This window comes from Flavobacterium aquariorum (genome assembly GCF_003254745.1).
In the GTDB taxonomy this organism is placed as follows: Bacteria; Bacteroidota; Bacteroidia; order Flavobacteriales; family Flavobacteriaceae; genus Flavobacterium; species Flavobacterium aquariorum.
In genome coordinates, this window is the sequence record NZ_QKXH01000007.1 from 230,685 (window position 1) to 288,355 (window position 57,671).

39 protein-coding genes and 1 other RNA gene (2 of these 40 cut by a window edge) are annotated in these 57,671 nt (G+C 33.7%); 31 read left to right on the forward strand and 9 right to left on the reverse strand.

Annotation, left to right across the window (positions count from 1 at the left end; all coding sequences use genetic code 11):
- The 16 genes from DOS84_RS12500 to bshA form a co-directional block, all read left to right on the forward strand.
- Nucleotides 1-393, forward strand: partial view of an ABC transporter ATPase gene (locus DOS84_RS12500; protein WP_111410452.1) — the 3' portion only. Its footprint begins 90 nt before the window's first position; only the last 393 of its 483 coding nucleotides appear in the window; the start codon falls outside the window, past its left edge; the stop codon is at nt 391-393.
- A 20-nt stretch (nt 394-413) separates the two neighbouring features.
- Nucleotides 414-1,028: a phosphatase PAP2 family protein gene (locus tag DOS84_RS12505; RefSeq protein WP_111410453.1), complete on the forward strand. Its 615-nt coding sequence runs from the start codon at nt 414-416 to the stop codon at nt 1,026-1,028.
- A gap of 70 nt (nt 1,029-1,098) precedes the next feature.
- Nucleotides 1,099-1,416 carry a DUF6660 family protein gene (locus tag DOS84_RS12510; RefSeq protein ID WP_124020643.1) on the forward strand — a complete coding sequence of 106 codons (318 nt, stop codon included), beginning with the start codon at nt 1,099-1,101 and terminating at the stop codon, nt 1,414-1,416.
- A gap of 109 nt (nt 1,417-1,525) precedes the next feature.
- Nucleotides 1,526-5,821, forward strand: a complete 4,296-nt coding sequence (locus DOS84_RS12515) for a CusA/CzcA family heavy metal efflux RND transporter (RefSeq protein WP_111410455.1) — start codon at nt 1,526-1,528, stop codon at nt 5,819-5,821.
- A 9-nt stretch (nt 5,822-5,830) separates the two neighbouring features.
- Nucleotides 5,831-6,985, forward strand: coding sequence for an efflux RND transporter periplasmic adaptor subunit (locus DOS84_RS12520; protein WP_111410456.1), 1,155 nt, complete (start codon nt 5,831-5,833; stop codon nt 6,983-6,985).
- Nucleotides 6,986-7,028: 43 nt separating this feature from the next.
- A complete protein-coding gene (locus DOS84_RS12525; RefSeq protein ID WP_111410457.1) occupies nt 7,029-8,216 on the forward strand; it encodes an MFS transporter in 1,188 nt (395 codons plus the stop codon).
- 107 nt (nt 8,217-8,323) lie between these two features.
- The gene (locus DOS84_RS12530) at nt 8,324-10,348 is read left to right on the forward strand and encodes a heavy metal translocating P-type ATPase (RefSeq protein WP_111410458.1); all 2,025 of its coding nucleotides are present in this window, start codon (nt 8,324-8,326) and stop codon (nt 10,346-10,348) included.
- 134 nt (nt 10,349-10,482) lie between these two features.
- Entirely contained in the window at nt 10,483-10,851 is a 369-nt protein-coding gene (locus DOS84_RS12535; RefSeq protein WP_111410459.1) for a hypothetical protein, read from the forward strand.
- Between the two features lie 215 nt (nt 10,852-11,066).
- Nucleotides 11,067-11,684 carry a heavy metal-binding domain-containing protein gene (locus DOS84_RS12540; RefSeq protein ID WP_111410460.1) on the forward strand — a complete coding sequence of 206 codons (618 nt, stop codon included), beginning with the start codon at nt 11,067-11,069 and terminating at the stop codon, nt 11,682-11,684.
- Between the two features lie 31 nt (nt 11,685-11,715).
- Complete coding sequence (locus DOS84_RS12545; protein WP_111410461.1) at nt 11,716-12,288, forward strand: DUF3347 domain-containing protein; 573 nt, start codon at nt 11,716-11,718, stop codon at nt 12,286-12,288.
- A gap of 87 nt (nt 12,289-12,375) precedes the next feature.
- Nucleotides 12,376-13,665 (forward strand): efflux RND transporter permease subunit, encoded by a 1,290-nt coding sequence (locus DOS84_RS19395; RefSeq protein WP_111410462.1) that lies wholly within the window; start codon nt 12,376-12,378, stop codon nt 13,663-13,665.
- A gap of 1 nt (nt 13,666) precedes the next feature.
- Entirely contained in the window at nt 13,667-15,604 is a 1,938-nt protein-coding gene (locus DOS84_RS19400; RefSeq protein ID WP_111410463.1) for an efflux RND transporter permease subunit, read from the forward strand.
- Entirely contained in the window at nt 15,591-16,997 is a 1,407-nt protein-coding gene (locus DOS84_RS12560) for a TolC family protein (protein WP_111410464.1), read from the forward strand. The genes DOS84_RS19400 and DOS84_RS12560 overlap by 14 nt, the downstream gene beginning before the upstream one ends.
- Nucleotides 16,998-16,999: 2 nt before the next feature.
- The gene (locus DOS84_RS12565; protein ID WP_111410465.1) at nt 17,000-18,247 is read left to right on the forward strand and encodes a heavy metal-binding domain-containing protein; all 1,248 of its coding nucleotides are present in this window, start codon (nt 17,000-17,002) and stop codon (nt 18,245-18,247) included.
- Between the two features lie 44 nt (nt 18,248-18,291).
- Complete coding sequence (locus DOS84_RS12570; RefSeq protein WP_111410509.1) at nt 18,292-19,506, forward strand: efflux RND transporter periplasmic adaptor subunit; 1,215 nt, start codon at nt 18,292-18,294, stop codon at nt 19,504-19,506.
- A gap of 132 nt (nt 19,507-19,638) precedes the next feature.
- A complete protein-coding gene (bshA, locus tag DOS84_RS12575; protein WP_111410466.1) occupies nt 19,639-20,772 on the forward strand; it encodes an N-acetyl-alpha-D-glucosaminyl L-malate synthase BshA in 1,134 nt (377 codons plus the stop codon).
- Nucleotides 20,773-20,820: 48 nt separating this feature from the next.
- On the opposite strand, the gene DOS84_RS12580 is transcribed toward bshA, so the two are convergent.
- The gene (locus tag DOS84_RS12580; protein ID WP_111410510.1) at nt 20,821-21,339 is read right to left on the reverse strand and encodes a hypothetical protein; all 519 of its coding nucleotides are present in this window, start codon (nt 21,337-21,339) and stop codon (nt 20,821-20,823) included.
- A gap of 321 nt (nt 21,340-21,660) precedes the next feature.
- Between DOS84_RS12580 and aroC the strand changes: the two genes are divergently transcribed.
- From aroC to DOS84_RS12595, 3 genes are all read left to right on the forward strand, one after another.
- Nucleotides 21,661-22,722: a chorismate synthase gene (gene aroC / locus DOS84_RS12585; RefSeq protein WP_111410467.1), complete on the forward strand. Its 1,062-nt coding sequence runs from the start codon at nt 21,661-21,663 to the stop codon at nt 22,720-22,722.
- A gap of 63 nt (nt 22,723-22,785) precedes the next feature.
- A complete protein-coding gene (locus DOS84_RS12590; protein WP_111410468.1) occupies nt 22,786-24,051 on the forward strand; it encodes a dicarboxylate/amino acid:cation symporter in 1,266 nt (421 codons plus the stop codon).
- 200 nt (nt 24,052-24,251) lie between these two features.
- Nucleotides 24,252-26,456 (forward strand): response regulator, encoded by a 2,205-nt coding sequence (locus DOS84_RS12595; RefSeq protein ID WP_111410469.1) that lies wholly within the window; start codon nt 24,252-24,254, stop codon nt 26,454-26,456.
- Between the two features lie 35 nt (nt 26,457-26,491).
- Here DOS84_RS12595 and DOS84_RS12600 read toward each other — a convergent pair whose 3' ends face one another.
- From DOS84_RS12600 to DOS84_RS12610, 3 genes are all read right to left on the reverse strand, one after another.
- Nucleotides 26,492-26,956 carry an Hsp20/alpha crystallin family protein gene (locus DOS84_RS12600; RefSeq protein WP_207802059.1) on the reverse strand — a complete coding sequence of 155 codons (465 nt, stop codon included), beginning with the start codon at nt 26,954-26,956 and terminating at the stop codon, nt 26,492-26,494.
- A 154-nt stretch (nt 26,957-27,110) separates the two neighbouring features.
- Nucleotides 27,111-28,361, reverse strand: a complete 1,251-nt coding sequence (locus DOS84_RS12605) for a DEAD/DEAH box helicase (RefSeq protein ID WP_111410470.1) — start codon at nt 28,359-28,361, stop codon at nt 27,111-27,113.
- Nucleotides 28,362-28,470: 109 nt separating this feature from the next.
- Complete coding sequence (locus tag DOS84_RS12610) at nt 28,471-29,511, reverse strand: formimidoylglutamase (protein WP_111410471.1); 1,041 nt, start codon at nt 29,509-29,511, stop codon at nt 28,471-28,473.
- Between the two features lie 87 nt (nt 29,512-29,598).
- On the opposite strand from DOS84_RS12610, the gene DOS84_RS12615 reads away from it, so the two are divergent.
- The gene (locus DOS84_RS12615) at nt 29,599-30,474 is read left to right on the forward strand and encodes a hypothetical protein (protein ID WP_111410472.1); all 876 of its coding nucleotides are present in this window, start codon (nt 29,599-29,601) and stop codon (nt 30,472-30,474) included.
- A gap of 87 nt (nt 30,475-30,561) precedes the next feature.
- Here the strand turns inward: DOS84_RS12615 and hutI are convergent, their stop codons facing one another.
- Together hutI and DOS84_RS12625 are read right to left on the reverse strand one after the other, a co-directional pair.
- Nucleotides 30,562-31,797, reverse strand: a complete 1,236-nt coding sequence (gene hutI / locus DOS84_RS12620) for an imidazolonepropionase (RefSeq protein ID WP_111410473.1) — start codon at nt 31,795-31,797, stop codon at nt 30,562-30,564.
- A gap of 6 nt (nt 31,798-31,803) precedes the next feature.
- Nucleotides 31,804-32,874, reverse strand: a complete 1,071-nt coding sequence (locus DOS84_RS12625) for a glutaminyl-peptide cyclotransferase (RefSeq protein WP_111410474.1) — start codon at nt 32,872-32,874, stop codon at nt 31,804-31,806.
- 88 nt (nt 32,875-32,962) lie between these two features.
- Between DOS84_RS12625 and ffs the strand changes: the two genes are divergently transcribed.
- From ffs to fsa, 3 genes are all read left to right on the forward strand, one after another.
- Nucleotides 32,963-33,060, forward strand: an RNA gene (gene ffs, locus DOS84_RS12630) — signal recognition particle sRNA small type.
- Nucleotides 33,061-33,218: 158 nt separating this feature from the next.
- A complete protein-coding gene (locus DOS84_RS12635; protein ID WP_111410475.1) occupies nt 33,219-34,022 on the forward strand; it encodes an SDR family oxidoreductase in 804 nt (267 codons plus the stop codon).
- Between the two features lie 143 nt (nt 34,023-34,165).
- Complete coding sequence (fsa, locus tag DOS84_RS12640) at nt 34,166-34,822, forward strand: fructose-6-phosphate aldolase (RefSeq protein ID WP_111410476.1); 657 nt, start codon at nt 34,166-34,168, stop codon at nt 34,820-34,822.
- A gap of 261 nt (nt 34,823-35,083) precedes the next feature.
- On the opposite strand, the gene DOS84_RS12645 is transcribed toward fsa, so the two are convergent.
- The 3 genes from DOS84_RS12645 to DOS84_RS12655 form a co-directional block, all read right to left on the reverse strand.
- Complete coding sequence (locus DOS84_RS12645; protein WP_111410477.1) at nt 35,084-36,523, reverse strand: MFS transporter; 1,440 nt, start codon at nt 36,521-36,523, stop codon at nt 35,084-35,086.
- A gap of 195 nt (nt 36,524-36,718) precedes the next feature.
- Entirely contained in the window at nt 36,719-37,420 is a 702-nt protein-coding gene (locus tag DOS84_RS12650) for a LytR/AlgR family response regulator transcription factor (RefSeq protein ID WP_111410478.1), read from the reverse strand.
- Nucleotides 37,410-38,450: a sensor histidine kinase gene (locus DOS84_RS12655; RefSeq protein ID WP_111410479.1), complete on the reverse strand. Its 1,041-nt coding sequence runs from the start codon at nt 38,448-38,450 to the stop codon at nt 37,410-37,412. The genes DOS84_RS12650 and DOS84_RS12655 overlap by 11 nt, the downstream gene beginning before the upstream one ends.
- Before the next feature lie 277 nt (nt 38,451-38,727).
- Here DOS84_RS12655 and DOS84_RS12660 point away from each other — a divergent pair, with 277 nt between their 5' ends.
- The 8 genes from DOS84_RS12660 to DOS84_RS12695 all read left to right on the forward strand — a co-directional run.
- A complete protein-coding gene (locus tag DOS84_RS12660) occupies nt 38,728-41,775 on the forward strand; it encodes a SusC/RagA family TonB-linked outer membrane protein (RefSeq protein ID WP_111410480.1) in 3,048 nt (1,015 codons plus the stop codon).
- 11 nt (nt 41,776-41,786) lie between these two features.
- A complete protein-coding gene (locus tag DOS84_RS12665) occupies nt 41,787-43,367 on the forward strand; it encodes a RagB/SusD family nutrient uptake outer membrane protein (protein WP_111410481.1) in 1,581 nt (526 codons plus the stop codon).
- Nucleotides 43,368-43,705: 338 nt separating this feature from the next.
- Nucleotides 43,706-45,643 carry a glucosamine-6-phosphate deaminase gene (gene nagB, locus DOS84_RS12670; protein ID WP_111410482.1) on the forward strand — a complete coding sequence of 646 codons (1,938 nt, stop codon included), beginning with the start codon at nt 43,706-43,708 and terminating at the stop codon, nt 45,641-45,643.
- Between the two features lie 128 nt (nt 45,644-45,771).
- Nucleotides 45,772-47,844 (forward strand): beta-N-acetylhexosaminidase, encoded by a 2,073-nt coding sequence (locus DOS84_RS12675; RefSeq protein ID WP_111410483.1) that lies wholly within the window; start codon nt 45,772-45,774, stop codon nt 47,842-47,844.
- 247 nt (nt 47,845-48,091) lie between these two features.
- Nucleotides 48,092-50,431 carry a T9SS type B sorting domain-containing protein gene (locus DOS84_RS12680; protein ID WP_165830432.1) on the forward strand — a complete coding sequence of 780 codons (2,340 nt, stop codon included), beginning with the start codon at nt 48,092-48,094 and terminating at the stop codon, nt 50,429-50,431.
- A gap of 91 nt (nt 50,432-50,522) precedes the next feature.
- Nucleotides 50,523-50,753 carry a hypothetical protein gene (locus DOS84_RS12685; protein WP_111410485.1) on the forward strand — a complete coding sequence of 77 codons (231 nt, stop codon included), beginning with the start codon at nt 50,523-50,525 and terminating at the stop codon, nt 50,751-50,753.
- A 240-nt stretch (nt 50,754-50,993) separates the two neighbouring features.
- Entirely contained in the window at nt 50,994-56,492 is a 5,499-nt protein-coding gene (locus tag DOS84_RS12690; protein ID WP_111410486.1) for a glycosyl hydrolase family 18 protein, read from the forward strand.
- A gap of 203 nt (nt 56,493-56,695) precedes the next feature.
- A protein-coding gene (locus DOS84_RS12695) for an ABC-F family ATP-binding cassette domain-containing protein (RefSeq protein WP_111410487.1) crosses the window boundary here: on the forward strand, nt 56,696-57,671 show its 5' portion. 641 nt of this gene lie beyond the right edge of the window; the window shows 976 of its 1,617 coding nt (coding positions 1-976); it begins with the start codon at nt 56,696-56,698; its stop codon lies off the right edge, out of view.

Below are 57,671 nucleotides of genomic sequence, written 5' to 3' on the forward strand. Positions count from 1 at the left end.
ATTGAAACTGATTTGCAATCTTTCCTTAACGAATGGGCTGCACACGGAACTAGTCTTGAGTCTTCCTATTTGTTGAAATACAATCGTTTTATTATTATTGCCGTAAATCAGGAAGTTCAAGCGGCAACAGGTTGTTCTATAGATTCTTCAGTTGAATTTATCCAAGGTTTGGAAAAAAAATACGATGTGGATTTGTTGGATAAAATGAATGTAACCTTTAAACTTGGGGAGCACATCGCGCACAAAACATTGATTGACTTTAAGAAAATGGTTAAAGACAAGGCTGTAACCGAAAACACGATTGTCTTTAATAATTTGGTAAACAATATCGAAGAGTTCAATGAATCTTGGGAAGTTCCCGCAATGGATAGTTGGCATAGTCGATTTTTTTAAAACAATTTTACAAAATCAATATGTCCAAATTCCTTTCTCTTTTTGTATTTCTTTTTTGTTTTTCAATTTCAAATGGCCAAAATTCTGATATAGATCTTTTAAAGAAAATAAATTTAAATAGAAATAAAGATCTTGAATCAACAATGGTTGGAATTACCAATAGCGCCATGCCTGTCAGCATCGGTACTCCTGTGATAATTTATGTAGTCGGATTAATTGAAAAAGACAGTACTACAAAGAAAAAAGCAATTTTCATTGGTGAATCTTTGGCAGCTTCTACATTTATTTCTTTAGCGTTAAAAAGTATTACCAAAAGAGATAGGCCTTATGTTACTTATCCGGAAATTGATAATGTCACAGAAGAAACTAGTTATTCTTTTCCTTCGGCTCATACTTCGGCCGCATTTGCAACAGCCACATCATTGAGTATGGCTTATCCAAAATGGTATGTTATTGCTCCATCTTTCTTGTGGGCTGGTGCGGTAGGATATTCGCGTATGTACTTGGGTGTACATTATCCGACAGATGTTTTAGCCGGTGCTATTGTAGGTAGCGGTTCTGCTTTTTTGTGTTATAAATTGAATAAATGGATTAACAAAAAAAGAGCTCCTCACCAGAAAAAGCTTTGGGAGTAATTGTAGTATTCACTTTATACACATTTAGTTGTATTTTGGTTTTCAAATTTTAAAACGTATTTTTGTTTTTGTGAAATGGACTAGTACTATATTATCAATTGTGTTTTTATTGCTTTCCTGTTTGCCTTGTGCAGATAAGGGAGGAAATAGTTTGTCACAAACTCTTGTAGAAAAAAGTAGTTCAGAACATAATCAGGATTATGACGCTTGTTCTCCATTTTGTATTTGCAATTGTTGCAGTTCGCAAATTTTTGCTTTTGATACTACTATTTGTAGTCTAGATTTAGTCATTATCAAAAAGACAATAGAAAATAAAATTCCTGAATACAAATCAATTTTTGCTTCCAATTTCTTCGGAAGTATTTGGCAACCGCCTCAAATAGTATAATGAAACCTGATTCCAATTAGTATTGAAGATTGGGATAGAGAGCTGTGGCTTTTCCACAGAAAAAAGTGGACCTTTTTGGGTCTGATTTCTCATTCATTATATTAAAACAATGGTACAAAAAATCATTACATTTTCAGTAAACAACAAGTTGATTACGGGAGTCTTATTGTCCATTTTTGTTATGTTTGGCGTTTATTCATTTACGCAATTAAGCGTTGATGCATTACCGGATGTGACGAATAATCAGGTGCAAGTAATAACTAATGCACCGAACCTCGCTACTCAAGAAGTAGAGCAATTTATAACTTATCCATTAGAAACTGAATTCAAATCATTGTCCGATATGATTGAATTACGGAGTACAAGCCGTTCGGGTTTGTCTGTAATTACAATTGTTTTCAAAGATAATGTACCCGCTAATATTGCCCGCCAACGGGTTGATGAAAAAATAAAAATGACGACGGATAATATTCCGAAACAATATGGAATACCAGAATTATTGCCACCAACGACAGGACTTGGCGAAATTTTTCAATATGTATTGGTTCCCCAGAAAGGATATGAAGAGAAATATGATCTAACTGAATTAAGAACAATTCAGGATTGGATTGTACGTCGTCAATTATTAGGTACTGTTGGAGTTGTAGATGTGAGCAGTTTTGGTGGAAAATTAAAGCAATACGAAGTTTCTGTAAAGCCCGAAAGATTGGCAGCCAATAATCTTACTCTTATTGAAGTTTTTGATGCGTTACAAAATAACAATGAAAATACTGGCGGGAGTTACATTGACAAAGGACCTAATGTATATTTTATTCGTGGAGAAGGATTAATCCAAAATATTGAAGACATCAATAATATTGTCATAAAAAACAACTCAGGTGTCCCTATTTTGATAAAAGACATTGCCGAAGTTAAATTTGGTTTTGCCCCACGTTATGGAGCTATGACCAGAAATGGAAAAGGAGAAACTGTTGGAGGAGTTGTTCTAATGCAAAAAGGGGAGAACGCTGTTAGAGTAATTGAACTTGTTAAAGGAAAAATACAATCGATAGAAAAATCCTTGCCGAAAGGCGTAAAAATTGATGTTTTTGTTGACAGAACCAAACTTATTGAAAAAACGGTCAGTACGGTTTCCACCAATTTATTGGAAGGTGCATTAATTGTGATATTGGTTTTAGTTTTGTTTTTAGGTAGTTTGCGAGCTGGTTTAATTGTTGCTTCAGTTATTCCTTTGGCAATGCTTTTTGCAATAATCATAATGAATCTCTTTGGCTTGAGTGCCAATCTGATGAGTATGGGGGCCTTAGATTTTGGACTTATTGTAGATGGTGCCGTAATTGTTGTTGAAGCTACTTTGCATATTTTTTCTAAACACTATAAGAACAATATTCTTTCTCAAAAGAAAATGGACCATGAAGTAATAAAAAGTTCTTCAAAAATAATGAGTTCTGCCATTTTTGGACAAATTATAATCCTGATTGTTTACATACCATTATTTGTATTGAGTGGAGTAGAGGGCAAAATGTTTATGCCAATGGCGCAAACGGTAAGTTTCGCAATACTTGGTGCATTATTACTTTCACTAACTTATGTGCCATGGGCGAGTAGTATATTTTTAAGTAAAAATATCAATAACGAACCGAATTTTACCGACCGATTTATCAATAAATTGAATAATTGGTATCACCCGGTTTTGGTTATTGCATTGAAAAGAAAAGTTGAAGTTATATGCATTGCAGGTTTTTTGCTTATTGCTTCGATATTCATTTTTAATTCATTGGGAGGTGAGTTTATTCCTGAATTGGATGAAGGCGATTTTGCAATGAATTATACAATTCGTCAAGGAAGCAGTTTGCCACAAAGCATTGAAGTGGGCACACAGTTGGAAAAATTGGCACTGGCATTCCCAGAGGTAAAAGAAGTAGTTAGTAAAATAGGGACCAGTGAAATTCCTACTGATCCAATGCCTATAGAAAGTGCTGATATTATTATGGTTTTGAAAGATAAAAATTATTGGACAACAGCAGATAATAAAGAAGATTTGGCCGAGAAAATGAATGAAAAATTAAGTCAGATTCCAGGTTGTAATTTATCTTTTGAACAACCCATTCAAATGCGTTTTAATGAACTGATTGCAGGGGTAAAATCGGATATTGCCATAAAAATATTTGGTGATGATTTGGATAAATTATTTTCGGAAGCAAATAAGATGGTTCCAATTATACGGGGAATTCAAGGTCTCACGGATATCAAAGTAGAGCAAGTTACAGGAATGCCACAATTGGTTGTGAAATATAATCGAAACAAAATTGCACAATACGGATTGAATATTGCCGAAGTAAACCGCATTCTTAACACGGCTTATGCTGGTGGGATAACCGGAGTGGTGTATGAGGGAGAACGCAAGTTTGATTTGGTTGTTCGTATTCCTAAAAATGAAAATACCGATATTGACGCTTTAAAATCTTTGTTAATTCCAACGCCGAGCGGAAATCAAATTCCGTTGAACGAAGTGGCCGAAATCTCTTTCAAAACTGCACCATCACAAATAAGCAGGGAAGAGGCACAGCGAAGAATTGTCATTGAGGCCAATGTTCGCGGTAAAGATGTAGAAAGCGTAGTTTTGGAAATCCAAAAGAAACTCGATGCTAAATTAAAATTGCCAGAGGGTTATTTCATAAAATATGGAGGGCAATTTCAAAACCTTCAAGAAGCAAAAGGTAGATTGCTATTGGCTGTTCCGGTTGCGCTTTTACTTATTTTCTTTCTCCTCTTTTTGTCGTTCGGCTCTCTCAAGGAAGCAACGATAATTTTTTCAGCGATTCCTTTGGCTTCTATTGGTGGAGTTTTAGCTTTATGGGGGCGAGGAATGAATTTTAGTATTTCGGCGGGTGTAGGTTTTATTGCGCTTTTTGGCGTCGCTGTTCTGAATGGAATCGTATTAATCAGCTATTATAATCAGTTAAAAGAGGAAGGAGAAGACAATTTATTGCAACGTATTTACAAAGGAAGCAGTGCCCGATTAAGACCAATTTTAGCAACAGCAACAGTTGCATCATTAGGTTTTCTGCCAATGGCTTTAAGTACAAGTGCAGGTTCGGAAGTTCAAAAACCTTTGGCAACAGTTGTAATCGGTGGTTTATTGACCTCGACATTACTAACTTTATTTGTTTTACCTGTGTTATATTATTTAGTCATGTCTTCAAAAAAAATAAAAGTAAATCCAAAAATTGCATCAATCGTTGTTTTGTTTTTTACTTGTTTTTCTTTTAATGCAAATGCACAAACTTTTACTTTGCAAAATGCACTCGATTTGGCAACCAAAAATTATCCAACGATGCAACAGGCTTCTTTACAAACGGAGCAACAACAGGCATTGACAAAAACGGCCACAGTTTTGGATCCATTCAATATTAATAGTAATTTGGGGCAAATGAACAGTAAATTGTTTGATTACAATTTGGGAGTTGCTCAAGGTTTTAAATTGTCGAATAAAGCAGATCGGAATCTTTTGAATCAAAATGTAACCGTTGCCAAATCATTTGAAGCGGTTACCAAAAACGAATTGATTAAAAACGTTTCAAGTACATATTTTATGTGGATTTACAATGTGCAACAGTACAAGTTATTACTTGAAATAGATGCTCTTTTTGCAGATTATGAAAAGTATGCAGACAAGAAATTTCAAGTAGGTGAAAGTAATAAACTCGAAAAAATTAGCGCCACATTGCAACACAAAGATTTAAAAATGCAATTATCAGAGGTCAATACTCGAGTCTCTTTTTATTTGGCTGAATTGCAAAAATGGACAGGAAATGTTTTAGTTTATGAAGCTCCGGCAAAATATGAAACATTGCAAGAAGTTGATTTGAGCGATAGTACATTGGTTAAGAATCACCCAGTTTTAAAGCTTTTGCAGCAGCAGATTATCGCAAAAGAACTGACTATAAAATCAGAAAAGGCCAAAGCAAATCCATCATTTAATGTTGGTGTGAATGCACAAAGTTTGGACAAAGAAACTCCGTTTTATTATGGAAGTGTAGGAATTAATATTCCATTATTCAGAAACGGAGTTGAAGCAAAAACGCAAGTGGCAAAATTAGAAACCGAAATTGCTAAAAAAGAATTGCAGAAATCACAACAGGAATTGGTTACTGTTTATTTGCAACAATACCAGCTCCAAAAACAATATTTGGAGCAACTCAATTATTATAAAAACGAAGGAATTTCAATGGCTGAAACGATTGTAGATTCGGCTCAGAGGCTATACAAATCAGGTGATATTGGTTATGTTGAATACACCCAAAACCTGAAGGATGCCAACAAAATCAAGAATGATTATTTGACTGTAATGAACAATTACAATCAAACGATAATCAACATTCAATTTTTACTAAATAAATAAAATACAGTAATGAAAAATAATATAGCAATCATACTCTTCTTATTTTTGGGTTTAATCTCTTGCAAAAATGATTCCAGTAAAGAGAATCCCATAAATGATTCAAAAAAAACAGTAGAAGATAAATCAGTAGTGACTTTTACAGATGCCCAAATCAAAGCGACAGACTTACAATTAGGTAATTTTGAAAACAAAAATCTAACTACAACATTGAAAATCAATGGAAAATTATCGTTGCCTCCACAATATCAAGCACAGGTGAGCATCTTGGCTGGAGGTGTTGTTAAAAATATTTTGGTCCAAGAAGGAGAGTTTGTAACAGCTGAGGAAACGTTGGCAACCATTGTTAATACTGAAGTGATTCAATTGCAGCAAGATTATTTAGAAAACAATGCCAATCTCAATTACTTGGAGCAAGAATACCAACGCCAAAAAGAATTGAGAGAGGATAATATAAATGCAGGTAAAACATATCAACAAGCACAAAAAGAATTACAGATTGCTCAGGCAAAAAAAGTAACACTAGGATCTAAATTGGCACAATTAGGGATAAACGCAGGTAAGTTGACATCAAAGAATATTACTTCAAGTATTGCTATTTCTGCACCTATAAGCGGTTATATTCAGCATATTAATTTGAGTATGGGTAAATATGCCGACGCAAATGCTGTATTGTTTGAAATCATTGATAATCGATTTTTACATTTGGATTTAAAAGTCTTTGAAAAGGACATTCACAAAATAAAAATTGGCCAATCAATTACTTTTAGTGATGCAAATGATGTTTCGCATACACATCCAGCCAAAATTTATGCTATCAACAAAGCATTTGAGCCCAATGAACAGGCAGTATTGGTACACGCAAAAATAAATGAAACCACCGAAACTCTTTTGCCGGGAATGTACGTAGAAGCACGCGTGAAAATTGATAACAACAACACAACGGCTCTTCCAACAGAAGCTATTGTCAGCAATGGAAACGATCATTTTATTTTTGTAGCAACGGGGAAAAATACGTTTCAACAAATAAAAGTGACTATTGGCACTTCAGATTTAGGCTTTACAGAAGTTAAGGTAATTGATCTAGTTCCTGAGAATACAAAAGTGGTAATCAAAGGTGCGTATTATTTGCTGTCGGAACTAACCAAAGGGAGCGGAGAAGAATAGATATAATACCTATTTTTGTTAATGAATATTTAAGGTATTGAAAATGAAACTATTTAAGTCTATTTCTAGAACAGTTTGGATACTCTCTTTGATCAGTTTGTTTACTGACACTGCTAGTGAAATGTTGTATCCTATAATGCCTATTTATTTAAAAACAATTGGATTTTCAATTGTTTTAATAGGGGTTTTAGAAGGTTTTGCAGAAGCTTTGGCAGGTTTAAGTAAAGGTTATTTTGGTGAATTATCGGATAATTCAGGGAAACGCGTTCCTTTTGTACAACTGGGGTATGCATTAAGTTCTATTTCAAAACCGATGATGGCTATTTTTACATTTCCAATATGGATTTTTTTCTCGCGGGCAATGGATCGATTCGGAAAAGGGATTCGTACTGGCGCAAGAGATGCTATTCTATCTGACGAAGCAACTACAGAAACTAAGGGGAAGATATTTGGATTTCATCGTTCTATGGATACTTTTGGTGCAGTTTTGGGGCCATCTTTGGCAATATTATATCTTTATTTTTATCCACAGCATTACAAAACACTTTTTTATATTGCTTTTGTTCCGGGTTTATTAGCAATAATGGCTTCTTTTTTTTTGAAAGATAAAAACAAGAAGAGTTTGCCAGAAGTAAAGGCAACGTCTTTTTTTTCATTTCTAAAGTACTGGAAAACGAGTCCGTTACAATATCGCAAAATTGTGATTGGGCTTTTGGCATTTGCGGTCTTTAATAGCTCGGATGTTTTTTTAGTTTTAAAAGCAAAACAACTTGGTTTAAGCGACATCTCAGTTATAGGAATTTATATTTTCTATAATTTAGTCTATGCTCTTAGTGCTTTTCCATTAGGTTTTTATGCTGACAAAATAGGGCTAAAGAAAATGTTTATTTTTGGACTATTTTTATTTTCGATAGTATATTTTGGAATGGCGCTTAGCACCAATATTTACATTATTGCTTCATTGTTTTTTATTTATGGAGTATATGGTGCGGCAACTGAAGGAGTTTCAAAAGCCTGGATTAGTAACGTTTCCGATAAAAAAGATACAGCAACAGCAATTGGAACATATTCAGCATTTCAAAGTATTTGCGCTATGATTGCCAGTTCGTTGGCGGGATTTATTTGGTATGAATTTGGAGCAAATACAACCTTTGTTGTTACGGCTATAGCAACAGTAATTGTTATTGCTTACTTCCTGTTTTTTAACGAATACCCAAAAAAAACAATATAAAATGAACAGAGTTTTTAATCATAATCACAAATGGAGAATGGCGACCCGAGCATAAGGGAACAGGCGAAGCAAATTATTTTTCTATAAAAAATAAATATTATCTGGATATGAAACAAATGGAAAAGCAAGATATAAACGGCAAAGAGTCGTGTTGTACCATTAAAGAAAAAACAAGCGCAAAAAATAACAATTCAAGCTGTTGTTCGACTGACAATGAATCGGAAAATCATGATGAGGAAGATGGTCACGATCATGATCATTCACACGGAGATGGAAGCTATTTTCAAATGTTCTTTCCATCTGTAATTTCTTTTTGCTTATTGCTGATAGGAATTGTTTTCGATAATTATTTCCCTCAAACTTGGTTCAAAGATTGGGTTCGAATTGGCTGGTACTGCGTTGCTTATATTCCAGTTGGTTTCCCAGTTATAAAAGAAACATTTGTAAGTATTAGAAAAGGTCAATTTTTTTCTGAATTTTCATTGATGGTAATAGCGACTTTAGGTGCGTTTGCTATTGGACAATTCCCTGAAGGAGTTGCCGTAATGTTATTTTACTGTATTGGTGAGAATTTTCAAGGACTGGCAGTTAAAAGAGCCAAGTCTAATATTAAAACATTATTAGATCAAAGACCTGATTATGCTACCGTTTTAGATGGGAATAATGCCGTTTTGACAAAAGCATCTGCAATTACTATTGGATCAATCATTCAATTAAAACCAAACGAGAAACTGGCTTTAGACGGAAAACTACTTTCTGAAAGTGCTGCTTTTAATACGGCTGCTTTAACAGGTGAAAGTAAACCGGAAAGCAAGAAAAAAAATGAAATTGTTTTGGCGGGAATGATTAACTTAAATAAAGTTGTCGAAGTCGAAGTTACAACTGCGTACACCGATAGTAAACTTTCAAAAATACTAGAAATGGTGCAGGAAGCGACGGTCAAAAAAGCACCAACCGAATTGTTTATTCGAAAATTTGCTAAGCTCTATACACCAATTGTCGTTTATCTAGCTTTGGCAATTTGCCTGATACCTATGTTTTTTGTTGCGGATTATGTATTCAGTGATTGGTTATATCGAGCTTTGGTTTTCTTAGTGATTTCGTGTCCTTGCGCTTTAGTGATTTCTATTCCGTTGGGGTATTTTGGAGGAATTGGAGCCGCAAGTAAAAATGGAATCCTGTTCAAAGGCTCCAATTTTTTGGATATAATGGCAGCCATTCAAGTAGTTGTTATGGACAAAACTGGAACACTTACCAAAGGTGTTTTTAAAGTTCAAAAAGTGGTAGCTGTTGGTGTTTCTAAAGATCAGCTGGCAGGATATACTGCCGCGTTGGAATCTAAATCTTCGCATCCTGTTGGAACAGCAATTGTTGAATATACAAAAGTGTTAGATAAAACTTTAAAAATTACTGAAGTTGAAGAAATCACTGGACACGGACTTAAAGGAAAAATCAATGATACTGAAATAATCGTGGGCAATGCTAAGCTGATGAAACAATTCAATATTAATTATGATTTAGAATTGGACAATTCCCCCTTTACAATCATAATTGTGGCCATGAATAAAGTGTATTCCGGTTATTTTTTAATTGCTGATGAAATAAAAGATGATGCCAAAGCGGCTATTCAAAGCTTGCGTAAAATAAACGTCAAAAGCATAATGCTTTCTGGCGACAAACAAGCTGTCGTTGATGCCGTTGCAAAAGAACTGAATATCGATTTGGCTTACGGAGATTTATTACCCGAAAATAAAGTGGAACATGTCGAAACTTTAAAATCACAACTTCTAAAAGTGGCATTTGTTGGTGATGGGGTAAATGACGCACCTGCGATTGCACTTGCAGATGCTGGAATTGCAATGGGCGGATTAGGTAGTGATGCCACCATCGAAACTGCCGATATTGTCATTCAAAATGACCAACCTTCAAAGATTTACACAGCGATTAATATTGGGAAACAAACCAAAAAAATTGTGTGGCAAAATATTACTATGGCCTTTGTGGTAAAAGCTGTTGTTTTAATACTCGGAGCTGGAGGTTTGGCAACGATGTGGGAAGCAGTTTTTGCAGATGTTGGTGTTGCTTTATTGGCAATTTTGAATGCCGTTCGGATTCAAAGAATGAAATTTTAGATTTAAAAAAAAACATCAAGGATGCTTGTGTAAAACTGGCATTCTTTATTAATTATAATATTCCTTTTTAACATGGCATTAGCAATAAATCAGTACAAATTGATTAAATTTGAATTGAAATAATAAAAGTAAAAATGAATAAATTTCACTTTTTAGTAATTATATTATTTGGCTTCTTACTGATGCCAAGTGGTGTTTTTGCATGTGAAAATAATTCTGCTAAACATTCTTCTCGAAAAGAAATTTCTTCGAAAATGTGTAATGATGATTGTTGTAAAAAGGATGGTCATTCAAAAAACAAAAGCCACGAAGGTTGCGGTGGTAAATGTAATCATTCGAAATGCGGTTGTGCTTCTTCTTGCAATACATCTATTTCGATTACTGAATGGAATATTGATACCAATCGTTTTAATTTTTCCTCAGCAAAGCAAAACTTTTTTAACTATGAGACCACTATTTCTTCCGGTTTCAACTCTTTATGGCTTATACCAAAAATAAGCTAAATCAAATTTTGACAGCCATACGTGTGTCAAATTGGAAGCAATTCTTGCTTTAAAATCATTTGTTTTATAGGGTAATTGAATTATAGTTTATTTCTATGGTTTTGTTATTCTAAAGCCAATTAAATTCAAAATTATTTAAACTTAAAACAAAACGGCAATTACTAAATCGAATCTTTCGATGAAGTTAATTTCCCGTTTATTAAAATCAAAAAAAAATGAAAAATTTAATTATCATATTAAGTGCATTTTTTGCATTTAATACAGTAGCATCAGCACAGAATGTAACAAAAAAAGAGGATCAAAAAACAATTTACGTTTGCCCTATGCATCCTGACGAGACAAATTTAAGTTCTGGTAAATGCCCAAAATGTGGAATGGATTTGGTAAAAACTACCGAAAAAATTGATACACATGCTCTCAAAGGTAGTCAACCTATGACTAAAACGGTAACAAAATATGTTTGTCCAATGGATGGCACAACTTCTGATAAACCGGGTAAATGTTCCAAATGTGCAATGGCAATGGTCAAAACTACTGAGAAAATTGATTTGTACCCGCTAAAAGGAAGTCAGCCTACTAGTAAAACTGTGACAAAATATGTTTGCTCAACGGACGGTACTGTTTCTGATAAACCAGGTAAATGTTCTAAATGTGGAATGGATATGGTAAAAGTCACTGAAAAAGTTAATTTACACCCGTTAAAAGGAAGTCAGCCTACCAGTAAAATTGTAGTAAAATACGTTTGTCCAATGGATGGTTCTACTTCTGATAAACCGGGGAAATGCCCTAAATGCGGTATGGAAATGAAGCAAAATGAAGATCATAAAAACTAATCCGATCTGTCAATAACATAAAAATTTAAAAATGAAAAAAATAATTCTTTCAGTAGTAGCAATAACAATCATAATGGTTTCTTGTAACCAAAAAAATAAACAAGAAGAAACAGTTAATTCAGAAATAAATAAACCTGAACCTGAAACTACAACTGTAAAAGTCAACCCAAATTCTTTTTCCATTAAAGAAATTGTAACCGATTATTTGTCTTTAAAAAATGCATTGACTAAAGATGATTCTAATGCTTCTGCCGATGCTGGAAAAGCAATGGTTGAAACATTGGAGAAAATTGATATGAAAAAATTGTCCGGTGAACAGATGAAAATTTATATGGATATTGCTGATGATCTTAAAGAACACGCGGAACATATAGGTGATAATGGAGGAAATATTGCGCATCAAAGAGAACATTTTGTTTTAATGAGCAAAGATATCAACGATTTGATAAAGACCTTTGGAACAGAACAAAAACTATATCAAGACTTTTGTCCAATGGCTGATGAAGGTAAAGGTGCTATATGGATTAGCGAGCTGAAAGATATCAAAAACCCATATTTTGGTTCTGAAATGCTTACTTGTGGTTCAGTGAGAAAAGAATTTTAAGATGAAAAAAATCTTCAAAAAGATGTTTTTTATTGAGTTCATTGACGCACAGACAATCGTTAGCATTTCACCTAAATACTAAACATTATGGTAGAAAAATTAGTATCATTTTCATTAAAAAACAGATTCGTAGTCTTGCTCGTTTCGGTCTGCTTATTTACTTGGGGTGTTTATAGTGTGCAACAAAATCCTATAGACGCTATTCCCGATTTGTCCGAAAATCAAGTAATTGTATTTACGGAATGGATGGGAAGAAGTCCACAGGTTATTGAAGCACAGGTAACTTATCCTTTGGTATCCAATCTTCAGGGAATTCCAAAAGTGAAAAACATTCGTGGTGCTTCTATGTTTGGAATGAGTTTCGTCTATATTGTTTTTGAGGACAATGTTGATATTTATTGGGCAAGAACCAGAGTTTTGGAACGACTGAATTATGCTCAACGGCTTTTACCTCAAAATGTAGTTCCAACTCTAGGACCTGACGGCACGGGGGTTGGCCATGTTTTTTGGTATCATTTAGATGCAAATGGTATGGATTTGGGTGAGCAAAGAGCCTTGCAAGATTGGTATGTGAAATTTGCCTTGCAAACTGTTCCGGGAGTTGCAGAAGTAGCTTCTTTTGGAGGTTTTGAAAAGCAATACCAATTGGTTTTAGATCCTTTGAAAATGCAATATTATAAAGTCAGTATGATGGAAGTGATGAACGCCGTCAAAGCCAACAATAACGACGTTGGAGGGCGAAAATTTGAAATGAGTGATATGTCATACATCATAAGGGGTTTGGGATATATAAAAAACATAAAGGATGTTGAAGAGATTGCCATCAAGAATTACAATTCCATTCCGGTTCGCGTAAAGGACATTGGTTCCATCCAAATGGGGGGTGATTTGCGTTTGGGTATTTTTGATGAAGATGGCAAAGGTGAAGTAGTTGGTGGTATTGTAGTAATGCGATACGGAGAAAATGCCGATAAAGTGATAAAAGCAGTTAAAACCAAAATGAAAGAAGTGGAGAAAGGATTGCCTGAGGGAGTGACTTTTAAAACTTCTTATGACAGAAGCGAATTAATAGAAAAAGCCATCACTTCAGTAAAAGGTACGCTAATGGAAGAAATGATTGCCGTTTCGATAGTGGTATTACTTTTTCTGTTTCATTGGCGAAGTGCTTTAATTATTTTGATCCAAATACCAATATCTGTGGCAGTTGCCTTTATTTTTCTGCAGGCTTTTGGAATATCTTCAAATATTATGTCACTGACGGGAATCGCTTTGGCGATTGGTGTTTTGGTTGATGATGGAATTGTGATGGTGGAGAATGCATATAGGACAATTTCGGAGAAACAGGAAGAAATGGATAATAACCAACACCCTATTTAAAATGAAAGAAAAACTCAAAAATATATTCAAAAAAGAAAACGACCCGTTGACTTCGGAGGAGAAATTAAAATTAATTGAAGCCTCTTCCAAATTGGTTGGACCGGGTGTATTTTATTCGACTATAATAGTAATAGCTTCTTTTTTACCTGTATTCCTGCTTACGGGAATGGAGGGTAAATTGTTTAGCCCATTAGCTTGGACAAAATCGTTTATACTAATTGTGGATGCTTTTTTTGCGATTACACTTACTCCTGTTCTGATTAGTTTTTTACTCAAAGGCAAACTTCGAACAGAGAACAAAAATCCAATAAACAGAAAATTAGAAAGCATTTACACACCGATTTTGACCCTTTGTTTAAAATGGAGAAAAACAGTTTTAGCGGCCAATATTGTGGCATTGTTAATAGGTGTATTAATGTTTACTCGTTTGGGATCCGAATTTATGCCTCCGCTCGACGAAGGTTCGATTTTGTTTATGCCTGTAACTTTGCCAGACGTTTCCAATTCTGAAGTGAAACGAATTTTGCAGGTTCAGGACCGATTGATAAAATCAATTCCAGAAGTGGCCCATGTTTTAGGAAAAGCTGGCAGAGCCAATACTGCAACAGATAACAGTCCCATAAGCATGATTGAAACCATTGTTTTGCTAAAACCACACAGCGAATGGAGAAACGGTAAAACGAAAGCGGATATCATAAATGAAATCAACAACAAATTGCAAATACCGGGTGTTACTAATGGCTTCACACAACCTATTATCAATCGTATCAATATGCTTTCAACGGGTATCAGAACTGATGTGGGAATAAAAATATACGGTGAAAGTTTGGACACCATTAATGCTTTATCACAAAAAATAAAAATGGCATTAGAAGGAACTTCGGGAGTAAAAGATTTGTACGCCGAACCCATTACGGGTGGAAAATACATTGATATTGTGCCCAAAAGAGAAGTCATTGGGCGATATGGACTATCTATTGATGATATTAATAACGTGGTGGAAGCTTCTATTGGTGGAATGAAACTCACCACAACCATCGAAGGAAGGCAGCGTTTTTCGGTTAATGCACGATATGCTCAAGAATACCGAAATAGCATTGAAGCCTTGAAAAAACTACTGGTACAAACGATGGAATTTGGTCCCATTCCATTAGAAAGTGTTGCCGATGTAAAAATAAGCGATGGTCCACCAATGATAAACAGCGAAAATGCAATGCTACGAGGTAGTGTATTGTTTAATGTTCGTGACCGAGATTTAGGAAGTACGGTCAAAGAAGCGCAGGCAAAACTGAATGAAATGATGACAAAAATGCCCAAAGGCTACTATGTGGAATGGAGTGGTCAATGGGAAAATCAAATCAGAGCCAACAAAACGCTGGGCATAATTCTGCCAATTGTTGTCGTGATTATTTTTCTCATTTTGTATTTCACGTATCGTTCCATGAAAGAGGCTTTGATTACAATGATAACCGTTCCGTTTGCGTTGATAGGAGGTGTTTTCATGGTCTATTTTTATGGAATCAATTTGTCGGTTGCTGTTGCTGTAGGCTTTATTGCTTTATTTGGTTTGGCTATAGAAACGGCAATGCTGATTACTATTTATTTGAATGAAGCTATGAATAAAATGGTCATTAAGCACGGTAATAGTTCTGAAGCAATTACTGAATCGATATTGAGAGAATATATTATTGAAGGTTCTGCCAAACGATTGCGCCCAAAATTGATGACTGTTTCTGTTTCATTATTTGGTCTGATTCCTATTCTTTGGGCAACGGGAACAGGTGCCGATGTGATGCTCCCAATCACTGTTCCGCTCATAGGAGGAACAATTACTTCAACGATTTATGTATTATTAGTAACCCCGGTTGTTTTTGAAATGGTGAAACTTCACGAATTAAGAACAAAAGGAAAAATTAGTCTCATAGATGCAAAACATTAAATATTATCTAGAAGTCGTAAGTGAAAAATCGAAAGGAGAAAGTCGAAAGTCACAAGTCGCTAGTTCTAAAGTTTCGAAACTATTTAGTTGTTTCATTTCTCTTTTTTACTTAAAAGATGAAAAGAATTATACTCAAAAATTCGATAGATTTTGGACTTTAAGACTTTTGACTTTTGCACTTTTGACTTTTTTAAATGGTAATGCCCAAACACTTACGTTGGACAATGTTTTGAGTACAATCAAAGCAAATAATCCACAATTAAAAATGTATGATGCCGACATTCAAAGTATGGATGCTTCGGCGAAAGGCGCCAGAAGTTGGATGGCACCGCTGGTAGAAACAGGTTTCTTTATGACTCCGTATAATTCCAATTTATGGAAAGCTGATGAAATGGGGTCGGGAATGGGGAATTATATGATAGGTGTTACCCAAATGATTCCGAATGTCTCTAAGTTAAATGCTAATGAAAATTTGATGAAAGCAATGTCTTCAGTCGAAAACGAAAATAAAAATTTCACTTTGAATCGATTAAATGCATTGGCCAAAACCTATTATTATGAATGGATAATCATTAAGAAAAAGACAAAAATAGCCCAAGATAATCTTCAGCTTTTGGAGTATATGATAAAAAGTATGGAAATACGCTATCAATACAATATGGATAAATTGCCGTCTTATTATAAGGCCAAATCCCAATATGCGACTTTGCAGAGTATGATTGTGATGTTGGAAAATGATGCGTCTCAGCGAAAATATATGCTTAACACCTTAATGGCTCGTGATAAAAACGTGGATTTTGAAATTGATTCCAATTATCAAATTAAGGATTTCAATTTCCTTGAAGCCGATTTGTCTTCCTATATCAATAACCGTAGTGATATCAAAGCTATTGATAAAACGAAGGAAATCAATAACTACAAAATTGAGGTCGAAAAAGTCGCAACGAGGCCGGAATTCGGCGTAAAATACGATCATATGTTTGCTTTTGGCAACCAGCCACAACAATTTTCATTGATGGGAATGATGACTATTCCGGTGTCTTGGTCAACCAAAATGAATAAAGCGAATATGGAAAGCTATCGCATCAAAAACGAAAGCTTGGACTGGCAAAAACAAATGATAGCCAACGAAGCAAGCGGAATGATAAAAGGAATGAATGCGGAGTTTTTGAACCTGAAAAAGCAATACCAAATTACACAGGACAACATTCTTCCGGCTTTAAAACGAAACTATGATACTGCCATTTTAGCTTGGCAAAACAACACCGGAGATTTATTTGTTGCACTAGAAGCTTGGGAAGCGATGAACATGACTCAAATTGATGCCTTGGATAAATTGAAATCGATTTTAACGGCGCAGGTAGAAATCGAAAAACAACTTGAAATTAATTAGTTATGAGTAAGTATGTAAAGTATAGTTTGATATGTACCGCAATTGCTATTATTGGTTTTGTGATCTATTTTTTTGCTGTAAAATCTGATAATCATGCGGAAATGGAACATCAAAATGAGGTTTACACTTGTTCGATGCATCCGCAAATCATAAAAGATAAACCGGGTAGTTGTCCTATTTGCGGAATGACTTTAGTAAAAAAAGTAACTGATGACCATTCCGAAATAAATGATTCTGTTGATGATCTTTTGAAACCTACCGATAAATTTGTTTTGGGTAAATATCAAACCATTACTGTAAAAGACACGCTTATCAGCAGTGAAATTAGTTTGCCTGGAACTGTCGTTTATGACCCAAATTCATCTGTGAATATTTCGGCGAGAATAAGTGGTCGAATTGAAAAAATGCACGTCAATTATAAATATCAAAAAGTCGTAAAAGGCCAAAAAATATTTGAAATATACAGTCCTGAATTATTGACCGAACAGCAAAATTTGATCTATTTGATTTCCAATGACAGTCAGAATACATCGATTATTAATTCGGCAAAACAGAAATTATTACTCTATGGAATGACAAATAATCAGATAAATGAATTGGCTTCCTCCAAGAAAGTGAATCCATTGATTGATATTTATAGTCCTGCTAACGGAATCATTATAGGAACAGAAAAGATGACTACTTCAAGTATATCTCCAATGTCGAATGCAAGTATCAATACAGAAACATTGGACGTAAAAGAAGGAAGTTATGTTAAAAAAGGAGAAGTTATTTTTAAGTTGATGAATACCAATAGAGTATGGGGCGTTTTCAATGTTTTACAAGGATACAACAGCCTTATCAAAATCAATCAATCTATCGATATTACTTCTGAATTGGATGAAAAGAATAGGATTTACGCAAAAATAAATTTTGTGGAAACACAATTAAATTCAACCGATAAAACCAATAAAATTCGAGTGTATATGGATAATGAAAAGTATAAATTACCCATAGGTGTAAGATTGCAAGGCATTGTACAATTAAATTCAACAAAGGGGATTTGGTTACAAAAACAGGCTTTGGTTAGCTTGGGTGAAAAAAAAATAGTTTTTGTAAAAATGGACGGTGGCTTCAAAGCTAAAGGAATACAAACCGGCATTGAAATGGGGGATTATATCCAAATTATTGGAGGTGTTTCTGAGGGGGATACAATTGCTAAAAATGCCCAATATTTAATAGATAGCGAAAGTTTTATTAAAACCGAATAAAGATTAAATACAAAGTATTCACGAATACAATTAAAATAAAAATGATGGGTAAGACATTAAAAATAAAAGCTTTACTATTGATACTGTTTACGGTAATGCTAGCCTGTAATTCCAAGAGTTCACAGCCGACAACTCGCGACTCACAACTCACAACTTTCTATACTTGCTCGATGGATCCTCAGATAAAAGAAGATAAGCCGGGTAAATGTCCCATTTGTCATATGCATTTAACCCCAGTAAAACAGGATAGTTCCGATCCAAACGAAATAAGTTTGAGTAAACAGCAAATCCGATTGGGCAATATTAGTACTCAGTCGATTGCAGCATCCCAAAGCAGTTTAAAACAAAGTTATATTGGGACTTTGACAATCAATCAAGAGAAAATCAATTCGGTTTCATCAAGAGCGATGGGGCGAATTGAAAAATTGTTTTTCAAGTCTGTTGGAGATTACGTTGCCAAAAACCAAGCCGTTTATGAATTGTACAGTGAGGATATCGCCATAGCCAAACAGGATTATTTGACAGCGCATAAGCAGCTGTCTATGCCAGGAGATTTTGGAAAAAACGCAAAAAATATGCTAGCCAGCGCGACGCAAAAACTTCTTTTTTACGGTCTTACCAATGCCCAAATTGAAAGCATTAAAACCAATAAAGATATTTCTCCAAAAACAGTTTTTTACAGCACTTATAGCGGAACAGTTTCAGAAATTATTGGCACCGAAGGAAGTTATGTGATGGAAGGAGGAGGCATAATAAAATTAGCTGATTTAAAAAGTCTTTGGTTGGAAACACAAGTAAACGTAAATTATGCCAAAACCGTAAAAAATGGTCAAAAAGCCAGTGTTACTTTTAATGATTTCCCAGATAAAAAAATTAATACGCAAGTTGCCTTTATCAATCCCGAAATCAATCCCGATACTCGATTGCTGTTGATCCGAATGGAAATACCGAATCAGGATTTGCAACTAAAACCAGGAATGCAGGCTGTTGTCAAATTAATCCAATCCAATGCAAAAGGAATTTTTCTTCCGATTGATGCCGTAATCCAGGACGAAAACGCTTCCTATATTTGGGTCGAAAAAAGACCAGGTGTATTTGAAAATGTTATGGTAGAAACAGGAATAGAGACCGATGGAATGATCGAAATCAAATCCGATTTAGATTTCTCAAAAAAAGTGGTGATTACGGGAGCTTATGCGATAAACAGCGAATATAAATTCCGAAAAGGAAGCGACCCAATGGCAGGAATGAAGATGTGAATGAACAGCAATAATTATAAAAAATTATAGAATTTGGTTTCTAATAATACCGTTTAAAAAGTTAAAATTTAACTTTATTTTATACTAAAAGAGACCTAATCTCCTTAATTTCGTTCCACTTAAAAATTATACATGAAAATAGCAATAGTTTGTTATCCAACATTTGGGGGAAGTGGCGTAGTTGCTACAGAATTGGGTCTAGAATTAGCTAGACGAGGTCACGAAATTCATTTTATAACCTATAGTCAACCAGTGCGTTTAGCATTGTTAAATCCTAATGTACACTATCACGAAGTAATCGTTCCAGAATATCCTTTATTCCATTTTCAACCTTATGAATTGGCTTTGTCCAGTAAATTAGTGGACATGGTCAAATTGTATAAAATTGAAGTATTGCATGTACATTATGCAATCCCTCACGCTTATGCAGGCTATATGGCCAAGCAAATGCTTAAGGATGAAGGAATTGATATTCCAATGGTAACCACACTTCACGGGACTGACATAACTTTGGTTGGGAACCACCCTTTTTACAAGCCCGCCGTAACTTTTAGCATCAATAAATCGGATTATGTGACTTCGGTTTCCCAAAGCTTAAAAGACGATACGCTTAAATTATTCAAAATAAAAAATGAAATTCAGGTGATTCCGAATTTTATCGAATTGGATAAAAATAAGTATGATCCAACAATTCCTTGCCAGCGCTCGGTTATGGCCAATCCGGATGAAAGAATAATTACACATATCAGTAATTTTAGAAAAGTGAAACGAATTCCGGATATCATTAAAATATTCTATAAAATTCAAAAAGAAATTCCTGCCAAATTAATGATGGTGGGGGATGGACCCGAAAAGGAAAAGGCCGAGAAAATGTGCCGAAAATTTGGCATTCAGGATAAAGTCATATTTTTTGGAAACAGCAATGAGATTGACCGCATTTTATGTCTTACGGATTTATTCCTTTTGCCCTCGGAAACCGAAAGTTTTGGACTTGCCGCTCTTGAAGCAATGGCCTGTGGAGTTCCTGTAATATCAAGTAATTCAGGAGGTTTGCCTGAAGTGAATATTGATGGAGTTTCGGGTTATTTGAGTGATGTTGGGGAAGTTAATGAAATGGCAGAAAATGCATTGAAAATATTAAAAGATGATTCAGTTCTCGATGAATTTAAAAAGAATGCGTTACATGTTGCCGAAACTTTTGACATTAAAAACATTCTCCCTATTTATGAAGCTTTGTATCTCAAGGCCATCAATAAATACAAATAAATTTTGAAAAGAAAGTCCATCTTTATTACAAATAATGATGGACTTTCTTTAGAATTTATATCGCATTGCCAAACCTGCATTGATTCCAAAATCATTTTTCTGGTAATTGTTAAAAACGAATTCCGGTCTTAAGTCTATGGCAACTTGAATAGGAATTTCTTTGAAGTTGTATTCAATGCCAACATCTCCATTGATTACTGCAAAAATACCATTATCACTTCCATAGCCATTATTGTAATTATCATTGGTATTCCAGGACCCTAATCCACCACCGAGGCCAGCAAACCAATCCAATTCCTTTTCAATATTCCAATACCATTGATAGATTCCGGATAGTTTTATGGCATCGGTATTATTATCATTGGAAAATCCCAAATCAAGTTCCAGTCGATTTTTTAAAGATAGTTTCTTCTGATACGAGATTTCAACTCCTAAACCATGATTATTTCCAAATCGCAATCCTATTGCATTTTTTGAAATGTTATCTTGTTTTGGGATACTGTCTTGCGCTTGGCTAGAAAATGCCAAACCTATTAGGAGATATAAGAAGTAGTAGCTTTTTTTCATTTGTCTATTTATTTTTTTGGTGTTAATAAACATACTTTCCATAAAAATACAAAAAATAACAAAGGTTGTGTTTAGTTATTTTTAAATCAGGTATTTATATTTTATTTTTAAATAATTAAAGTCTATTTTTATTTGAAATTGAAAATAATTAGGCAAAGTTTACACATCAAATATCAATTGCATTTTAAGAGTTTACATTTTGTTTACTCTGAAAAACAAGTGGATTTATATGGATATTGTATTGAATTATTGTGAAATATTACTAATTTATAATTTTTAGTTTAATTCATAAAACTTACATTTGCGTAAAATTTTTATACAATGGCAGGAAATAGCTACGGCACACTATATAGAATAACTACTTTTGGAGAATCGCATGGTGAAGCATTAGGTGGAATTATTGATGGTTGTCCTTCTGGAATTCAACTGGATTTGGAGGCAATTCAATTTGAAATGTCACGAAGAAAACCAGGTCAATCTGCGATAGTTACACAAAGAAAAGAACCTGATGATGTTCAATTTTTATCAGGAATTTTTGAAGGGAAAACTACAGGAACGCCTATCGGTTTTATTATTCCTAATACCAATCAAAAATCAGACGATTATTCCCATATCAAAGACAATTACAGGCCAAGTCATGCCGATTATGTCTATGAAAAAAAATATGGAGTTCGTGATTATCGCGGCGGTGGACGCAGTTCTGCGCGCGAAACAGCTAGTAGAGTAGTAGGAGGTGCAATCGCAAAGCAGATGCTATCTACTATTAAAATAAATGCTTATGTTTCGGCTGTAGGTCCTCTTTCTTTGGAAACGCCTTACAATGAATTGGATTTTTCTAAGATAGAAAGTAATCCTGTGCGTTGTCCGGATGAAGCGATGGCTGCGACAATGGAAGATTATATTAAGCAAATTCGCAAAGAGGGTGATACTGTTGGTGGTGTAGTTACTTGTGTAATTCAAAATGTACCTGTTGGACTTGGAGAGCCTGTTTTTGATAAATTGCATGCCGAACTAGGAAAAGCAATGCTTTCAATCAATGCGGTAAAAGGTTTCGAATTTGGAAGTGGTTTTGAAGGTTCTAAAATGAAAGGTAGTCAGCATAATGATTTATACAATCCAGATGGAACTACACAAACTAATCTTTCCGGAGGAATCCAAGGGGGAATAAGCAATGGAATGGATATTTATTTCCGCGTGGCTTTCAAACCGGTAGCAACAATAATGCAAAAACAAGAATCATTGGATAATAAAGGAAATATAACCGAAATGACAGGAAAAGGACGTCATGATCCTTGTGTTGTCCCTCGTGCAGTTCCTATTGTAGAAGCTATGGCGGCGATTGTTCTTGCCGATTTTTATCTTTTGAATAAAACATATTTATAATTGCAAAGCATGCCCAATATTTTGACGAGCTAAATATTGAGATTTAACCTTGAAATTAATTAAATGAGTACAATTACGACTAAAAAACCATCATTTTTAAATGGCCTTACTGGTCAGATTCTAATTGCAATGTTCTTAGGAGCTATATTAGGTGTTATCATTCATAACTCTACTACAGTCGAAACTGCACAAGAATTCAGCAACAAAATAAAAATGTTGGCTACCATTTTTATTAGACTGGTACAAATGATTATTGCACCATTAGTTTTTACAACTTTAGTGGTTGGAATTGCAAAATTAGGTGATGTAAAAACGGTCGGTAGAATTGGTGGAAAAGCCTTGGCTTGGTTCTTTACGGCTTCATTTATTTCATTATTGATCGGGATGTTATATGTGAATTTATTGCAACCGGGTGTTGGTTTAAATTTATCTAATGTTGATTTGGCTTCAGCTACAGATGTTACGGCAAAAACTCAAAATTTGTCTTTTGAAAATTTTATAGAACATATTGTTCCCAAAAGTATTTTCGAAGCAATGGCTACAAATGAAATTTTGCAGATTGTTATATTTTCTATATTCTTCGGATTGGCGGCGGCATCAGTTGGGGATCATGCAAAACCAGTAACCGACTTTTTGGATAGAACTTCGCATATTGTTTTAAAAATGGTGAATTTTGTAATGAAATTTGCTCCAATAGGCGTTTTTGGTGCTATTGCAGGAGTATTTGCTGTTCGCGATTTTCAGGAACTGGCAATTACTTATTTTAAATTCTTCGGTTCATTTTTAATCGGTATTGGTACGCTTTGGGTAGTATTAATTTTTGTGGGGGTACTTTTTCTGGGAAAAAGAATAAAAATATTGTTGAAACATATTGTGAGTCCATTGATTATTGCTTTTAGTACTACAAGTTCTGAGGCTGTTTTTCCAAAGCTTACAGAAGAATTGGAAAGATTTGGTGTTAAAGATAAAATAGTGTCTTTTATGTTGCCATTGGGTTATTCGTTCAATCTGGATGGGAGTATGATGTATATGACATTTGCTGCAATTTTTATTGCGCAAGCCTATGGAGTACATTTGGATTATCCTACTCAATTCACAATGCTTTTTGTACTTATGCTTACTAGTAAAGGGATTGCTGGAGTTCCTAGAGCAAGTTTGGTAGTAGTTGCAGCTACTTGTGGAATGTTTAAAATACCAATTGAAGGGATTGCTCTAATTCTACCTATAGATCATTTTTGTGACATGTTTAGAAGTGCTACAAATGTTTTGGGTAATGCTTTGGCGACTTCCGTAGTTGGAAAATGGGAAGATGAAAAAGAGGGTAAATAAAATAGTTAAATTTTAATTCCTTTTTTATTTGATTCAAGTATAAGGAAGAGAAATATAATTTGTTACAAAAAAGCAGTTACAACTCAAATGTAACTGCTTTTTTGTTTATTGATATTAATGTTATATTTATAAAATATTCTGAATTAAAATATATTTTATCTACAGATTATGATGTATATTTGAATAAATAACTGTTATTTATGCCCCAAATAAGAATAGTTTTATTAATTATTTTGTGGTTTAGTTTTTTAGGTAATGCATTTGGACAAACGCAATTACCAACCAAAAAAGTAATTGATAAATTAACAAATCAAGCTACTAAGCTACGCGAATCTGGTAATTTTGAAAAATCTCTGTTGATTTCAAGGTTGGCTTTGCGCAAAGCTTTAGCTATACATGACAATGTTCTTATTGCCGAAAATTATAATAATGTTGCTGCTAATTATAATGATTTAGTTGAATTTGACAAGGCTATTTTTTACTACAACAAAGCCTTGATTTATGCCAATCTTACTCAAAATGATACTGTTAAACAAAGGATTAATAATAATCTTGGAAATATGTATTGCTTTGAAAAAAAGAAATATGAAAAAGGAGTAGTTTATTATAGGAAGGCACTAGAATACAGCAAAAAAATATCCGATTCCTCTCAAATGGCTTTTACTAATCTCAATATTACCTGGGCTTTTTTTGATATTGGTAAGTTTCAAGAAGGTGAAGCGAGTTTGAAAATGATTAATGCCTATTATAAAAGACACAATAATAATTCGATTATTGTGGTATTAAATATGCTTAACGGCATGTACTGTAATTATAAAAATGAAGATACAAAAGCTGATTTTTATTTTGCAGAGGCTATTAGGCTTGGGAAAAAACTAAATGAAAAGTCGGATTTGTCATTTTCTCATTTGGAGTTTTCTAAATTTTTATTGAAACGAAAGGATTATAAAAGAGCATATGAGAACCTGGATATTTACACTAAACTAAATGATGAGATTTATGCCGAAGAAAAATTGGAAAAGGCAAATGTAGAAGGGATTAATTTTGAATTGGATGAATATAAAAGAACCATTGATAAAATTGAAAATGAAAAAGATTTGCAATTTCAAAGTTTGAAAAAATCAAGAATCATTGTTTTACTTTTTATTATCGCAATTTTTGTTTTGTTGCTCTTCCTGAATTCGCTGATTAAAAATAATAAGTTTCGATTAAAATCAAATGCCGATTTGATGATTGCCAATGAGGAGTTGATTATAGCTAATAAAAAAGCAGAAGAATCATCTATTCTAAAGACGCAATTCGTTTCTACGATAAGCCACGAATTGCGAACTCCATTGTATGGAGTTGTTGGTATTACTGATTTATTATTGGAAGAACATAAAGAGCTTGCTGCAAGTCCACATTTAAATTCCTTAAAATTTTCTGCGCGCTATTTGTTGTCTTTGGTTAATGATATTTTGCAGATTAATAAAATTGAAGAAAATAAAATTGTATTGGATAGTTTAACATTTAATTTGGCGGATGAATTTTATATGATAAAAAATTCATTGTCTTTTATTGCCAAAAAAAACAACAATAAAGTATATATAGATGTCGATCCGTTAATTCCGGAAAGTTTAATAGGAGATAAATTAAGATTTGCTCAGATTCTTATGAATTTAGTTAGCAATGCCTTGAAATTCACTAAAAATGGAGAAGTAAATATAATTGCCAAACAAATTGAAATTCGTGACAAAATACATTCGATAGAGATCAAAATTAAAGACAATGGAATTGGTATTGATCCCTTAAATCAAGAAAAAATATTTGATAAATTTGTTCAAGTAGGAAGAAAAGAATTAGATTATCAAGGAACAGGTTTAGGTTTGCCAATAGTTAAAAGATTATTGGAACTTTTTGGTAGTGAGATCGTTGTTGAAAGTGAATTAGGAAAAGGGACAGCTTTTAGTTTTCTTATCAGTTTTGAATATAATGAAGATAAAACTATCGATATTATAAATAATATTCAGGTAGATTTGACGTCTAGTCAAGTATTTAAAGTGCTAGTTGTTGAGGATAATCCTATCAATCAATTGATTACAAAGAAAACCATCGAGAAAAACAATTACTCTTGTGTGGTAGTGGAAGATGGATTTAAAGCTTTGGACATTTTGGAAAAACAAGAATTTGATATTATTCTAATGGATATTAACATGCCCTTGATGAATGGATTTGAAACTTCAAGAAGAATAAGACAGAGAGATATAGAAACTCCGATAATAGCCTTGACAGCCTTCGATAAAAATGAAATTACGGATGAAGCTATTATGGCTGGAATAAATGATATTATCGTAAAACCTTTTGAAGTAGTCCAGCTATTTAAAATTATTAATTGTCTCATTTTGAAAACAAAAAGCGTTGTTTGATATCAACGCTTTTTTTATTTTGGATTTCCCCTTGTTTACTTAATGGCAATTGATTTCAATGCTTTTGTATGACCAGGTTTTTTAGCAATAACAACGTCAAGAATACCATCTTTGTAGGTGGCTTCAATTTTGTTTTCGTCAGCATAATCTGGAAGATTAAAGGATCTGTAAAAAGATTGGTAATTGAATTCTTTTCGAACATAATCATCTTTTTTGCTGCTTTCTTTTTTTTCTTCTTTTTCAGCAGAAATGATCAACATGTTGTTGTCGACTTCAATTTTAAAATCATCTTTTTTTAAACCAGGAGCAGCTAGTTCAATTTCCAGTTTTGTATCAGTTTCTTTTAAGTTAACCGATGGTAAATTAACCCCGATAGCCGAAATACTTCTATCTGCCCAATCAGAAATATCTCTGGAAAAAAAATCTTCAAATAAAGGGTTAACTAACTTGCTCACAACTGAGGGGAACATACCGTCTCCTCTTTTAATTAATGTGTCCATAATTTGATTTTTTAAGAGTTAAAAATAAATATCAAATTTAATTAAAAAACCAAGTTATTATCCTGATATTTATCATGTTAACATATAAAAAAAACACATTTAACTTTACATTAAAATGTGTTTTTTTACAATTTTGTAATGTAATTAAAATATCTTAATACCAACGTTTTTTATTTTGTTTAGAGCCGGTTGATTTCCTTGATTTATGTGCACCACCACTGCGGTTTGAGTTTTTTTGAGTACCCGGCGCTTCAGTCGTACTTCCTGAATGCCAAGGATAAGGATGGTCATTTATGGTCTTTACATCTACTTTGATTAATTTTTGAATGTCTTTCCAGTAGTCTTTTTCATCTTTACTACAAAAAGAAATTGCAATTCCGCCATTTCCTGCACGACCGGTTCTTCCGATACGGTGAACGTATGTTTCTGGTATGTTAGGCAAATCAAAATTGATAACAAAAGGTAATTGATCAATATCAATACCGCGAGCTGCAATGTCAGTGGCCACAAGAACGCCTATTTCTTTATTCTTGAATGCATCAAGAACACGTTGTCTGGCATTTTGGGATTTGTCACCGTGTATGGCTTCGGCAGAAATGTCTTTTTTTCTCAATGCTTTTACCACATTGTCTGCTCCGTGTTTTGTTCTTGAAAAAACAAGGACATTTGATAAGTTTTCATTTTTTATCAGATGGTACAAAAGGTTTCTTTTTTCTGTTTTTTCGACAAAATAAACACGTTGTTCAACATTTTCGGCTGTAGACGAAACAGGAGATACCGTCACTGTTTCAGGTTCTGTAAGAAACATTTCTGCTAATTCCCTGATTGCGATTGGCATTGTTGCCGAAAATAAAAGTGTCTGTCTGTTTTTTGGCGTTAGCTTTACAATTTTTTTGACATCATTGACAAAGCCCATGTCAAGCATTTGATCGGCTTCATCCAGTACTAGGGTGTGTAAGTGGTCTAAATCAATAAAACCTTGCTTGTGCAGGTCCAATAAACGTCCTGGAGTTGCAATTAAGATGTCGACTCCGTCTTTTAAAGCATCAACTTGTGGATTTTGAGAAACACCTCCAAAGAGTGTCAATTGAGTCAAATTGGTATATTTGCCATAGGTATCAAAACTTTGTCCAATCTGAACAGCTAATTCTCTTGTAGGCGTAACGACAAGTGCACGAATTAATTTTGCTTTTTTTGATGACCCTACGATTCGGTGTAATTGATGTATAATTGGTATTGCAAAAGCTGCTGTTTTTCCTGTCCCTGTTTGTGCACAGCCAACCAAATCTCTCCCTGCTAATACTACTGGAATAGATTGCTCTTGGATAGGTGTTGCTTGTGTATAGCCTTCTTCAAATACGGCTCTTTGGATACTTTTTGAAAGTGATAAATCTTCGAATAACATATTTTTTGTATTAAATATCCTGTATTAAGTACATAGATAAGTGTACAAAGATAGTGTTATTATTTTTGATGCCTATCAATTTTGAATTTCGGTAATGCTCATGTAAAATTTATAATACAATAGAATTTTGTGCTTTCATAAAATCGGTTACTAAATAACCTATCAGTTTTCCAATTAAATGATTGTTTTTGTCTTCGCCTAAGTCGGGGGCTCCTTCACAAATATGTAAATAAGTTGCATTTCTATTTTTTCCGAAAAAGGAAACAAATTGACGTAGTTCTTCAATTGAAAAACCACTTAAAGTCATCGCACTACTTGCAATATTGGGGATGGCATCTAAATCAATTTCGATTCCAAATGGGTCATTTTTAATAAAATCAAGTGCAGTTATCATTTCTTGACCAAAGTTTTTTTCTTTTCTGATATTAACACTATCATAAGTGTTATAACGAACTCTATCTTCAATTTTTTTTATAATGTCCAAAACACTTTTTGAAGTATAATTTTCATGTAGGCCAAAAATGAAATATTTTTTTAAAAAACCTTCTTCAAAGGCATATGAGAAACCGTTTCCGCTATGACGTCCCTCCAAAATTCTAAAATCGGAGTGGGCATCAAAATTGATGGCATTTATAGCTTTTCCTTTTGCAAGTGCTGCACCTTTAATATTTCCGTATGCATTGTTATGTCCCCCACCAATAACAATTGGGATTTTACCGCATTGTATTATTTTGCAAATTATATGGGAAACTTCTTTGTCAATTTTTTCAACCAATTGACTTAATTTAGAACGGTCATCGATATCATTGAAATCTAGATTTTCAACTTCTTTCATTTCTTGTTTTACATCCAGCTGACCTAAAGCAATAATTTGGTTGCCTTTTGAAAAACGATTGTGTTGTATATTGGCTATACTTTTAATGGCACTTTCCCATGCTGATGCCGTTCCTGGTCTTCCATAATTAGCTCTTACACCAATGTCTTCCGGAATTCCAAATAAGACAAATTTTGCTTCACTTGATTTTATAAAATCTATAGGGTCAGTGTTCTTTGGAATTGTAAGTATTTTTTCGCCAAATTTAATTTCACCACTTCGATGATTAGTGATTTTTGCTAGGTCGTTAATACTGAGTATAATAAGTTTTTCCATAAAAAATATATTTTCCAAAAATAATATAATTGTGTTAAGTTGCGTTATATATATTATTAAATTTGTAAAAAACAATTATATTTTAACATGGAAAATCAAAAAAACAATTCAAGTCTAAAAGCTGTCATAGCAGTTTTAGCTATTTTATTAGTAGGGAGTTTAGTTTATATTTTTAAAATGTCTTCTGAAGTTGATGCTGTTCATACCGAAGTTGTAAAAGTTGGTTCTGAAAAAGAATCGGTTATGAAAGATTTACAAGATCTAAAAGCGACTTATGACGCCGCTATTGCAGAAAATACCTCTATGTCTGAGGAATTAATTCAAGAAAGGGATAAAGTCGTTAATTTAATGGATGAACTTAAAAAATCTAATGGTGATTTATCAAAATATAAAAGCCAAGTTCGTACTATGCAAGCTCACATGAGTGAATTGATGAAAGAAAATGAAGGTTTGAAAAAACAAAACGTGACTTTGACAAACCAACGTGATAGTACAGTTGTTGTTCTAGGTCAGGCACAAAAATTTAATGAAGTTTTAGTTGGACAAAATGAAGAATTAGCAAAAACAGTTGATAAAGGATCTAAATTATCTGTTTTAAACCTTCAAACTGCAGCTTATAAATTAAAAAGTTCTGGTAAAGAAATCGCAACAGATAAAGCAAGTAGAGCAGATGTTCTTAAAATTAGTTTTACTATCGCTGAAAATTCTATCGCAAAATCAGGAGACAAAGATTATTATGTACAAGTTATTGATAGTAAAAATAATGTTTTAGGAGATGCTAAAACGATTACTTTTGGGGATAAAACATTATCATATAGTTTTGTTTCTAGTGTTAAATATGAAAACAAAACTGTTCAAGTATCTCAGGATTTAGCTGGAAAAGATTTTGCAAAAGGAATGTATTCTGTAAATGTTTTCGATAAGGATCAATTGGTTTCTTCGACTAATTTCTCTTTAAGATAATAAGTCTGATTTAAAAAAAAAAAAAAGGAACGATATTCAGATTAAATATCGTTCCTTTTTTATTTTTAAGATTTCTAAAAATAATTATTAAATAATTTTACCGTCAAGTATTACTTTATCAATTAGATTGCTACCAAAAGCATATGGCAATTGATAATATGAAGGTATCGCTTTTGTAATGATTAAATTGGCTTTCTTGCCTTTGGTAATACTTCCATGGGTTTTGGAAATTCCCATAGCATACGCACCGTTTAAGGTTGCAGCATTTATGGCTTCTTCAGGAGTCATTTTCATTTTGATACAAGCTGTCGCAACTACAAAATTCATATTTCCAGATGGAGTGGAACCAGGATTATAATCGGTTGCAAGAGCCAAAGGAAGTCCGGCTGAAATCATTTCGCGAGCCGGTGTGTAAGGAATACTTAAAAAATAGGAGCAAGAAGGCAAAGCTACTGGCATTGTTTCAGTATTTTTTAAGGATTCTATGTCTTCTGGTTTCATTATTTCAAGGTGATCTACCGAAAGGGCTTTGTATTTTACACCAGCTTGAATTCCGCCAATAGAATTGAATTGGTTCACATGAATTTTTGGTTTTAAGCCAAATTGAATTCCCGCTTCCATAATTTGTTCGGTTTCTTTGACTGAAAAGTAGCCTGTTTCACAAAAGACATCAATAAAATCGGCCAATTTGTTTTTGGCAATTTCAGGAATCATTTCGTTAATAATACAATCTATATATCCTTTTTTATTGTCTTTAAAAGCAGAAGGGAAAGCGTGAGCGCCAAGAAAAGTTGTTTTTATGGTTATCGGATAGTTTTGTGATAATTGTTGAATTACACGTAGCATTTTGAGTTCTCCTTCAACGGTGAGACCGTAACCAGATTTGATTTCTACAGCTCCGGTTCCCAATTGCATTACTTCTTCTAGACGTGCTTTCGATTGTATATAAATTTCTTCTGCGGAAGTTTCATTGAGTTTTTTTGCTGAATTTAAGATTCCGCCGCCTCGATTGGCAATCTCCTCATAAGTCATTCCATTGATGCGATCCACAAATTCCTGCTCGCGATTACCTGCGTATACAATATGCGTATGGCTGTCGCACCAAGACGGTAGAATCATTTTACCCGTTGCATCAATAGTAGTATCTACGGTGATTTTGGGTAAATCAGTCATAGTCCCGAAATCAGCAATCAAATCATCTTTGATAAGCAAAAAAGCGTTTTTGAGTGTTGGCAAAATAGCCATCTCCGCTCCAGATACTTTTAAAATGGAATTTTCGCGAACTTGAAGCAGCTCTTTAATATTAACTATTAATGTTGTCATTTATATTTATTCAGAAACTGTTATTTCAAACATTTTGTTCCAATTCTTACCAGTAACAAAAATGGTTTTAGTTTTTGGATTATATGCGATTCCATTTAAGGAATCATCAAGAGTTGTTTGGGTTAATTTTCTTAAACCTGACATATCCAAAATTCCTGTAACAGCTCCAGTGTTTGGATTTACCACTGCAATGGCGTCTTTTGTCCAAACATTGGTGTAAATTTTATCATCGATCCATTCCAATTCATTGATGGCTTTTATTTTGGAATCGCCAGAATATACATTGATATAATCAATCATTTTTTGGGTTTTTGGATCCATTTTCCAAATTTTTTCTGTTTTATCAGTTTGGTAAATATAAGTTCCATCATTTGTCATTCCCCAACCTTCAATGTCCTTGTCATAAGTGAAGGTTTTTTCTAATTTTAGTGTTTTAGCATCGTATATAAAACCTGTTTTTTCTTGCCAAGTCAATTGGTATAATTTACCGTTTATAAAGGTTATTCCCTCGCCAAAATATTTAGAGTCTAAATCAATTTGCTTAAAAATCTTGCCTGTTTTATAGTCGTATTTTCTTAAAAAAGATTTGCAGCTTATTCCTGAACTACTAGTGCCAGAACCTGTACTCTCATATAATGTATCATTGTGAAATTCTAAACCTTCGGTAAACGATGCAGCATCATGTGGATAAGTATTTATAATTTTATATTTTAATAATTTCGGTGTTATGTTAGAAACCAATTCTATTCTTGTGGTCGCTTCAGAGTTCTCACCACCAAAATAAACTAAAGCTTTAAGATTTTGGTAACCCAGTTTTTGATCTTTCAAATTGAAATTTAGTTTCTCATTTCCTTTTTTGAAGCCTACTTTTTTATCATTTACAAAATAGACAATACTGTCAATTTCTTTTGAATTTGGGTTTAAAATACCCAACGAAATAACATCATCAATGGTATAATGTGCCTTATAATTGGAATTATCGAAAGTAAATATAGAATTTTCACCATTTTTTGTGTTTCCGCAATTTGCTAAAATGATTCCTAAGAAAATGATAAATAGGAAGTTATAGTTTTTCATAGTTTTGATATTTTAAAAAGCCAATATACAACGATAATTTTAAGAGGCAAAGCCCTTGCAAAAATATAAAAAGATTGTATATTTGCACCGGCAAGTCCTACACGACCAGCTCCTGCAGACTCCCCCAGGATGGGAACATAGCAAGGGTACGTGGTTGAGCGGTGCGATGTAGATCGCTTGCCATTTTTTTTAAATTTCATATTCTTTAAGAATTATACAAAAGTAGTCTTCCTTCGGGGAGATTTTTTTATTTTTACCCAGTTCCATTTTTACAAGATAGAAAAAAGAATAAAGAAAACTGGGAATCGTCATTTAAAGTAACTCATAATTGAAAACTTATCACAATGAATAAAGTAGTATTAATTACTGGAGCTTCTTCTGGAATAGGGAAGTCCATCGGGGAATTTTTGCATCATAAAGGTTTTGTAGTGTATGGAACAAGTAGAAATCCGGAGCATGTGCTTAATTCGGTTTTTCCTTTAATTTCTTTGGATGTTAGAAATGAGGATTCCATTCGCTTGGCTGTTGATAAAGTTATAGCAGCTTCAGGGAAACTAGATGTTGTGATTAATAATGCAGGTGTTGGTATAACAGGTCCTTTGGAAGAAATTCCGATGGTGGAAATTAAAAATAATTTTGAGACCAATTTTTTTGGTCCAATCGGAGTAATGAAAGCTGTTTTACCACAAATGCGTTTGCAGCAATCAGGATTAATTATTAATATTACTTCAATTGCGGGGTATATGGGTTTGCCTTACCGTAGTATTTATTCAGCTTCAAAAGGAGCTTTGGAATTAATTACCGAAGCATTACGTATGGAGGTAAAGTCTTTTGGAATTCAAATTACCAATATTGCTCCCGGTGATTTTGCGACCAATATTGCTGCTGGTCGTTTTCATGTACCAGTAGTAAAAGGCTCGGCCTATGAGATTCCTTACGGGAATAATCTTAAAACTATTGATGATCATGTGGATAATGGAGGTAATCCAAATGAAATGGCTGAAGCAGTTTATGGAATTATTCAAAATTTAAATCCAAAAATTCACTATAAAGTTGGAGCTTTTATGCAAAAGTTTTCTATTGTGCTAAAGAGAATTCTTCCCGATAGGGTCTATGAAAAAATGCTTATGAATCATTATAAACTTTAAGAGTTTTAAATGAGTAAGTGATGATAATTTGATTTTTGATTTTTTTGAAATTGAAATTGCTTTTGAAATTACCATTGTTATTGATATTGATTTCGTAATTTTGCACCGAATTTTTTAAACACACAATTAAATATAAATATATTATGAAATTTTTTATTGATACAGCTAATTTAGCTCAGATTAAAGAGGCGCAGGCATTAGGTGTTTTGGATGGAGTTACCACTAATCCATCTTTGATGGCTAAAGAGGGAATTACAGGAAAAAACAATATTTTAAAACATTATGTTGATATCTGTAATTTGGTTGAAGGAGATGTAAGTGCGGAAGTGAATGCGTTGGATTACGACGGAATGATTAAAGAAGGTGAAGAATTAGCTGATTTACACGATCAAATCGTTGTTAAATTGCCAATGACTAAAGAAGGTGTGATGGCTGCTAAATATTTTTCTGATAAAGGGATTAAAACCAATGTTACTTTAGTGTTCTCAGCAGGTCAAGCTTTATTGGCTGCTAAAGCTGGGGCAACTTATGTTTCTCCATTTATAGGCCGTTTGGATGATATTTCTACAGATGGTTTGGCTTTGATTGAAGAGATTAGAGAAATCTACGATAACTATGGTTACGAAACACAAATTTTGGCTGCTTCTGTACGTCACACTATGCATATCGTAAACTGCGCAAAAATTGGTGCCGATGTAATGACAGGACCATTATCTGCAATTTACGGTTTATTGAAGCACCCATTAACCGATATCGGTTTGGCACAATTTGTTGCTGATTTCGAGAAAGGAAATAAATAATAAAAGTATTCAGTTTTCAGGTTGCACAATGCAGTTTGGAACGATAATATATAGAAGTCTCGTTTCACTTGAAACGGGATTTTTTTGTTTCTGTTTAAAATGGTAAAAAAATCAATATTTGAATCTATGTTCAAATGAAAATCATATATGAAATTCTCAGCGATTTGAATTTTATAAAAAATCCCATTCTAGTTTTTATTAGAATGGGATTTTTATTTGCATTTATTTTACTGAATACTGCAATCTGAAAACTGGATACTCTTAATGTCCACCAGATACTTTTTTGTCAAAATCAATTCCGTGTGCTTTTAAAATGCCACTTACTTTCCAAGCATAAAATGCCAAATAAGCGAAACAAACAATACCAACGATATAGCTGCTTTGTATTCCAACAAAATCAGCAATTTTGCCTTGGAATACACTTACAAAACCACCACCCATAATCATCATAATTAGGAAACTACTTCCTTGGCTCGTGTGTTTACCTAAGCCGCTTACTGCCAAAGTAAAGATACAAGGCCATAATGTACTGCAAAATAAACCTACACTTGTAAATGCATATACACTAATCATTCCGCTGGTTGTAATACCGATTGCTGTAGCTATAATTCCTAAACATGAAAAGATAAGAAGCATTCTGGCTGGATTTCCTTTACTAGCCATGTCTGCCCCGATTAATACTAAAATTACTAGTCCGTAGATATAAAAAGGTGTTAAATCGTGATTTGCCATTGCATTTACTGCTAAAAATACTCCAAATGCTAAATAAGGTGCTAGAAATCTCAATATTTTTAGTAAGCTCATATTTTCTGTAAAAGCTTCAACTGCTCCAGTCCAACGACCAATCATTAAACTTGCCCAATATAAAGATATGTATGGTGCAACATCCTTGGTTAAAAAGCCTAATTTACTTTCCATGTAAGCAGGTAAATTACTAGCTGTTGATACTTCAACACCAACATATAAAAATATAGCGATCATCCCCATTACTAATTGTGGATATTGCAAGGCTGATGTTTTTACCGATATTTTATCATTAGAATCATCTTCTTCAATTAATTCTGGTCGCTCTGGCAATGATGAGAATTTTAATAAAATAGCAACTAGCAAAAATGCAAATCCCAACACCAAGTAAGGAATTTTAACACTTTCAATACTTGCGTTAGTGTTACCACTCGCGCTTGAACCAAAAATTGCAAAACTAACAATTAATGGACCAATAGTGGTTCCGAAATTATTTACTCCACCAGCTAAAGTTAAACGTTGTGAACCTGTTTTAATTGGACCTAAGGCAATTGCCAATGGATTTGCTACTGTTTGTTGCAGTGAAAAGCCCAATCCAACAATAAAAAGCCCAGCAAGCATTAATGCAAAAGAACCTGTATTGGCAGCAGGATAAAACAAAAGTGTACCCAAAGCAGATATAAGTAATCCTAATGATAATCCGTTTTTGTATCCAATTTTGTTTACTAAATCCTCTTTTATCAAAACGGAAATTCCCATATAAATAAGGGAACCAACTGTATAGGCAATATAGAAAGCAAAAGCTACTAATTGACTTTCACCTTGTGTTAAATCAAACGCTTTTTTGAAAACTGGGATAAGAATATCGTTACTTGCAGCAACAAATCCCCAAAAGAAGAATACGATTACTAAGGGGATAAATTGTCCCCATTTGGTTTGTGAATTTTCTGAACTCATAATTTTTAAAAATTTAATTTTTTTGGTTATTATTTATTTTTTGATGCTGCAAGACTGTAAATATATTTGTTAAGAATTTCAAAAAAAAATTTTATTATATAAAGTTTTGCACTTTTATATAAACAACATTATTTCGTCAACAAATGGCGATTTTATTACTTTTTATTGAGTTATTATCTAGCTTATGTGCAGAAATTATTCCAAGATTTTACTTTTAACTTCTTTACTGTAATTTCGACCGATAGGAATTGTATAAGATGAAATTTGTATTCTATTACCTTCAATCGATTTAACTTTATTCAAAGCGATAGTATAGGATTTATGAATACGCATAAATCGATCAGTTGGCAATTCTTCGGTTAATGAAGTTAATGATTTGTGGGTGATATATGTTTTTTCAGGTGTGACAACCTTGATGTATTCTTTCATCCCTTCGACGAAAAGAATTTCATCAATATTAATTTTTACCATTTTTTTATCGACTTTGATAAAAATATGTGGTTCAATTCGATGGTTTTCAATTTTGATATTATTTTTTAAATTGTATTCTGCTTCAATTTTGTGAATACATTTTATAAATCGTGGTAAGGGAATGGGTTTTACTAAATAATCCAGTACTTCCAAGTCATAACTTTCGGCCGCAAATTCTCTGAAAGCCGTTGTAATGACGATCCGGGTTTTGTTTTCAAGCAAACTGATTAATTCAAAACCAGTCATCATGGGCATATTGATATCTAAAAATACTGCATCAACACTATTTGAATTTATAAATTCGAGTCCTTCTAATGAATTATTAAATGTACCGATAATCTCAAAGTCTGAAAAATTTTCAAAATAATTGAGCAATACTTTAATAGCTAAAGGTTCATCGTCAATTATTACACATTTAATCTTCATTATCTAAAGGTATTTGTATTTTTATTATATAAAAATTGAATTTTATCATTTGGTTTATGATAAAATTATTTTTGTAAATTAGTTTTAATCTTTTTTTAGTATTGGACAAACCAATTCCTTTTTTGGTTTTTAACGGAGGTGAAATTACGAAATTATTTATTATTTCAAATTCAAGGCTTGAATTCACAATTCTAAAATTAATTTTTATTTTGAGTTTTTCATTGTTGGCGCCTCCATGTTTAAAAGCATTTTCTAGTAGTGAAATAAAGAGTAATGGAGGAACTTTTATATTATCAATATCGGATTCAAGATTTATGGCAACTTCTACATTTTCAAATCGTAATTTTTCAATTTCGACATAATTTTGCATGTAATCAATTTCTTTTATCAAAGGCACGAATTTAGTGTCATTTATATCATACAATACATATTCCATTAAATTGGAAAGTTTTATGATAACATCTGGAACTTTGTCCGAAGACTCTAATGAAAGCGCATACAGATTATTCAAAGTGTTAAAAAAGAAGTGTGGCTGAATCTGGTTTTTTAAATATTTTAATTTTATTTTATTTTGATTTTCCATTATTGCTTTGTTGCGATCCCTTTCCCTAAGCCAGGTCAGCATCAAATAGATAGAAGATGCAATTGCAAGCACATATATTTCCCCGATAGTAACGGCAACTATATGGTTGATTTCAAATGGTCTGTAATCTCTATTGGCTTCAGGCCAAATATTTTTTGAAATTATATAATATGTCATCACTGTTTTTAATAAGTATACGACAGCTAAGCTTGCTAATAGAGAAATGGTATATTTAATATATTTTGATTTTAATACATATCTAGGTATGAGTACTAATAAATTGAAATATACAAAAGGTATGTGAAGTGCATATTCTAATAGATTAGACTTGAAGGAATACTTATAATCATTGAAGTAAGCTCCCCAACGCAAAAAGTTAAGAAAAAACCAAATTCCCCAGAACCATACATGGTTTATGAGTTTAATCTCAAAGCTTATTTTTTTCATTTATTACGGTTATATGCAGAAATATATAAAATAGAGTCATTTACTGTTTTGTTTTGCAACAATAATCATTTTGTCATTAAAAAAAGCATTTTGATAAAAAAAATGTTGAATTATAAGAAGAACGGCTAAAAATATATTTGAGAAAACGTTTTCGGAAAACGTATTATTGATTAAAAGATGTCGTTCGTTTAAAAAGTGATGCCGTTGGTTTAATTTATTTTTTTTAACAGTACGTTAAGAATAATTTTACTCTATAACTAACAAAAATAATTTAAAAATGAGAAAAATTTTTTTAATCGTGATGGTTATTTTTACGACGCAAGTAACCCTTGCGCAGGTAAAAAAAATCAATGGTTTTGTTTCAGATGCAGCGGGTACTCCAATACCTGGCGCAAATGTTAACGTAAAAGGCGAAGCTAATGGCGCCACAACAGATTTTGACGGTAAATTTTCAATTGAGGTTAAGCCTGGTGCTACATTAGTGATTTCTTACTTAGGGTATGAAACGCGAAATATGGAAGTAGGAGAGTCTTCTACGATCAATGTAAAGTTGAATTCAGCAGATTCTACAGTTTTAACAGAGGTAGTTGTAACTTCATTAGGGATCAAGAAATCTAAAAAGTCTTTGACTTATTCTGCTCAAGAGTTAAAAGGAGAAGATCTAGTTAGAGCAAAAGATCCTAATCTTATGAACACAATTGCTGGTAAAATTGCTGGAGTTGCTGTTACTAAAAGTGCTGGTGGTACTGGAGGTTCTACAAAAGTTACTATTCGTGGAAATTCATCTACTACAAACAACAATCCTTTATATGTTGTTGATGGTGTGCCAATGTTGAATATATCTTCTATTCAACCAAACGATTCATTTGGTTCTACTCAAGGAGGTAACCGTGATGGGGGAGATGTTATTGGTTTATTAAACCCAGATGATTTTGAAGGAATGACAGTACTTAAAGGTGCTTCTGCTACAGCTTTATATGGTAGCCAGGGTGCTAGAGGTGTAATTTTATTGACTTCTAAAAAAGCAAAAGAAGGAGTTTCATCTTTTAGAGCATCTTCAAACACTACAGTTGAAACAGCTGCTTACTTACCTAAATTTCAAACTTCTTACATCGCTAAACCAGGAGCAGATGAGTCGTGGGGAGCTGCTCAAAGTACGCCAGACCATACAAGAGACTTTTTTGACACAGGAGTAACTCAAATATCTTCTTTTGGTTTTTCTACAGGATCACAAAATTCAGCTACAAATATATCTTATGCCAATACTTCTTCTAATGGAGTTTTGCCAACTAACAGTTTGAGCAAAAATAACTTTAGCATCAGACAAATGGGTAAATTCTTTGGAGACAGATTAACTGTTAATGCCAATGCCAATTACACATCTCAATATGTAACAAACAGACCTACAAGTGGTTTGTATTTCAACCCTCTTACTGGTCTTTACTTGATGCCAAGAGGATATGATTTTAACGAATATAAAAATAATTTCGAAAAATTTGACCCAGCTCGAAATATGATGGTTCAAAACTGGATGACTGATAGAGATATTGAACAAAATCCATATTGGGGATTGAATCGTAATAAATCTAAAGATGGTAGTCAATATATGAATGGGGCTGTTGGATTAAACTACAAAGTTAACAACTGGCTTTCTATTGGATCTAGATATAATTACGATAGAATTACTTCAGAGTTTGATAAAGAAATTTATGCTACTACGCAAGGTACGTTATCACATCCAAATGGTAGATACATAAATATTAACGATGTTAGTACACAAAATTATGGTGATTTAATAGCTACAATTAACACTAAATTCAGTGATGATTTAACATTTTTTGCAAACGTAGGTACCAGTTTTACAAAAACTTCACTTAATGATGAAACAGTTTTAGATTCTGATCCATCTGGATTAGGAATTACAAACTGGTTTACACTTCATAATTTTAATTCGAATACCGGTAATTATCAGAATTATGGATACAGAAGAGAACAACAATCCGTTTTTGCAGCAGCTACTTTTGGTTACAAAAACATGTTGTACATAGATGTTACAGGACGTAATGACTGGTCTTCTACATTGGCAAATACTGGAAATATGTCTTTCTTTTATCCTTCTGCAGGAGTTACTGCTCTTTTGAGTGAAATGTTTACAATGCCTGAATCAATTTCATTTGCTAAGGTTCGTGCTTCTTATGCACAAGTTGGTAATGACGTTCCAGCATTTTATACTTCTCCAACTTCTGCATATACGGCAGCAAATCCGCAAAATATCAATCCAACTGTTGGTCCAAGACCAGGTACAAATTTGAAACCTGAAAGTCAAGATTCTTATGAGTTAGGTACTGAGTGGAGATTTGTTAACAATAGATTCGGAATAGAATTAACGTACTATAATAATAAGACAAAAGATCAATTACTTACAATTCCTGCTCCAGCTACAAATGCTGAGGGATATCAAAATTATGCTTATAATGGTGGTGTAATTAAAAATAACGGTATTGAGATTTTAGTTAATGCTAAAATTATAGATAATGATAAGTTTAAATGGGACGCTACTTTAAACTATTCAAAAAATAACAATGAAGTTTCTGGATTACCTGAAGAATTGGGAGGTACAGTTATTTTGACACAACCAGGAGTAAACAGTTATAGATATTCATTAATAAATGGTCGTCCATTTGGAGTTATTGAAGGGATTAACCTTAAGAAGGATGCTCAAGGTAGAGTTTTATTGAATGAAGATGGTTCAATTCAAAAAACTGATTTCGAGGAAGTAGGAAATGCAAATCCTGATTATATGTTAGGTTTAAATAACTCATTCAAGTTGGGCAATTATTTCTTAAACTTTACTATCGATGGACGTTTTGGGGGAGATGTAATGAGCTTGACGGAAGCAGTAAACGATCAATTTGGTGTTTCTAAAGCAACCGGAGATGCAAGAGCTGCTGGTGGCGTAGATATTAATGCTGTTTATGCTCCTGGAACAACAAAAGCTGGACAAGCTTATGCTGGTAAATATAATGCAGAGAGCTACTATAGTCAAGTTGGTGGTAGAGCTGGTATAACTGGAGAATATGTTTATAGTGCTACCAATGTAAGTTTAAGGGAATTAGCTTTTGGATATACATTTGACCTTAAAAACAGTAAAATTTTCAAAGCAGCTAATTTATCGGTAGTGGGGAGAAATTTATTCTTCTTCTACAAAGATGCTCCGTTTGACCCAAATATTTCTTTAAGTACAGGTAATGGTTTACAAGGGATCGATGTTTATGCAGCACCATCTACAAGAAGTATAGGTCTTAATTTAAATGTAACTTTCTAATCTATATCATCATGATACTAAATAAAATAAAAACAACTGCTATATGCGCTACATTGCTTGCGGCGGTAAGTTGTACAAGCGATTTCAATGAAACGAACACGAATCCAACTGGGATTACGGCTAATGATCTTGAGCAAGATTTTAATCATGTAAAAGTTCCTTTTGCTACCGTTTTTACTGGAATTTTCAATACTACACACTGGAAATACCAATTGCAACAAAATCTTAATGCTGATATATGGTCAGGGTATATGGCTACTCCAACTCCCTTTAAAGGAGCCGCAGGGGATAACTCAAATTACAACTATGTTGATGGTTGGAATGGTTTTATCTGGAGTTTGCCTTATACTGATGTCATGGCTAATACTCTTAAAATTGAGCAAAGAACCAAAGGGAAATACGATCAATTTTATGCTATTTCTTTAATCTTAAAAGTAGAAGGAATGCACAGGGTTACAGATGTATTTGGACCAATAGTATATTCTCAATTTGGCACTACAGACGCTACAATTCCTTATGATTCGCAGGAAGAAGTATATACTAAAATGTTTTCTGAACTTGATTTTGCTGTTACAGAATTGACTAAAAGAGTAAATGCTGGTGAATCTTCAACTTTTGTTAGTACAGATATGAGTGGTTATGGTGGTGATTACAAACAATGGGTTAAATATGCAAATTCATTGCGTTTGCGTTTGGCTATGAGAATTGTTAAAATTAAACCAGCTTTGGCTAAAACAGAAGCTGAAAAAGCAATTAGTCATCCTTTTGGTGTAATGACTACAAATGCTGATATCGCTAAAGTTATTATTCCTAATTATATTGATCCAATTTTAACAATCTCTTCTGCATGGGGTGATATTAGAATGTCTGCTGATATGGAATCTATTATGAATGGATACTCCGATCCAAGACTTGCTAAATACTTTAAGGAATCTGCTGATTTTCCTGGCGAATACAGAGGAGTTCGCACAGGTATTAATATGATAGCTAAGTCTGACCGTACAGGTATGTCTGAAATTGGTTCAATTGTTGGATCAAATGAAAAAGTGTTAATGACTACAGCTGAAGTTTATTTTTTGAGAGCTGAAGGTGCTTTAAGAGGTTGGAATATGGGTGGAACTGCTCAGGCTTTATATGAAGCGGGTATAACAGCTTCATTTACACAACATGGTGCTTCAGGAGCAGCTGCTTATATAGCTGATAATGTAAGTACAGCTAAAGATTTTGTTGATGTTAAAGATGCTGCTAATAATGGAGCAGCAGTAAATAATGTGACTATTGCTTGGGATGGTGCAGCAGCAAATGAAGTGAAATTGCAAAAAATTATTACTCAAAAATGGATCGCTAACTTCCCTGAAGGTCAAGAAGCTTGGTCAGAATACAGAAGAACTGGATATCCAAAATTATTCAGAGTATTACATAATACAAGTGGTGGAACAATCACAACTGAATTTGGTCCACGTAGAGTAAACTTTGTACAGTCTGAAAAAGATGGTAACCCTGGTGGAGTGGCTACAGGACTTGCTAAATTAGGAGGACCAGATAATGGGGGAACTAGACTTTGGTGGGATACTACTGGGGCTAATTTCTAAAATTACAAATAGTTATTTTTTTATTCCAGACAGGTTTTTACCTGTCTGGATATAAAAAAAATGAAGAATTGAAAAATGATGTTGCAAGATTTTTTAATTGATTTTTAAAGGTTTTATAACCAATCGCTCCGATTTGTAAAGTAATTATACTTTATTTTAAGAGCCTATTACTATTGAAATTCCTTTTTATTTTTTTTTAGAAAATAAAAATTTATATATAAACAAAACTAGAATTAAAATTATAAGCACAAGATATAAATATTTCAAACTAAGAATTTAATCTCTTAACAATATTTGTATTACTATTCCTTAAAATAAAAATATATAATTATAAAAACATGAGAACTACATCAATTATAGGTAATGACATAAGCTTCAAAAAAGCCGGTCAGTTTGAAGATACCCGTTTTGAAAAAATCCACAACGTAATTTTTAAAAACTCAACGGATGCATCAATAATTGTTGCCCAGGAGATTGCCGATTTAATTCGTTCCAAACAAGAAAAAAATAAAAAGTGTGTATTAGGACTGGCTACAGGATCTTCCCCGATAAAAGTGTATCAGGAATTGGTTCGTATGCACAAGGAAGAAGGATTGAGTTTTGATAATGTAGTTACTTTCAACTTGGACGAATATTATCCTATGCCAAAGGAAAGTAACCAAAGTTACCACTACTTTATGCACCAGCATCTTTTTAACCATGTTGACATCAGACCCGAAAATATCAATATTCCGGACGGAACGGTTGCTTTGGAAGACCTGAATCAGTTTTGTGTTGATTATGAAATGAATATTAAAAATGCCGGAGGTCTTGATTTTCAATTGTTGGGAATAGGACGTACGGGTCACGTAGGTTTTAATGAACCGGGTTCGCATATCAATTCCGGAACGAGAATCATAACATTGGACCATATTACTAAAGTGGATGCTTCCGGAGATTTTAACGGAATAGGGAATGTTCCCAAAAAAGCAATCACGATGGGAGTTTCAACAATCCTTCGTTCCAAAAGAATTGTGTTGATGGCTTGGGGACAAAACAAAGCATCCATTATCAAGAGAACCATTCAAGGGGATATCAGCTCAGAGGTTCCTGCTACTTTTTTACAAAACCACAATAATACCACATTTGTATTGGATGAAGGAGCGGCATCAGAATTGACGCGATTGGAAACACCTTGGTTGGTGGGAGAGTGTATATGGACGGAACAATTGAAAAATAAAGCAATTGTTTGGCTTTGCCAACATACTAATCAATCAATTCTTAAATTGACTGACAGAGATTACAACAACAACGGAATGTCCGATTTATTGGCAGCCGGAAGTTCTGCTTACGATTTGAACATCAATATGTTCAATGTATTGCAACACACCATTACGGGTTGGCCGGGAGGAAAACCCAACACGGATGATTCTCACAGACCGGAAAGAGCAAATCCTGCAAAGAAAAGAGTAATTCTGTTCAGTCCACATCCAGATGATGACGTTATTTCGATGGGAGGAACATTTGCCAAATTAATCAAACAAGGTCACGATGTGCACGTAGTGTATCAAACCTCAGGAAATATTGCAGTTACTGATGACGAAGCGTTGAAGTTTGCCGAAGTGTGCAATGATTTTGTCGAAAAAGATAAATCAGGAATCAATTTCCAAGCTGTAATAGATTCAATCAATTCAAAAACAATTGGTCAAAGCGATTCTCCTGAAGTGCGTAAATTAAAAGGATTAATTAGAAGACGCGAGTCGTATGCGGCAACGAGATACATTGGTTTGAAAGACGAAAACACCCATTTTTTGGATATGCCGTTCTACGAAACGGGTATGGTCCAAAAGAAACCATTAGGGCCGGAAGATATTGCTATTGTAAAGGAAATTATCGAGAGAATTAAACCGCATCAAGTATTTGCTGCAGGTGATCTTGCCGATCCGCACGGTACACACGAAGTATGTTTGAATGCTATTTTTGCGGCCATGAAAGCATTAAAATCGAAACCATTCATGAACGATTGTTGGTTGTGGCTCTATAGAGGGGCTTGGCACGAGTGGGATATTCATGAAATTGATATGGCCGTTCCATTAAGCCCTGATGAAGTTATGTTGAAAAGACAAGCCATTTTGTACCACCAATCTCAAAAAGACAGAGTAATGTTCCAAGGAAACGATTCGAGAGAATTTTGGGTTAGAGCCGAGGATCGAAATAAAAGCACAGCAAAATTATATGATAAATTAGGACTTGCTGAATATGAGGCGATTGAAGCCTTTAAACGTTTTGAGTACTAAATACCACTTTTTGTTTTGAGTGTTTATTAGAGAGCTAGACTCAAGTTTTTGTATTAATTCTTGAGTTTAGTGCTTGTTTTAAGCAGATTTTTCGAAGTTCCGATTTTTAATATCTTTTTTTATATAAAATGAAATATATCATAATTTTTTTATTTGCCTCTATTATTTCATCAGCTCAAATTAATAAAGAGCAATTAAATATTATGCCATGGCCTCAGAACATTTCGCTTTCAGAAGGTGTTTTTCCTTTGACAAAAAATTTGAAAGTGAATATCACTGGAGCTCCAAATTCAAGGATATTTATTGGTGCCACTAATTTTTTAAGACGATTGGATGGAAGAACGGGTTTGTTCTTTAATCAAGGGTTTATAACAGGCTTGAATGAACTTCCTGATGCCGAATTACAAATCAACTGTGTTCGAGCTGGAAAAATTGAATTATATGAAGATGAAAGTTATTTATTGGATGTAACTGCGAATAAGATTACCATAAATGCAACTACAGATGTGGGCGCTTTGCATGCGTTGGAAACTTTACTTCAACTATTGCAAAACAACAGTAATTCTTTTTATTTTCCAATATCTAAAATTTCTGATTTCCCAAGGTTTACTTGGAGAGGTTTAATGATTGATGTTGCCAGACATTTTATGCCTGTTGATGTAATTAAAAGGAATCTAGATGGAATGGCGGCGGTAAAAATGAATGTTTTTCATTGGCATTTAGTAGATGATCAAGGTTGGAGAATCGAAATGAAAAAACATCCGAAACTGATTCAAATGGCATCGGACGGAAATTATTATACTCAAGAAGAAATAAAAAGTGTTGTGAAATATGCTTCAGATAGAGGAATTTTGGTGGTTCCAGAAATAGATGTACCCGGCCATGGATCGGCTATTTTGACTGCATATCCGGAAATAGGAAGTAAGGTGGTGAACTTACATTTGAATTCAGGTGAAAAAGGGCAACAATTTACACAAATACAGTCATATAGTATAGAAAGAAATGCCGGGATTTTTTCTCCAACCTTGGATCCTTCAAATCCAAAAACATATCAATTATTAAATGAATTCTTTGATGAAATTTGTCCACTCTTTCCTGGGAAATTCTTTCACATAGGGGGTGATGAAAACGAAGGGAAAGATTGGGACTCAAATCCTAAAATTCAGGAATTCAAAAAGAAACATAATTTAGCAAACAACCATGAATTGCAAACGTATTTCACGATGCAATTAATTCCGATGCTAAAAAAGCATAATAAAGTATTAATGGGCTGGGAAGAAATTATGACTAAAAATATGTCCAAAGATGCTATCATTCATTCGTGGAAAGGTAGTAATGAAGGACAGCCTGCAGGAAAATCTCTTGCTGATGCCGCAAAAGGTGGCTACAAAACGGTCCTGTCAAATGGGTATTATATCGATTTGGTTTTTGGAGTTGAAGATCATTATTCTGTAGATCCAATGCCTAAAAATTTTGTATTGACAGATGAAGAAAAAGCTAGGATTTTGGGTGGAGAAGCTACTATGTGGACTGAATTGGTAACGCCAGAAACTCTCGATTCCAGAATTTGGCCTAGAACTGCAGCTATTGCCGAACGTTTTTGGTCCAATGAGAATATTAAAGATATCAATAGTTTACGTAAAAGATTGAATACAGTTTCATTCCGATTGGAAGAACTGGGTTTGACGCATTTAAAGAGCAAAGAGGGATTGTTGAGAAACATTAGCAACAATCAAAAAAGTGATGCCTTAGTCGATTTGTCTAATGTTTGTGAGCCAATTAAACAATATTCAAGGAATAAAGGAGGTACAGAATACCAAATGTATTCACCATTGACATTATTTGCCGATGTATGTACCCCAGATGCGTCAGATGCAATAGGATTTAATGAAGCGGTAAATGATTATTTGAATAATAAAACAAATGAAAATCAAATTATTGTTACTAACTATTTAAATAAATGGGTTAACATGCATGCAAACTTAATTACATTAAGTAATAATGCACCTCTAGTTCAGCCACTTTTGCCTTTGTCTAAAAATTTAAAGGATATTTCAGAGCAACTTTTGCTTAAAATAAACAACAATCAAAGTATAGGTGCTTCCGTACTGGATGAATTATTGGAGAAATGTAATTCTAAAGAACATGCCGATGTTGAATTAGCGGTATATAATAGCTTGAAAAAGTTAGTTCAAGCTTGATTTAAATTCAAAAATAAAAGTTGTAATCGTTAAGATTGAGTTTGGTTATTTACATTTTAATATGATTTTTTTATTTTGAATTGCTATTGTTTTTCTGTGAAAACAATATTTATGAACCTGGTATTGAGTTGCCAGGTTTTTTTTGAAAAATTTGCTTACTAGTAAGATTAAACGTGTTATAATACTTAATTTGCTAATGATACCTATCAAAAAAATAGTTGCATTTTGTTGCATTTTATTTTGCCAAATGTCTTTTTCACAAGGAGATTGTGCCAATGCTCTTACTATATGTGGCAATACAATTTTTACAGGAGTAATAAAAACATATCCGGATGATACTCAGTTTAATGGTCATGTAAGTTGCGGAAATTATGTTCATTCTCCAATGATATGGTTGAAAGTAACTATTGTAACAGGCGGTAGTTTTGGATTTGTTCTGACTCCCAAAAGCCTAGATCCCAAAGCAGATTTAAATTTTTTTGTTTTTGGTCCAAACGTTACTTGTGGCGATATTGGACAGTCTATTCGTTGTTCTTATACTTCACCCACTGAAATATTTTCAAGAAAAAATGCAACTGGATTAATTTCAGGTGCTTACGGAGTCAGTAGGCAGTCTAACGAAGGGAATGGTTTTCTTGAAATGTTAGATGTAAAAGCAGGTGAAAGTTATTATATTGTTGTTATGGACGCTGGTTCTCCTTATAATCAGTTTTCAATTGATTTTAATGGCACTGCAACAATAGACGCTCCTCCTGAGTTAAAAACACCAAAAATATTCGGTAGTTATGGTGCAAAAATATGTGAATCGGACGGTGTAAATGATTTTATTACAAATATTGATTTAACTGAAATTGCGGCTATTGCTGTTGGAAATCAAAATAATGTTGAGGCTTCTTTTTACATTAGAGGCGAGGATGCGGTAAAAGACATCCGAAGACTTCCTAATGGATTTCGAAATACCGAAAGTCCACAAAAAGGATATGTTAGATTAACCAATACTGTTTCTAAATGTTTTGTAGTTGATGAATTTATTTTTACGGTAGAGCCGCTGCAAACTCCTTATCCATTAAATGTTGCTGGTTGTGATGTAAATCAAACTGGTTTTGTTCATTTCAATTTGGCAGAAAATGATTTGTTATTAAAAGAAAATAATCCTAACAGAATTGTAACATATCATCCCGAAGCAAATGATATGGTAACATTGCCAAAAGATTATGTAAACAAAGCGGCTTATCAAGAAGAAACTATTTATGCTAAAGTATTGGATACAAAATCTCTTTGTAGTGTTTTTAAGCCTTTCAAATTAATTATAAATAAAACGCTTCCGAATGTAAAACCGGTACAGTTGACACAATGTGATATTGGTAATGAACCAAGTGAAAAAAAAATATTTAATCTCTCTGAGGCATCGGAAGCATTGACTTTAAAAGATTCTGAGTTTTCTGTGAAATTTTACCTTAACAATTCTGATGCTCAAAATGATGTAAATGCCTTAGATCTTTTGTACACGAATACTACAAATCCACAAACAATAATTGCAAAAGTAACCAATAAAAATACCGCTTGCTATGCTTTTACAACTGTAGATTTGAAAGTAAAAAAAGGAATAACACTAACCCAAATACTAGAAAAATGTGATGATGATGCTATAGCAGATGGCATTGTAAAATTTAATCTAGCTGATGCAGGCTTCGAAAATAATGGCAACAAAGTCACTTATTTTCTAACATTAGAAAACGCACTATTGTTTCAAAATCCAATATCTTCAAGTTTTACAAATACGCAACCCTATCAGCAAACGGTATATGCCAGAGTCCAAAATGAAAACGATTGTATTGGTATTAATACTATTGAGCTAAAAGTGGCTGTTTTGCCAAATCTTGAAAAAAATGAAACATTGTATTTATGTTTAAATCAAACAGATAATTCAATAAAATTAAATACAGGAATTTCCGACGCCGATTTAATTGATTACCAATACAAATGGTTTCCAAACGGAGAAATAACTTCTGAAATACAAGTTTATAAAGCAGGAATCTACACTGTTGTGGTTAAAAATCAAAGCGGATGTACAAAAGAGCAGATATTTACAGTGAAGAACTCAGAACTTGCTAAGGTTTATGAAGTCATAATAGACGATTTTACCGAAGTAAAAAAAGTTACTATTTCCGTCACAGGGCAAGGAATTTATGAGTATTCGTTAGATAATATATCCGAAAATTATCAAGCTTCCCCCATTTTTGATGGCGTTGCAACAGGTATTCACGATTTGTATATAAAAGACCTTAATGGCTGTGGTATTCTACATAAGACAATTTCTGTTTTAGGTGCCCCAAAATACTTTACCCCAAATGGAGACGGTATAAATGACAATTGGAATATTTGGGACTTAAACACTCCATCTAATTCAAATGCAATCATTGAGATATTTAACCGATTTGGTAAACTTCTAAAACAAATTTCGCCAAAAGAGGTTGGGTGGGATGGTACGTTTAACAATCTTCTTTTGCCAGCTGACGATTATTGGTACACTTTATATTTATCTGACGGAAGATTTACAAAAGGTCATTTTTCGCTTTTACGATAACAACATGAATAATTGTATTATGACTGTAGAATAAAATGCTGTATTTTTTCCATTATAAGTAATTACTAATTATTTAAGCAAATTAATTAATATGAATTCTGATTTAAATGTTTTAAGCAACAATGCTCCACTTATTAAGCAGTTATTGGTATTGTCTAAAAGTTTAAAAGATATTTCAGGGCAGCTTTTGCTTAAAATAAATAATGAGCAAATTATAGATGCTTCTGTATTGAATGAATTATTGGAGAAATGTAATTCCAATGAAAATGCCGATGTTGAATTAGTGGTATATACTAGCTTGAAAAAGTTAGTTCAAACTTAATTTAAATTTAAAAATAAAAGTTGTAATCGTTAAGATTGAGTTTGGTTATTTACATTTTAATATGATTTTTTTATTTTGAATTGCTATTGTTTTTCTGTGAAAACAATATTTCTAACCTGATAATTTTTAATTATAGTTATCAGTTTTTTTTTTGATTTTTTAATATTTTTTTAGCAAGTATAAGATTATAGAATTCTATTTCCCAAGTCGAATTATTAACTAACCTTTAAATAATTAATTATGAAAAAAATCAATCGATTTTTGCTATTGTTTTTATTTCCGTTGCTTTTGTTTGCACAGCAACCAGTGCATAACAAAAAAGTCGTCGGATATTATGCCCAATGGGCAATTTATGCGCGGGATTTTAACGTCCCCAAGATTGATGGGAGTAAATTGACCCATTTAAATTATTCTTTTTATGGTACTGAATTTGATGCAGCGCATCCAGAGAATACAAAATTGCATTGTTTGGATACCTATGCTGATTTTGAGCATATGGAAGGTGGAATTCCGTGGGATGCTCCTGTAAAAGGGAATTTTTATGACTTAATGAAGCTTAAAGAAAAGTACCCTCATTTAAAAATTTTAATTTCTGTTGGAGGTTGGACTAAAGGGCAGGATCTTTCTCCAATTGCAGCAAGTCCAATTGCCAGAAATGCTTTGGCAGCAGATATGGCAAGATTTTTAGTCACTTATCCATTCATAGATGGGTTTGATATTGACTGGGAATATCCTCTTTCAGGAGGGACCGATGGAACTGAAGTTATTAACGGAGCTCCAATTCCTCCACAAAAGTACAGCTCGGATGATAACAAAAATTTAGTGTATTTATTGAAAGCAATGCGTCAGGCAATGCCAAACAAATTAATCTCTATTGCCGCTGGAAACAATGTTCGAAATGTTGCTGCACAATATTTAGGACCAAACAACAGATCGCAATACGGGATGTCTGAAGATATTTCGACTTATTGTGATTATATCACGTATTTTGGATATGATTTTGGTGGAAATTGGTTTGATAAAACATGTTACAATGCTCCTTTGTATGGAAGTGGGAATTCAAATGATCCTTTATACGGTGCAAGTCAATCAGAGTCACTTGACGAATTGACAAATCAATATTTGAATGTTGTTGGTTTTCCTGCAAATAAATTAATAATGGGACTGCCTTTTTATGGGAAAAAATTTGATCATGTTGCCAATAGCGGAACCAATCCTAATTTACCGGGATTATTCGTTTCTGCGCCAAGAGATATCGTTTCAGGATGCACAAATCCACAAAACCCCGTTGGAACTTGGGACGGACCCGCTGCATGCGAACGTTCAGGTAGTATTGAAATTTGTGATTTAGTCGGAAATTCAGTTACCAATTCACATGCGTATTTAGATCCAAATACAATGTCGGTAACGCCAACCGCTGCAGCAGCAGGATGGATAAGGTATTTTGATAATACAACTAAAGTTCCCTATTTATACAATGCTAGTTTAAAACAGTTTATCAGTTATGAAGATAAACAATCTATGGATTTAAAAGTACAATATATTAAATCGAGAAATCTAGCCGGTGGAATGGTTTGGGAATTATCGCAAGATACAAGAGGTTCTATTCCAAATGCATTATTAAATCAGGTTGATACTTCTTTCGGTAGTATTGTTGCAGGAACAGTAAGTATTGCAGGTTCTGTAAAAAACGGAACAGCTTTAGTTCCTGATGTTACGGTTGAATTAAGAGATGCAAGTAATGCAGTACTGCAAACAGTTGTTTCGACAACTGGGAATTTCACATTTAACAATTTAGCTTCTGGACAAAATTATACAGTAACAGCTTTAAAAGCGACTTATAGTTTTACACCGGTAACTTTAACTAATGTTACGCTTAACCAAACAGCTGTCGTAATTAATGGAACTCAGCCTACATATACTGTAAGCGGTACAGTTTTAGACGGGACTACACCAATATCAGGAGTTACCGTTTCAGCGACTTCTGGAACAACAGTTTTAACAGCTGTGTCTAATGCGAGTGGAGTTTATAACGTGGCAGGTTTAACAGCCGGTCTTAACTTTACCGTTACTGCCGCTAAATCAGGATTTTCATATGCCCCAGCTTCTACTGTTTATAATGCTATAAATGCCAACAAAACGTTGAATTTTGCTCAAAATGCGCCAACTGTAAATTATACGGTAAGTGGAACAATTTTAAACGGAACAACTCCAATTTCTGGAGTTACGGTAACAGCAACTTCAGCAGGGGGAACTTTTACAGCCGTTTCAAATTCAAGCGGAATTTATTCTCTTAGTTTACCATCGGCGGCAGATTATACGGTTGCAGCTGCCTTGACAGGACAAACATATACTCCGGCTTCAACAGTTTATACTAATTTAACTGCCAATAAAACATTGAATTTTACGCAAGATGTTATTATAATTGGTGCTAATAAAATTAGCGGAACGGTTAAAAATGGAACAGTCGCAGTATCGGGTGCAAAAGTAGAATTGATTTTACCTTGGACAGATAATGCACATCCATATTTAAGTAAAATTGCAGTAACTGATGCACAAGGAAAATACAGTTTTGATAACTCTATTTTAAATGGTTATACAACTATTTCAAGTTTAAAATTAAATACTTGGGAAAATGGAGAGGTTGTATATTTACCAAACAATTTGACAAACTTTAGCGTTCCTGCTACACCACAAGTTTATAATTTTAGTACTAATGTTGTAACTCCAACTTATTATACCGTTAGCGGAACAGTAATGAATGGAGCAACGCCAGTTTCAGGAGTAACAGTAACTGCAACTTCGGGAGCAAATACTTTAACCGCTGTGTCAGATGCAACTGGTGCTTATAGCGTTGCTAATTTAGTTTCAGGATCAGATTATACAGTTACTGCTGCAAAAACAGGTTTAACATTTACTCCAGCATCAACAGTTTATACTGCTATTGCTGCGAATAAAACTTTAAACTTTTCTCAAAATGTAGTTACACCAACTTATTACACAGTAAGTGGTACAGTAATGAATGGAACAACTCCAGTTTCAGGAGCAACAGTAACTGCAGTTTCGGGAGCAAGTACTTTAACAGCGGTTTCAGATGCAACTGGTGCTTACAGCGTTGCTAATTTGATTTCAGGATCAGATTATACGGTAACAGCTGCCAAAACAGGGCAAACATTCACGCCTGCATCAACAGTTTATACTGCTATTGCAGCGAATAAAACTTTAAACTTTTCTCAAAATGTAGTTACACCAACTTATTACACTGTTAGCGGAACAGTAATGGATGGAACAACTCCAGTTTCTGGAGCAACTGTAACTGCTGCTTCAACAGGAGGAACATTTACGGCAGTATCAAATGCAAGTGGTGCCTATAGCATTGCCAATTTGCCATCTGGTGCAAACTATACGGTGACAATAGCCAAAACGGGGCAAACCTATACACCGGCTTCAACAGTTTATTCTAATTTGACTGCAAATAAAGTTTTAAACTTTACTCAAAATGTTATTATAATAGGCGGTAGCAAAATAAGTGGTGAAGTAAAAAATGGTTCAACGCCAGTACAAGGTGCCAAAGTAGAATTGATACTTCCTTGGACAGATAGTACACATGGTTATGCTAATTTCTTGGCAACAACAGATGCTCAAGGGAAATATAGCTTTAATAACACAATACTTGATGGTTATACTACTATCACAAGTTTAAAATTGAATGCTTGGGAAAATAATGGGGTAGTTTATTCTCCAACAAATTTGACGAATTTTGCAATTCCAGCAACAGCACAAGTTTATAATTTTAACTCAAATGCGGTTGCTCCACAAGTTACTATCACAAGCCCATCGCTTGCTACAGTTGCAGTAGCTCCTGGAACAGCTATCCAATTGAAAGCTGATGCAAGTTTGACTTTTGATGATGGAACTATTACTTTATTATCAGTGGTGTTTAATATTAATGGACAGAACATTACTGCTACACATACAACAGGCAATGAATATGTAGCATCATGGACTCCAGTAGTTGCGGACTTCAATAAAAACTACACCTTAAAAGCAACTGCTACAGCTTCAAACAGTGTAACAGCAGTGAATACTCGTGATTTTTATTTACAGTGTTCAGGTGCTTCTTGCCCTAATGTACTTCCTGTAATTGCTTGGGTTTCTCCTGCAACTACCACTATTAATCAAGCTTCGGGTTTTCAACCGGTACAGTTGGGTGTAAACGTTACAGATGCCGATGGTACAATTTCTAGTGTATCTGTAAGTGTTAATGGGATATATTATCCTATGGTTAAAGGTTCTGGTAATTCATATAGCTATGCATTTACACCTTCTTCATATAGTACGTATCCTTTGATTGTAAAAGCAACTGACAACGTTGGTGGAATTACATTGTTAAACCAATCAATTTCTATTGTTAGTTCTTCATTCAATCCATTGCCTGCGAAGGTAATTGTAGGTTATGCACATGGATGGGAAAATTCTAGTGCACCCTTCTTGTATTTCAATCAAATGGGGGACAAAAAATTTAATGTTGTTGTTTACTCATTTATTGAAACCGTTAATAGAGATGGTTATACGCCAATGTTAGTGGTAAATGAACCAAGATTTTTTACAAATGGTGTATTTGATCCTCAATTATTAAAGAATGATATTAAATTTTTAAGAGACAAAGGGATCCCTGTTATTGTTTCTATTGGAGGACAAAATGGTCATGTTGAGTTGCAAACTGTTGCGCAGAAAAATATTTTTGTAAACGGTTTGAAAGCAATTGTTGATCAGTATAATTTTGACGGAATTGATATTGATTTCGAAGGAGGATCGATGAATTTTGGTGCAGGTGCATTAAAAGATTTTTCTTATGCATCGATTTCTGCTTATCCTAAGCTTAAGAATATTATTGATGCTTTCAAAGAAATAAAAGCGAGCTATGGTAGTGGATTTATTCTAACATCTGCTCCTGAAACTTATTATGTTCAAGTTGGATATTCTGTTTATGGAGATGGAGCTGGTTCTTTCTTGCCAGTAATTGATAACCTACGTAACGAGTTAGATCTTTTGATGGTACAATTGTACAATACAGGATCTATCAGTGCTCTGGATAATGTAGCTTATTCACAAGCAACTCCTGACTTTTTGGTTTCTATGTCGGATATGATGATTAAAGGTTTTAATGTAGCTTCTACAGGATATCATTTTAACGGATTACCGGCTTCCAAAATTGTAATTGCAATTCCAGCTTGTGCTGGTGCAGCTCCAGCAGGTGGCTATTTAACGCCACAAAAAGGTATTCAAGCGTTTAATTATTTGCGTTATGGAACTACATACCCAGGCAGAAGTTACACAATGCAATCTGCTGCACAACCGGGAATGAGAGGTGTTATGACTTGGTCTATTAATTGGGATGCCGCATGCGGAACAGGTTATGAATTTTCTAATGCTTATGCAACTTATTTTTCCTCTCAAACCGCAAAATTATCTGTAGATAAAATTGAAGCAAATAGGGACATGGTAGCTTATTTCAAAGACAATGCTCTGGTAGTTACAAATGATGAAAATAGTATCAAGCAAGTCGAAGTTTATAACAATATCGGACAGATTTTGGTTAATTATAGAAATGTTCAAAATAGTAAAGATGTAATACTTCAAAGTAATAGTTTTTATACAAAACAATTATTTATAGTAGTTGTTACAGATAATCTTGGAAACAAAAAATCATTTAAACTGCTTAACTTTTTAAACTAAACCTATTTTTTTATTTTTTGAATAAATAATAAATATTTTATTTCTTTTTAACTTGTTATTTTAAAGAATCGAGTATTATAAACCTGGCACTTTGTGTCAGGTTTTTTTGTAAAGACTATTCTGATTATAAATTTGAAGTTTTGAGTACAAAAAAATAGACATTTTTTTGTACTTTTGCACAAAATTTTAATAAAGAGACATTCATGTTAACAGTCAATAATTTATCAGTTCAGTTTGGCAAACGAATTTTGTTTGACGAAGTAAATACAACCTTCACACACGGAAATATTTATGGAGTTATTGGAGCCAATGGTGCTGGAAAATCAACTTTTCTTAAAATAATTGCAGGTGAGATCGACCCAACTTCGGGTCATATTCATTTGGAACCGGGAAAACGCATGTCGGTTTTGAACCAAAACCATAACATGTTTGACGAACATACGGTACTGGAAACCGTGATGATGGGGAATAAAGTTTTGTATGCTGTGAAAACAGAGATGGACGCCCTTTATTTGGATTACAACGACGCTAACGCTGACAGAATAGGGGAGCTGCAAGTGCAATTTGAAGAAATGAACGGTTGGAATGCAGATTCAGACGCGGCTTCAATGCTTTCGAATCTTGGTATTTCTGAAGATAACCATTATACGTTGATGGGAGATTTGGAAGGGAAAATAAAAGTGAGGGTGCTTTTGGCACAGGCTCTTTTTGGAAACCCGGATTTATTGATCATGGATGAGCCTACCAACGACTTGGATTTTGAAACTATTGCTTGGTTGGAAAATTTCTTGGCAAACTATGAAAATACAGTAATTGTAGTTTCTCACGATAGACACTTCTTGGATTCAGTTTGTACACATATTTCGGATATTGATTTTGGTAAAATAAACCATTATTCAGGAAACTATACTTTTTGGTATGAATCCAGTCAATTGGCAGCAAAACAGCGTGCGCAACAAAACAAGAAAGCAGAGGAAAAGAAACAAGAATTAGAAGAATTTATTCGCCGTTTTTCTGCGAATGTGGCTAAGTCTAAGCAAGCCACTTCCCGTAAGAAAATGATTTCTAAATTGAATATTTCAGAGATAAAGCCTTCTAGCCGTCGTTATCCAGCGATTATTTTTGATCAGGATCGTGAAGCTGGGGATCAAATTTTAAACGTTCAGAATTTAAGCGCTT

What these genes read in the sequence shown, in the direction of transcription:
- DOS84_RS12540 (WP_111410460.1), top strand. Translation starts at nt 11,067, where the DNA reads ATGAAAAATTTAATTATCATATTAAGTGCATTTTTTGCATTTAATACA.
- fsa (WP_111410476.1), top strand. Translation starts at nt 34,166, where the DNA reads ATGAAATTTTTTATTGATACAGCTAATTTAGCTCAGATTAAAGAGGCG.
- DOS84_RS12535 (WP_111410459.1), top strand. Translation starts at nt 10,483, where the DNA reads ATGAATAAATTTCACTTTTTAGTAATTATATTATTTGGCTTCTTACTG.
- DOS84_RS12570 (WP_111410509.1), top strand. Translation starts at nt 18,292, where the DNA reads ATGGGTAAGACATTAAAAATAAAAGCTTTACTATTGATACTGTTTACG.
- DOS84_RS12595 (WP_111410469.1), top strand. Translation starts at nt 24,252, where the DNA reads ATGCCCCAAATAAGAATAGTTTTATTAATTATTTTGTGGTTTAGTTTT.
- DOS84_RS12560 (WP_111410464.1), top strand. Translation starts at nt 15,591, where the DNA reads ATGCAAAACATTAAATATTATCTAGAAGTCGTAAGTGAAAAATCGAAA.
- DOS84_RS12615 (WP_111410472.1), top strand. Translation starts at nt 29,599, where the DNA reads ATGGAAAATCAAAAAAACAATTCAAGTCTAAAAGCTGTCATAGCAGTT.
- DOS84_RS12610 (WP_111410471.1), bottom strand. Translation starts at nt 29,511, where the DNA reads ATGGAAAAACTTATTATACTCAGTATTAACGACCTAGCAAAAATCACT.
- DOS84_RS12520 (WP_111410456.1), top strand. Translation starts at nt 5,831, where the DNA reads ATGAAAAATAATATAGCAATCATACTCTTCTTATTTTTGGGTTTAATC.
- DOS84_RS12600 (WP_207802059.1), bottom strand. Translation starts at nt 26,956, where the DNA reads ATGGACACATTAATTAAAAGAGGAGACGGTATGTTCCCCTCAGTTGTG.
- hutI (WP_111410473.1), bottom strand. Translation starts at nt 31,797, where the DNA reads ATGACAACATTAATAGTTAATATTAAAGAGCTGCTTCAAGTTCGCGAA.
- DOS84_RS12680 (WP_165830432.1), top strand. Translation starts at nt 48,092, where the DNA reads ATGTCTTTTTCACAAGGAGATTGTGCCAATGCTCTTACTATATGTGGC.
- DOS84_RS12545 (WP_111410461.1), top strand. Translation starts at nt 11,716, where the DNA reads ATGAAAAAAATAATTCTTTCAGTAGTAGCAATAACAATCATAATGGTT.
- nagB (WP_111410482.1), top strand. Translation starts at nt 43,706, where the DNA reads ATGAGAACTACATCAATTATAGGTAATGACATAAGCTTCAAAAAAGCC.
- DOS84_RS12580 (WP_111410510.1), bottom strand. Translation starts at nt 21,339, where the DNA reads ATGAAAAAAAGCTACTACTTCTTATATCTCCTAATAGGTTTGGCATTT.
- DOS84_RS12675 (WP_111410483.1), top strand. Translation starts at nt 45,772, where the DNA reads ATGAAATATATCATAATTTTTTTATTTGCCTCTATTATTTCATCAGCT.
- bshA (WP_111410466.1), top strand. Translation starts at nt 19,639, where the DNA reads ATGAAAATAGCAATAGTTTGTTATCCAACATTTGGGGGAAGTGGCGTA.
- DOS84_RS12655 (WP_111410479.1), bottom strand. Translation starts at nt 38,450, where the DNA reads ATGAAAAAAATAAGCTTTGAGATTAAACTCATAAACCATGTATGGTTC.
- DOS84_RS12690 (WP_111410486.1), top strand. Translation starts at nt 50,994, where the DNA reads ATGAAAAAAATCAATCGATTTTTGCTATTGTTTTTATTTCCGTTGCTT.
- DOS84_RS12525 (WP_111410457.1), top strand. Translation starts at nt 7,029, where the DNA reads ATGAAACTATTTAAGTCTATTTCTAGAACAGTTTGGATACTCTCTTTG.
- DOS84_RS12625 (WP_111410474.1), bottom strand. Translation starts at nt 32,874, where the DNA reads ATGAAAAACTATAACTTCCTATTTATCATTTTCTTAGGAATCATTTTA.
- DOS84_RS12590 (WP_111410468.1), top strand. Translation starts at nt 22,786, where the DNA reads ATGAGTACAATTACGACTAAAAAACCATCATTTTTAAATGGCCTTACT.
- DOS84_RS12660 (WP_111410480.1), top strand. Translation starts at nt 38,728, where the DNA reads ATGAGAAAAATTTTTTTAATCGTGATGGTTATTTTTACGACGCAAGTA.
- DOS84_RS12565 (WP_111410465.1), top strand. Translation starts at nt 17,000, where the DNA reads ATGAGTAAGTATGTAAAGTATAGTTTGATATGTACCGCAATTGCTATT.
- DOS84_RS19400 (WP_111410463.1), top strand. Translation starts at nt 13,667, where the DNA reads ATGAAAGAAAAACTCAAAAATATATTCAAAAAAGAAAACGACCCGTTG.
- DOS84_RS12530 (WP_111410458.1), top strand. Translation starts at nt 8,324, where the DNA reads ATGAAACAAATGGAAAAGCAAGATATAAACGGCAAAGAGTCGTGTTGT.
- DOS84_RS19395 (WP_111410462.1), top strand. Translation starts at nt 12,376, where the DNA reads ATGGTAGAAAAATTAGTATCATTTTCATTAAAAAACAGATTCGTAGTC.
- DOS84_RS12635 (WP_111410475.1), top strand. Translation starts at nt 33,219, where the DNA reads ATGAATAAAGTAGTATTAATTACTGGAGCTTCTTCTGGAATAGGGAAG.
- DOS84_RS12605 (WP_111410470.1), bottom strand. Translation starts at nt 28,361, where the DNA reads ATGTTATTCGAAGATTTATCACTTTCAAAAAGTATCCAAAGAGCCGTA.
- DOS84_RS12685 (WP_111410485.1), top strand. Translation starts at nt 50,523, where the DNA reads ATGAATTCTGATTTAAATGTTTTAAGCAACAATGCTCCACTTATTAAG.
- DOS84_RS12665 (WP_111410481.1), top strand. Translation starts at nt 41,787, where the DNA reads ATGATACTAAATAAAATAAAAACAACTGCTATATGCGCTACATTGCTT.
- DOS84_RS12650 (WP_111410478.1), bottom strand. Translation starts at nt 37,420, where the DNA reads ATGAAGATTAAATGTGTAATAATTGACGATGAACCTTTAGCTATTAAA.
- DOS84_RS12645 (WP_111410477.1), bottom strand. Translation starts at nt 36,523, where the DNA reads ATGAGTTCAGAAAATTCACAAACCAAATGGGGACAATTTATCCCCTTA.
- DOS84_RS12505 (WP_111410453.1), top strand. Translation starts at nt 414, where the DNA reads ATGTCCAAATTCCTTTCTCTTTTTGTATTTCTTTTTTGTTTTTCAATT.
- aroC (WP_111410467.1), top strand. Translation starts at nt 21,661, where the DNA reads ATGGCAGGAAATAGCTACGGCACACTATATAGAATAACTACTTTTGGA.
- DOS84_RS12515 (WP_111410455.1), top strand. Translation starts at nt 1,526, where the DNA reads ATGGTACAAAAAATCATTACATTTTCAGTAAACAACAAGTTGATTACG.